Origin of the sequence: Caldimonas mangrovi, from assembly GCF_023721835.1 — a bacterium.
GTDB lineage: Bacteria > Pseudomonadota > Gammaproteobacteria > Burkholderiales > Burkholderiaceae_C > Caldimonas > Caldimonas mangrovi.
The window spans coordinates 1-55,515 of the sequence record NZ_JAMKFE010000001.1; the positions used below are offsets into that span (position 1 = coordinate 1).

The following is a 55,515-nucleotide window of genomic DNA, read 5'->3' on the forward strand; positions in this document are numbered from 1 at the left end:
GGGGCGCTCTGCTCCGCTCATGTCCCCCGCGACGGGCTGCGCCCGCCGCTCCTCCTTTACTTCGCTACGCAGAGCACCCCGCCGGCCCGATCTGGCACCGCCCTGACATTCCGGGCAGGTCACAGAAGCGGCCATGACGAGGGTGCGGGGTGGCCGACGCAGCGAAGTAAAGGAGGAGGACCGGACGTAGTCCGGGGCGGGGGACATGAGCGGAGTCGGCCACCCCGCGCCCTCGTCACGCGCGACCACGGGTTGGGGAAATGCTCCTCCGCGTCAGTGCTTGTCCGCTTCGCTGGTGAACGAATCCGCGTAGAACTCTTCACCGGGCAACCCAGCATGCGCAACGAAATCGCGCTGGGCCGACTCCACCATCACTGGCGCCCCGCAGGCATAGACCTGGTGGCCGGAGAGGTCGGGCAGGTCCTGCATCACCGCCTGGTGGACGAAGCCGGTGCGGCCGGTCCAGGCGTCTTCCGGCTTGGGCTCGGACAGCACCGGCACGTAGCGCAGGTTGGGCAGGCTCGCGGCCGCCTGTTCGGCCCAGTTGTGCAGGTACAGGTCGGCACGGCTGCGGCAGCCCCAGTAGAGCACCGCGGGGCGGGTGATGCCCTTGAACTGCAGGTGCTCGATCAGCGCCTTGATCGGGGCGAAGCCGGTGCCGGACGCCAGCAGCACCAGCGGCTTGTCGGAGTCTTCGCGCAGGAAGAAGCTACCGAACGGGCCCTCGAGCCGCAGGATCTCCTTTTCCTTCATCGCGCCGAACACATGATCGGTGAATTTGCCGCCCGGCATGTGGCGGATGTGCAGTTCGATGCCCGGCTTGTCGGCCTGCGTGTGGGGTGCGTTCGCCATCGAATAGCTGCGGCGGGCGCCGTCGCGCAGAATGAATTCGACGTACTGGCCGGCGTGGTACTGCAGCTGGTCGTTGGCGGGCAGCTGCAGCCGCAGCACGGCCACGTCGGGTGCGACCTTCTCGATCGTCGTCACGCGGCAGGGCATCTTCTTGATGGGGAACTGCCCCGCGCCCACCACTTCACGCGACTCGATAGCGAGGTCGCTCTGCGGCGTGGCGCAGCACGTCAGCGTGTAGCCGGCGTCTTCCTCGGCCGGCGACATCGCCTTCACCTGGTGCGCGCCGTGGATCACGCGGCCATCGAGCAGCCGGCTCTTGCAGGAGCCGCAGGCGCCGTCCCTGCAACCGTAGGGCAGGCCCACGCCTTGGCGGATCGCGGCGGCCAGCACGGTCTCGTCGCGCTGCACCTCGAAGGTGTGGCCGCTGGGCTGCACGGTCACGGTGAAGGTCATCGGGGAGTCTCCTCATGCACCACGGGCCTGGCCGCGGCTCATACACTGCGAAACCCGACATTTTGCCCCGGTTGCAAAGGCCCGACGCCGGGCCGGCCGTTCGCCATGCCTCTGTTGCCCTCGTTCCCCCTGCGCCGACCACGGCTGTTGATCATCGGTTGCGGCGACGTCGGCCAGCGCGTGCTGCGCCTGCTGGTGCCGCGCTGGCGCGTGCTGGCGCTGACGTCCCAGCCGGACCGTTGTGCCGCGCTGCGCGGCCTGGGCGCCGTGCCACTGGTGGGCAACCTGGACGACGCGTCCACGCTGGGCCGGCTGGCCGCACTGGCCGACGCGGTGCTGCACCTCGCGCCACCACCGGCCAGCGGGCGCGTCGACACGCGGACCGCGGCGCTGCTGCGGGCGCTGGCACGCAAGGGCCGCGTGCGCGCGCTGGTCTACGGCAGCACGACCGGCGTGTACGGCGACGCGCAGGGCGAGCTTTTCGATGAAACCCGTCCCGTGCGTCCGGCCACCGACCGTGCTCAGCGGCGTGTCGACGCCGAGGACCGCATCCGCTGGTTCGGCCGGGCGCTCGGCGTGCGCGTGACCGTGCTGCGCATCCCGGGCATCTATGCGGTCGACCGCCCTGGCGGGCACCCGCGCGAGCGGTTGTTGCGCGGTGCGCCGGTGCTGGCGCCGCAAGACGATGTCTACACCAACCACATCCATGCCGACGACCTGGCGCGGGCCTGTGCCGTCGCACTGTGGCGTGGCCTGCCGCAGCGCATCGTGCACGCGAGCGACGACACCGAACTGAAGATGGGCGACTACTTCGACCTGGCGGCCGACGTGTGCGGCCTGCCGCGCCCGCCGCGCGTTTCGCGGGCCGAGGCGGCGCAGCAGCTCTCGCCGATGCAGCAGTCCTTCTTGAGCGAGTCGCGGCGCTTGAGCAACGAGCGCCTGAAGCGCGAACTGAAGCTGAAGCTGCGCTACCCGACGGTGCGCGAAGGGTTGAGGCCCTAGTGTGCTGTCCCGCAAGTTCGTCGAAGAAGTTCAGGCGAGAAACCCCTGCATGCGTCGTTGCAGTGCTCGCCGGGTGGCCCCACCCGCCTGTGCGCTGCGCCTAGGAGTCTGGGCGGCAGAAGCCCCCCAGACTCCTGGCCTGCGGCTTTACGCACGGCTCCCCCGAGCCCCCTCCGCGAGGGAGCTCCAGCTTGTCGGATCGCACCCTCCAGCCTCCCTCCGAGAGGGAGGCTCCAGTCAGTCTGACGAGCTCTCCACCGCCGCTCCGCTTGCGCTCAACTCCGCTTCGGCTTGGTAGCTGGTGTCGGCCAGGGCATCTGCTGCGGCTCATAGGGAAGGTAGTTCGCGGCCGTGGCCACGAAACCGACTGGACTCGGCCCCAGTCAGGCACGTCCCTTCTGCCGCCCAGACTCCTAGCCGGCAGCCGTTTTCGCCAGAACTTCGAAAGCCACTGCCTGCGCTCGACGCTTCGTCCACAAACCTGCGGGACAGCACACTAGGAGCTTGAGCGGCTTCTGCCGCTCAAGCTCCTAGATCCCGACCGCCTTGCGCAGCGTCTTCATGCGGTCGACGGTGCGTGCCTTCAACGTCTGGACGTCGGCGCCGCGGCCCACCTCCAGCGTCACTTCACGCTCGGGCTGCGGTGTGCTCCACAGCTTCTTGTAGAACACCTCCAGCTTGCCGACGGGCTCGCCGTCGAGTTTCAGGATGACGTCTCCCGGCTGCAGCCCTGCCGCCTCGGCTGGGCTTTCGGCGGACACCTTCACGACGCGCACCAGGCCCTGGTACTCGACGCAGTTGACGCCCAGCCAGGCGCGCCTGCTCTGCGCCGACGCACCATGGTCGCGCAGTTCGGCCAGCACCGGCTTCAGCAGGTCGACCGGCACGAACATGTTGCCGGGCACCTGGCGGCCCGGGCCCACCGCGTCCGTCACGATCAGCGAGCCGATGCCGACCAGTTCCCCGCGTGCATTGAAGAGACCGGCACCGCTGTGGTCGGTGCGCGGCGGCACGGTGAAGATGGCGCCGTCGATGTGGTATTCCCAGTAGCCGGAGAAGGGGCGCCGGGAGATGACCTGCGCCACGCTCATCGCACCGGCCTCGCCACCGGTGGCAATGACGTGCGGCGCACTTTCGTCGATCTCGCCCGAGCTGCCCAGCAACGCCGGCGTGAGGCCCGACGGCACCAGCGGTTGCACCAGCCCGAAACCCGTCGCGAGGTCGTAGGCCACCACCCGGGCGGGCAGTTCGCGGCCGTCCGGCAACAGCAGGTCCACCTTGTCCGCTTCGAGGATCAGGTAGCCGATGGTCAGCACCAGGCCGTCGGGGCCGATCACGACGCCCGAGCCGAGCCGCACGGGGCCCAGCGTTTCGATCGAGCGGGCCTCGGGGGTGGCCAGCGCGCGCACGCCGACCACCGCAGCGCCGAGCTGCCGCAGCACGCGGGCCTGTTCGGTGATCGCGGTGTCGTCGTCCGGCGCCGAGGCGGCTTCAGCCGACTGCGCGGCCAGCGACGCACTCCAGCCCAGCGCGACGAGCGCCAGCAACCAGGAGGCAGCGAGCGACCACGGGCGGCGCGGCGCAGCGCGATGGCGCCGGTGCCGGCGCAGCGAGAAGGCGGGCGAGACGGACATGACACACCCCGACTGCGGTGGTGAACCACCACAGCATCCCGCTTTCGTCTTTCCCCAGCCCGCAGCAGGGGGATGGTGCGACGGCGCCCGGTGTCAGAAGCGGCGCCGGCCGCCGAACGGCGGCTGCCCGCGCCAGTAGCGGATCATCAGGAAACCGCCCAGCATGCCGCCCAGGTGCGCGAAGTGCGCGATGCCGGAGGCCGTGCCGGTGACGCCGAAAAAGAGTTCGAGCCCGCCGTAGATCGCGACGAAGACCTTGGCCTTCATCGGGATCGGCGGGAACAGCGGCATGATGGTGCGGTTCGGGAACAACATGCCGTAAGCCAGCAGCAGACCGAACAGCCCGCCTGACGCACCGACCGTCGGATAGGGGGAGCCGGCGAAATAGGTCACGGCGATCTGCGCGGCCGCTGCGGTCAGCACGCTGGCCGCGTAGAACTGCAGGAAGCGCTTTTCGCCCCACAGGCGCTCCAGTTCGCCGCCGAACATCCACAAGCCCAGCATGTTGAAGAACAGGTGGCCGATGCTGCCGTGCAGGAAAGCGTAGGTGACCACCTGCCACGGCATGAACAGGCCGCTTTGCAGCGGCCACAGCGCGAACAGGCCCATCAGTATGCGGCCGGCGATCAGGTCCAGACAGAACGCCCCGACGTTGATGAGCAGGAGCGTTTTGACGATGGGAGGAAGTGACGGCATCGCAGGGTTTCAGGCGGCAGAAAAGCTGACCATGATAGCGGCGGGCTCCTGGCGGACGTCGCGCCGGCCTAGTTGTTCGGGCCGCGTGCCGGGATTTGGCGCAAGCACGTGTCGCGCTTCGCCGCCCCGGCCGCCCGGGATTGGGGTTTCTGCTGGCACGCAAATCGCTTCAACGGCGCAAAGTTGACCGGGCGGTCAAGTTCCGATGGCCGCCGAGGAGCGCTCCATGTCCGCCCACATCGTGTTGACCTCGCACCCGCGCAAGGGCGAGGCCGCGTCGCCCGAGATCCATTGGGGGGCCGCAACGCCGCAACAACGCGGGCCCATCGTCGCCAGCCTCACCAACCCGGTGCACCGCAACGCGATCGGCTCCCATTCGGGAGCCTATGCCGTCTACCGCGCGCTCGCGGTGGCGTCGGGGCAGCTGCAGCGTGACCATCGCCCGGACTTCACCAACACCGCCCCGGCCGAAGCCATCGGCCCGCACCCGCAGTGGAGCGATGCCGACAAGATCGTCTCGCTCGACCCGTGGGGTCACATGGCGTCGTCGGCCTTCGCCGAGCGGGTCGCGGCCGGCGTCGACATCCGCCCGACCATCGCGGTGACCAAGGCCCACATCAACATGCCCGAGCTGCGCGCCGCGGTGATCGCCGGCCGCCTGCATCCGGATGGCGACATCCTGCACGCCAACGGCGACGTGCGGGTCACCAAGGCCGCGGTCGACCCGGTGTGGTATCTGCCGGGCCTGGCGAAGCGTTTCGGCATCAAGGAGAGCATGCTGCGCCGCAGCCTGTTCGAGCAGACGGCCGGCATGTTCCCGGAACTCGTCACGCGCAGCGACCTGAAGGTGTTCCTGCCGCCCATCGGCGGCATGACGCTGTACTTCTTCGGCGACGTGTCGCGGCTCGGGCGGCCCGAGACGCGCGTGGCCTGCCGCGTGCACGACGAGTGCAACGGCTCCGACGTGTTCGGCTCCGACATCTGCACCTGCCGCCCTTACCTGGCTCATGGCATCGAGGTCTGCATCGAGATGGCGCAGCAGGGCGGCGTGGGCTTGGTGGTCTACAACCGCAAGGAAGGCCGGGCGCTGGGCGAGGTGACCAAGTTCCTGGTCTACAACGCACGCAAGCGACAGAACGGCGGCGACCGTGCCGAAACCTACTTCGAGCGCACCGAATGTGTCGCCGGCGTGCAGGACATGCGCTTCCAGGAGCTGATGCCCGATGTGTTCCACTGGCTCGGCATCACGCGCATCGACCGCTGGGCATCGATGAGCAACATGAAGCATGGGGCGCTGGCGGCACAGGGCATCGACGTGGTCGAGCGCGTGCCCATCCCTGACGAACTGATCCCGGCCGATGCGCGTGTCGAGATGGACGCGAAGAAGGCCGCGGGCTACTTCTCGCACTACACGCCCGACGCCACCGAGCTGGCGCTGCCCAAGGGGCGGGGGCTGGAGGAATGAGCGAGCTGCCGGACTCGCGCGCGCCCGGCTGGCACACCCCGGTGCCGGAAGATCACCCGGCCTCGGCGCTGCTGACGGTCGAGGCCGTGCGGCAGCGCTGCGCCGAGGTCATGGCGCACGTCGAGGCCGGGCGTTCGCCGCACTTCACGTGGCACGCCGGGCGCCTGGGCGCGGCCGCCGACTTGGTGATCGATACCCTGCGCGCCCGCTATCCGGACTTGCGCGTGCCGTACCACAGCCGCTGGCGGCATTTCGAGGCCGGCGGCGTCGACCGCTGGGGCGCCTTGAGCCGCGGGGCGGGATTCGATGTGCTGGAGCGTGCTCGCGTGCGCATCGACCTCGTCATCCCCAGCGTGCTGCTCGACGCCGGCGCGGGGCCCGACTGGCGCTTTCTCGACGCTGCGCACGGGATCACGCTGGCGCGCTCGGAGGGGCTGGGCGTCGCCAGCTTCGCCATGTTCGCGGCCGGCGCCTTCTCCTCGCACCCGGGCGAGCATCCCCTGCGTAGCGACGCGGCGGCGCTGGCGCACCTGCGCGCTCCGGTCCTCGCCGACGCCTTCCAGGTGCACGCCGGCAACCCGCTGGTCGGCCTCGACGGCCGGCTGGCACTGCTGCGCCGGCTCGGCGAAGTGGCGCACGCCACGCCCATCGTGTTCGGTGCCCCGGCCCGCCTGGGGCATCTGCTGGACTACCTGCTGCTGCACGCGCGCGACGGCCGCATCGGCGCCGGCTTCGTGCTGGCGACGCTGCTGCGCGCGCTCGGCCCGGTGTGGCCGGGGCGTGTCGCCTTGCAGGGCGTCTCGCTGGGCGACTGCTGGCACCATCCGGCCGCGACCGACACGCGGGTGCCCTTCCACAAGCTGACGCAGTGGCTGACCTATTCGCTGCTGGAGCCCTTGGAGGACGCCGGCTTGACGGTGACCGGGCTCGACGCGTTGACCGGCCTGCCAGAGTACCGCAACGGCGGCTTGCTGCTGGACCTGGGCCTGCTGCAACCGCGCGAGCCCTCGTTCCTGGTCGAGCCGCAGACGGTCGATGCCGAGGCGGTCGTCGAATGGCGGGCGGTGACGGTGATCGCGCTCGACCGCATCGCTGCCGCGGTGCGCGAGCGGCTGGGCCTGGACGAGGCCGCCTTCCCGCTGGCGCGCGTGCTCGAAGGCGGCACCTGGTCGGCCGGCCGACGTATCGCCGCCGAACGCCGCCCGGGCGGTCCCCCACCCGTCCGCATCGTCAGCGACGGCACGGTGTTCTGATGCACCACTCCCTACGCGCTTCGCGCGCCCCCTTCGAGGCGGCGCCTCCGATGGACTGGCACAGCCGAGTGCATGGAGGCCGCTCGAAGGGACGCATGCCGGTGCGGTACCGGCACGCCATCCGATGGGGATTACTGTTTTGACACGAAGGGGAACTGAAGCATGAGCGTCCACGTCGTCGACCACCCGCTGCTGCAGCACAAGCTCACCTATGTGCGCAGCGAAGACACCACCACCGACAACTTCCGCCGCCTGGTGCGCGAGATCGCGTCGATGCTGGCGTATGAAGTGACGCGCGACCTGAGCACCGAAATGATCCCGGTCCGGACACCGGTGGCGGCCTGCCGAGCGCCGGTGATCAGCGGCAAGAAGCTGTGCCTGGTGTCCATCCTGCGTGCCGGCAACGGCATGCTCGACGGCATGATCGACCTGCTGCCGGGCGCACGGGTCGGCCACATCGGGCTGTACCGTGACCCCGAGACGCTGGAGCCGGTGGAGTACTACTTCAAGGTGCCCGAAGACATCCAGGACCGGCTGGTGATCGTCGTCGACCCGATGCTGGCCACCGGCAATTCGGCGATCGCCGCGCTCAGCCGTCTGAAGGAGGTAGGCGTGAGCAGCCTGAAGCTGGTGTGCCTGCTGGGCTCGCCGGAAGGCGTGAAAGCGGTGCAGGCGGCGCACCCCGACGTGCCATTGACGCTGGCCGCCGTCGACGAGCGGCTGGACGAGCACGGCTACATCGTGCCGGGGCTCGGGGATGCCGGCGACCGCATGTTCGGGACCAAGTGAACACGCCTGCCGCCGTCGACACGAAGCGCGCGGCCGGTCTGCCGCGCAAGGGGCGCATCCGGCAGGAGCACGAGGCCGGCATCCTGCGCGCCGCCGAGCGCGTGTTCGCGCGTGCCGGCTTCAGCGCCGCGACGATGAACGGCATCGCCCAGGAAGCGGGACTGCCCAAGTCCAACCTGCACTATTACTTCCGTACCAAGCAGGCGATCTATCGTGCGGTGCTGACCAACATCCTGCAGCTGTGGCTGGCGCCGACCGAGGTGATCCGCGACGACCGCCATCCCGGCGACGCGCTGGCGCACTACATCCGCGCCAAGATGAAGCTGACGGCCGAGCGGCCCGACGCCTCGCGGGTGTTCGCCAACGAGGTGCTGCACGGCGCACCCGAGATCGGGGGCTACCTGCGGCGCGAGCTGCGTGCGCTGGTGAGGGACAAGGCGCGCGTGATCGACGGCTGGATCGCAAGGGGCTGGATGCGGCCCCTCGATCCGGTGCACCTGTTCTTCACGATCTGGGCGGCAACGCAGACGTATGCCGACTTCGACGCGCAGGTCTGCGCGGTGCTCGGGCGTCGGCAGCTCACGGAAGCAGACTTCGAACGCGCGACCGAGCACGTGGTGTCGCTGGTGCTGCAGGGATGCGGCGTGATGAACGGTGGGCCGGGCGCGCTTCTTGCAGCCGGCTCGCCCCGGTGAGGCAGGGGCCTCGATGTGGGTGCAACAGCAGTCGGAAAGGACGAACAGATGAGTCAACTCAGGGTTCGGCAAGCAGCCGTGCCGAAGCGGCGCAGGGTCTTGTGGTGGGCAGGCTTGGCGCTCGCTGCCGCGACAGCGGCGGCGGTGCTGCCCGCGAAGGCGCAGTCGAAGATGAAGGTCGCGGCGATCTACACGGTGCCGGTCGAGCAGCAATGGGTGTCGCGCATCCACAAGGCGCTGAATGCCGCAAAGGCTCGCGGCGAGATCGAGTATGTGTTCTCCGAGAACGTCGCCAACGCCGACTACGAACGGGTGATGCGGCAGTACGCCGAGGGCGGCCACGGGCTGATCGTCGGCGAGGTGTTCGGCGTCGAGGCGGCGGCCCGCAAGGTGGCGCGCGACTATCCCAGGACGGCCTTCCTGATGGGATCGTCGGGCAAGCCGCAGGCGCCCAACTTCTCGGTGTTCGACAACTACATCCAGGAGCCCGCCTACCTGACCGGCATGATTGCCGGCGGCATGACGAAAACCGGCCGCATCGGCATGGTCGGCGGCTACCCCATCCCCGAGGTGAACCGCCTGATGCACGCCTTCATGGAGGGCGCGCGCGAAATCAACCCGAAGGTGAAGTTCACCGTCAGCTTCATCGGCTCGTGGTTCGACCCGCCCAAGGCCAAGGAGGCCGCCTTCGCGATGATCGACCAGGGCGCCGACGTGATGTATGCCGAGCGCTTCGGCGTGTCCGATGCGGCGAAGGAGCGCGGCAAGCTCGCGATCGGCAACGTCATCGACACGCAGGCGCAGTACCCGCAGACTGTGGTGGCTTCGGCGCTGTGGCACATGGAGCCGAGCATCGAGGCGGCCATGCGCAAGGTCAAGGACGGCAAGTTCACCGCCGAGGACTACGGGCCCTACTCGACGATGAAGCACAAGGGCTCGCAGCTGGCGCCGCTCGGCACCTTTGAAGGCAAGGTGCCGGCCGGGCTGATGGCCAAGGTGCGTGCGAAGGAGCAGGCCATCCTCGACGGCAAGTTCGTGGTCAAGGTCGACGACAGCGAGCCGAAGTCGACGCCGTGAACGACGCGGCTCCGGTGCTGCGGCTGGTCGGCATCACCAAGCGCTTCGGCGCGCTGACGGCCAACGACGACATCACGCTGTCGCTCGGGCGCGGCGAGGTGCTGGCGCTGCTCGGCGAGAACGGCGCCGGCAAGAGCACGTTGGTCAGCATCCTGTTCGGGCACTACGCCGCGGACGCCGGCCGGGTCGAGGTGTTCGGGCGCACCTTGCCGAGCGGCGATCCGCGTGCGGCGCTCGCCGCCGGCGTGGGCATGGTGCACCAGCACTTCGCGCTGGCCGACAACCTGAGCGTGCTCGACAACGTGATGCTGGGCTTGCAACCGCTGTGGCAGCCCTGGCTGCGACGGCGCCAGATGCGCGAGCGGCTGGCGGCGACGGCACGCCGCTTCGGCCTGGCCATCGATGCCGATGCGCGTGTCGGCGATCTGTCGGTCGGCGAACGCCAGCGGGTCGAGATCGTCAAGGCGCTGGTGCGTGGCGCGCGCATCCTGATCCTGGACGAACCGACGGCGGTGCTGACGCCGCAGGAAAGCCACGCGCTGTTCGACACGCTCAGGCAGCTCGTCGCAGAAGGGTTGGCGATCGTCTTCATCAGCCACAAGCTCGACGAGGTGCTGGCGGTGTCGGACCGTGTCGCGGTGCTGCGCGGCGGGCGGCTGGTCACAACCCGGCCCGCACAGGGCGTGCGGGCCGCCGAACTGGCCGAGCTGATGGTCGGGCGCAGCGTCGAGCGCCCGTCGCGTGCGGCGCGGGCGCAACAGGAAGCGGTCGAGCCGGTGCTGGTGCTCGATCGCGTCGAGCTGCGGCGTGCCGGCGCTCGTCCGATGCTCGATCGAGTGTCTCTCGAACTGCGGCCGGGTGAGGTGTTCGCGGTGGCCGGCGTGTCGGGCAACGGCCAGGACAAGCTGGCGGCGGTGCTCGGCGGTGGCCTCACGCCGCAGGCCGGCCGCATCGTGCTGGCAGGGCGCGACATGCCGGCGGCGCCGCGCGCCTGGGTCGATGCCGGGGTGGCCCGCATCCCGGCCGACCGTCAGGCGGTCGGCGTCGTCGGCGAGTTGCCGCTGTGGCTCAACGCCGTGTTGGAACGCCTGCACACCCGGGCGTATTCGCGCCTGGGCTTCGTGCGTCGGAGCGCGGCGCACCAAGCCGCGCGCCAGCTGGTGCAAGCCTTCGACGTGCGCGGCGGCAGCCTGAAGGCGCCGGTGCGTGCGCTGTCCGGCGGCAACATGCAGAAGCTGGTGCTCGGCCGGGCGCTCGACGCAGCAGCCGGCACGACACCGGTGCTGGTGGTGGCGCACCAGCCGACCTGGGGTCTGGACGTCGGCGCGGTGTCGCAGGTGCACCGCGCGCTGCTCGAAGCGGCGGCTCGTTCGGCGGCGGTGCTGTTGATCTCCGAGGATCTCGACGAGATCTTCGCGCTGGCCGATCGTGTCGCGGTGATGTCCCGGGGCCGACTCGGCGAACCGCGGGCGGCGCAGGACTGGAGCCTGGGCGAGATCGGCCTGGCGATGGCGGGGCGCAGCACACCGGCACCCGGGCCGGAGGAGGGCGCTCATGCAGCTGCTGCCGCGCGCTGAACCGTCCACGGCAGCCCTGCTGGGGGCACCCGTGGCAGCGCTGCTCGTGGCGCTGGCTGCCGGTTCGCTATTGCTGCTGTGGGCGGGCGCCCCGGTGGGCCGCGCGTATGCGCTGCTGGCAGAGGGTGCATGGGGATCGCGTTTTGCGTGGTCCGAAACCTTCACGCGCGCGACACCGCTGATCCTCACCGGCCTGGCCGCTGCGGTGGCGTTCCGCGCGCGGCTCTTCAACATCGGCGCCGAAGGCCAGCTCTACCTCGGCGCGCTGGCGGCGGTTGCGGTGGCGGGGCGGTTTGCCGCCGGCGTATGGGCGTTGCCAGCGCCGGCCGCCTTCGCCGTGATGGTCGGGGCGGGCATGCTTGCGGGTGCACTCGCGTTGCTGCTGCCGGCCTGGCTCAAGACCGGCCTGGGTGTCGACGAGGTCGTCACCACCCTGCTGCTCAACTTCATCGCGCTGCTGTTCGTCTCGATGATGCTCGACGGCCCGATGAAAGACCCGGCGGCGCTGGGCTGGCCGCAGTCGGTCGCGGTGCCGCCGGAATTGGAGTTCGGCCGCCTGTTCGAGCGCAGCCGCGTGCACAGTGGCCTGGGGCTGGCGCTGCTGCTCGCCGTGCTGGCTTGGCTTGTCGAGCGTTGGACCACCTTCGGCGTCGCGATGCACGCCGTCGGCGCGAACGCGCGGGCCGCCGCGTTCGCCGGCTTTCCGGTGCGCCGGGTGGTGCTGGTGACGGCGCTGGCCTCGGGGGCGCTCGCCGGCCTGGCGGGGGTCGGCGAAGTGGCCGGCCGTGCCGGCTACCTGACCCTGGACATGTCGCCGGGCTACGGCTACGCAGGCATCGTCATCGCGATGCTCGCCGGCCTGCACCCGCTGGGGGTGGTCGGTGCTGCGTTGTTCGTCTCGAGCGTGCTGGTCGGTGCCGACAGCATGAGCCGCACGCTCGGGGTGCCCACCTACCTGGCCGACGTGATGGTGGCCGTGGCACTGCTCGCAATGCTGGTCGCAGGCTTGTTCACGCGCTACCGCGTGGTCTGGAGGGCGGCTTGATGGAGTTCGACTGGCTGGCCACCGGTGCCTTCTGGGTCGCCGTGCTGCGCGTGGCCGCGCCGCTGGTGCTGGGCACGCTCGGCGTGCTGTTGTGCGAGCGCGCCGGGGTGCTCAACCTGGGCATCGAAGGCATCATGGTCGCCGGTGCCCTGGCGGGCTGGATGGCGGTGTACCAGGGCGCGGGGCTGTGGGGGGGCGTGGCGGCCGCTGCCGCCGTGGGCTGCAGCTTCGGCCTGCTGCATGCGGTGCTGACGGTGCCGCTGATGCTGTCGCAGCACGTCGCCGGGCTGGGCGTGACCCTGCTCGCCAGCAGCCTCAGCTACTACGGCTACCGCATCGCGTTTCCCAAGGTGTCGACACCCCCCACCATCGAGCCGTTCGCGCCGGCCGGCTGGGGCGGCGGGCTGCCGCTGGTCGGCGACGTGCTGGCGGCGCAGACGCCGTTCGCGTGGCTGGCGTTCGCACTGGTGCCCGCCGTCGCATGGCTGCTCTACGGCACGCCGCTCGGCCTGGCGGTGCGCGGTGTCGGCGAGAACCCGGCGGCGGCCGAGGCGCAGGGCATCCGCGTCGTCGCGGTGCGTATCGGCGCCGTCACGGCAGGCTCTGCACTGATGGGCGCGGCCGGCGCCTTCCTGACGCTGTCGTCGTTCAACTCCTTTTTCTTCAACATGGTCAATGGGCGGGGCTGGATCTGCGTTGCGCTGGTGGTGTTCGCGTCATGGCAGCCCGGCAAGGCGCTGTTCGGTGCGCTGCTGTTCGGCCTGTTCGACGCCGCGCAGTTGCGCCTGCAGCAAGCCGGCGGCGGTATGGTGCCCTATCAGCTCTACCTGATGCTGCCCTATGTGCTGTCGATCGTGGCACTGGTGGTGATGTCGCGGCGTGCCGCTTATCCTCAGGCGCTGATGCAACCCTATCGCAAAGGAGAGCGCTGATGCTCGACCTCATCGTGCGCCGCTGCACGCTGCCCGACGGCCGCACCGGGCAGGACATCGCCATCGAGGGCGGGCACATCGTCGAGGTGCGGCCTCAGCTGGCAGGCCGGGCAGCGGCGGAGATCGACGCGGCCGGGCAACTGGTCACGCCGCCTTTCGTCGATGCGCACTTCCACATGGACTCGACGCTCAGCTACGGGCTGCCGCGCGTCAATCAGTCGGGCACGCTGCTCGAAGGTATCTCGTTGTGGGGCGAGCTGAAGCCGCAGTTGACGCAGGACGCGCTGGCCGAACGTGCGTTGGCCTACTGCGACTGGGCCGTCGCCAAGGGGCTGCTCGCCATCCGTTCGCATGTGGACGTGTGCGATCCGCGCCTGCTCGCCGCCGAGGCGTTGCTGCACGTGAAGCGCCAGGTGCAGCCCTATCTCGATCTGCAGCTGGTGGCCTTCCCGCAGGACGGTGTGCTGCGCAGCCCCGGGGCGATCGACCGCCTCGAGCGCGCACTCGGCATGGGCGTCGACGTGGTCGGCGGCATCCCGCACTTCGAGCGCACGATGGCCGATGGCGCCGAGTCGGTGCGCCTGCTGTGCGAGCTGGCCGCCGAACGCGGCCTGCGTGTCGACATGCATTGCGACGAGTCCGACGACCCGCTGTCGCGCCACATCGAGACGCTGGCCTATCACACCCAGCGCCTCGGTCTGCAGGGCCGCGTGGCCGGCTCGCATCTGACGTCGATGCACTCGATGGACAACTACTACGTGTCCAAGCTGATCCCGCTGATGAAGGAGTCGGGCGTGGCAGCGATCGCCAACCCGCTGATCAACATCACGCTGCAAGGGCGGCACGACACCTACCCCAAGCGCCGCGGCATGACGCGCGTGCCCGAACTGCTGGCCGCCGGTGTCGACGTGGCCTTCGGCCACGACTGCGTGATGGACCCGTGGTACGGCCTCGGTTCCGGCGACATGCTCGAAGTCGCGCACATGGGGCTGCACGTCGCGCAGATGACGTCGCAGGCGGCGATGCGGCAGTGCTTCGACGCCGTGACCGCGACACCCGCACGCATCCTCGGCCTCGAAGGCTATGGCCTCGCGCCCGGCTGCCGGGCCGACCTGGTGCTGCTGCAGGCGCGCGACCCGGTGGAGGCGATCCGGCTGCGGGCCACGCGGCTTGCGGTCATCCGCGCCGGCAAGGTGGTGGCGACGACCCCGGCAGCGACGGCGACGCTCGAACTGCCGGGCCGGCCGGGCACGACAAGTTTTCAGCGGTGAGGCCGCTCAGGCCGGCTCGGGCCGATAGCAGACGATGCGCTTGGTGGACAAGGGCACGATACGCTCGGCGGTGAGGTTGAAACCCCAGGCGCGCTCGACGCCGGTTCGCCAGTCGATGCGGTCGCGCTTTCCAAAGCGAACCAGCGCGAAGAAGAGCGTATCGGTTTTTCCGTCCAGTTCGCACTCCCCGTTGAAGTAGAGCCTGAGGGCATTGGGTCGTTTCGGTTCGCCGTGCTGTTCATAGCTGGGCAACGGCAAGGCGTCGACAATGCGCCACGTTGGACCATTGCTTGCTTCGCCGACTTGACGTTTCAGCAACGCAATGGAGCGTCCGTTGCAAATGAACTCGCCGAACGACCATTCATCCATCGGCCTGCCGTCATTCCATACGACCGAACCGCCGACGTTGGAGCACGAGGGGCGCTGCGCAATGATCTGGCCTGCTGCTGCGCCAGGGCCGAGTCGATACTCCAAGCCGACCAGTCGCTGCGCTTCTTCCAGCGCAGATGGGTCGGCTGTGTGGGCTGTTGCAAGTGCCCCCCACAAGCAGGCGGTGGCGACGAGCGCTTCGCGCATGACTAAGGCCCTTCCAAGACGTTGACGCCCGGCACGAGAAGTCCTTTGACTCCAGATGCTGTGCGCGACTCCCCGCGGGTTTGGACAATGGTCGACCCGATGGGTGCGTAGCCGTAGAGCAAGGCGGGATCGACGCGACCCCCCAACCCGTTGCCAGGAAAGGGCATCGTTCGAATCTCGAAATGTAGATGAAGATCGTCTCCGCTCATGGACGCAGCGTTGCCTGTCGTTCCCGTCAGCGCAATCGGTTCGTTCCGGGCGATCAGTGCGCCTTCTGCCGGGAATATCACGCCCAGGTGGGCGTACGCCGCCCAGTAGATTTGGCGCCCATGCTCGAATCTCAGCAATACAAGGTTGCCGAGGTCACCTCGTGGGCGTGCCCACTCGATCTTTCCATCCGCGATCGCATAGCAAGGCGTAAACAGCGGCGCATACAAATCCCACCCTTGATGCGGTCGCGTCCCGCCGTTGCGCACGTTGCCGAAAGCGTTGTTCTTCACCTGGCGCCGTATGGTGTTGTGCGCCAGCGGCCATGACAGGGCAGCCATCGTTCCTCCTTGATCTGTGTTTGAAGAGCGACGATTCTTGGCCGGCCACCGGGGTGGGTCAACCGGGCGCGGTGTAACGGGAGCCCCTTGACTCGGGGGCCTGTCGCCGCGCCGCAGCCGTGCTGTTCGCTTTGCGGGCTATCGTCGTTCCAGCCGCGCCGAACGCGGCCGCTCGCGACGGCCGGCGCTGCACCATAGACACTTCCTTCAACCCTCGTCGAACACCATGAAGCTGCTCTACCAGACCCACTCCCCGTTCGCCCGCAAGGTGCTGGTCTTCCTGCACGAGGCCGGCCTCGCCGCGCGCGTTCAAGTCGTGCACCACGAGACCAGCCCGACCCGGGCCAACCCCGAGGTGTATGCCGTGAACCCGCTCGGCAAGGTGCCGGTGCTGGTGCGGCCCGAGGCACCGGCCCTGTTCGACTCGACGGTGATCTGCGAGTACGCCGACACGCTGGCCGACGAACCGGGCCGCCTGGTCCCCACGGCCGGCGAAGCGCGCTGGCGGGTGTTGAGGCTCGATGCGTTGGCCAAGGGACTGTGCGAAGCGGGCATCGCGGTGCGCTGGGAAACCGAACGCCGGCCCGAGCCTCTGCGCTACGCCGCCCTGCGCGACGGCATGGCGGCCAAGCTCGTCGCCGGTTACGACGTGCTGGAAAGCGAGTGGCAGCCACAGGCGCCGCCGGTCGACCTGGGCAGCATCGCCGTCGCGACGGCGCTGAGCTGGATCGAATTCCGCGGGCTGCCGTCCTTCCGCACGGGCCGGCCGCACCTGACACGGTGGTTCGACGCATTCACCCAGCGCGCTTCGATGCGCGCCACACCGCTGTCGGGCCAGACGCACGACTGACGCACCAGGCCGCGGGCGCGGCGCACTGAGCGGACGAAAGGGGGAGAGGTGGTGGTGCCCAGAGCCGGACTCGAACCGGCACGCCATCGCTGGCGAGGGATTTTGAGTCCCTTGCGTCTACCTATTTCGCCACCTGGGCAGGCGGTTGAGACGCACGTTGCGTGCGAGTCGGCGATTATCACACAGCGCCGCGCGTGGGGCCTTGGCGAGCCTGACACAATGACGGCTCCGCCCGTTGTCGTCGGCGGACCAGGAGAGACACTCGCATGCCCGCCTACAAGACCATCGAAGACGTCATCGGCCAGACTCCGCTGGTGAAGCTGCAACGCGTGCCCGGCCTCGACAACGAGCAACGCGGCAACGTGATCCTCGGCAAGCTCGAGGGCAACAACCCGGCCGGCTCGGTGAAGGACCGCCCCGCCATCAGCATGATCCGCCGCGCCGAGGAGCGCGGCCAGATCAAGCCGGGCGACACGCTGATCGAGGCCACCTCGGGCAACACCGGCATCGCGCTCGCGATGGCTGCTGCCATTCGCGGCTACCGCATGCTGCTGATCATGCCGGAGGACCTGTCCATCGAGCGCGCGCAGAGCATGAAGGCCTTCGGCGCCGAGCTGATCCTGACGCCCAAGGCCGGCGGCATGGAATACGCTCGCGACCTGGCGGAACAGATGCAGCGCGACGGCAAGGGCGTGGTGCTCGATCAGTTCGCGAACGCCGACAACCCGCGCATCCACTACGAGACCACCGGCCCCGAGATCTGGGCCGATACCGAAGGCCGCATCACGCACTTTGTCAGCGCGATGGGCACCACCGGCACCATCACCGGCGTCTCGCGCTACCTGAAGGAAAAGAACCCCCAGGTGCGCATCGTCGGCGCGCAGCCCAGCGAGGGCTCGCGCATCCCCGGCATCCGCAAGTGGCCGCAGGAATACCTGCCCAAGATTTACGATCCCAGCTCGGTCGACGAGATGGTCTATGTGAGCCAGGCCGACGCCGAGGACATGGCGCGCCGCCTCGCGCGCGAGGAAGGCCTGTTCGCCGGCATCTCGGCTGCCGGCGCCTGCTGGGTGGCGCTGCAGATCGCGCAGCGGGTCGAGAACGCGACCATCGTTTTCGTGGTCTGCGACCGCGGCGACCGCTACCTGTCCACCGGCGTGTTCCCCGCCTGAGCGACCAGCCGCGACAGCGGGTGGCCGCTGTCGCGGTACTTGCGCTCGAAGGGCGTGAGCGGCTCGGCATCGTTCACGTCCGTGCACCGGGCGCGCCAGCCCGCGCACCGCAACGCGATCTCGAACTCCTCGGCATACAGCCGCCAGTTGGTGCGCAGCTCGATGTGCCCGCCCAGTGCGAGCAATTCCCTGAAGCGCGGGTGCCCGTGCCAGCGGCGCTGCAGGTGCTCGCTCTTGGGCCACGGGTTGGGGTAGAGCAGATAGTGGTGTGTCAGCCGCAGACCCTGCGCCTCCAGCAACGCCCAGATGTCGGTGACGTCCGCGCGCAGCAGCAGCGCATTGCCGGGCAGCACACCGCCAAGCTTGCGCCGCCCGCGCTCGATGCGCTCTTCCGACTGGTCGACCCCGACGACGAGGGCCTCCGGGTGCCGGCGTGCCAGCGCCGCCGTGCTTTCGCCGGTGCCGCAGGCGCTGTCGAGCACCAGCGGACGATGGCCGGCGCCGCGAGCGACGAGCGTGTCGAAGGCCTGCCGGCTGTAGGCCGCAGGCGGACGCCGGAACGCCGTCGCGAGATGCTTGCGCACGAGCTGTTCCAGCCGCGGGTGCGGGCCCGCCTGGTTGCTGTGGACCGCGCGCGAACCGCAAGGCGACGGCAGCGCAGACTGCGGAAGGCCGCTAGGATGGCCGGATTCAACGTCGGAGTGCATGGTGAGCGACTTCAAATTCTGCCCGCGTTGCGCCACCCCCCTGCAGTGGCTGGTGAACCTGGAGGACGGCGGCGCGCGCGAACGCCTGCGCTGCGTCGCCTGCGACTACACCCACTGGAACAACCCGACGCCGGTGCTGGCGGCGATCATTGAGCTGTCCGACCGCGAGGGGCAGATCCTGCTGGCCCGCAACGCGGCCTGGCCCGGGCGCATGTTCGCGCTGATCACCGGCTTCATGGAGGCCGGCGAATCGCCGGAAGAGGGCATCCGCCGCGAGATCGCCGAAGAAACCTCGCTGGCCGTGTCGCAGCTGACGCTGCAGGGCGTGTGCGACTTCCAGCGCATGAACCAGGTCATCATCACCTATCACGCCGTGGCGCACGGCGACATCGTGCTGTCGCCCGAACTGGCGGAATACAAGCTGTTCCGTCCGGAAGAGGTGAAATGCTGGCCGGCAGGCACTGGCGTCATGCTGGCACAGTGGCTGAAGGCGCGCGGCCATGAGCCGCAATGGATAGACTTCTCCAAGACGTGAAGCCACGGCCTAAAATCGCCGGATTCAAGGAACCCGTCATGGACATCCACAAGGAACTCGACACCCGCGGCCTCAACTGCCCGCTGCCCATCCTGAAGGCCAAGAAGGCCCTGGCCGAGATGCACAGCGGCGAGCTGCTGAAGGTGGTGGCGACCGACCCCGGCTCGCTGCGCGACTTCCAGGCGTTCGCCAAGCAGACCGGCAACGAGCTGGTCGACCAGCAGACGTCGGACAAGGAATTCGTCCACGTCCTGCGCCGCCGCTGAGCGCATCGACAACCGTTTTTCGGACCGCGCCGGTCGCTCACCGGTCCAACGACGGCCGGCGCCCCTCGATTCCAGCGAGTGACACCGCGGACCCGGCTCCGCCGGTCCGCTGGTGTCGCCCCTTGAGGGGCGGCCGAAGGCCGTAGGGGTGGTCCCTACAAATCCAGCGCCTTGAGGTACTCGCGGAAGCCTGCGCCCAGCTGCGGGTGACCCAGCGCCAACTCGACGGTGGCCTGCAGGAAACCTTCCTTGCTGCCGCAGTCGTAGCGTACGCCGTCGTAGCGATAGGCAAACACCTTTTCACGGCGCAGCAGGCCGGCGATGCCGTCGGTGAGCTGGATCTCTCCCCCCACGCCTTTGGGCTGGCGGCGGATCTCGTCGAACACGCCCGAGGTGAGAATGTAGCGGCCGGCCACCCCGAGGCGCGACGGCGCCACTTCTGGCGCCGGTTTCTCGACGATCTCCTCGACGTCCATCAGGCGGTCGTTCACCTGCGTGCCGGCGACGATGCCGTAGCGGCGCGTCTGCTCGGGCGGTACTTCCTGCACAGCGATGATGGTGGCCTTCCAGTCGGCGAACTGCTCGACCATCTGCTTCATGACGGGCGGGGTGCCGACCATCAGGTCGTCAGCCAGGATGACGGCGAACGGGTAGCCGTTGACGAGGCGTTCCGCGCACAGCACGGCATGGCCCAGGCCCAGCATCTTCGGCTGGCGCACGAAAACGCACTCCATGTCGTCGGGCTTGATCGACTGCACGATCTTGAGCAGTTCGTGCTTGCCGGCAGCCTCGAGCTCGGTCTCGAGCTCATAGGCCATGTCGAAGTGGTCCTCGATCGGGCGCTTGGTGCGGCCGGTGACGAAGATCATTTCGCGGATGCCGGCTTCATAGGCTTCTTCCACGGCGTACTGGATCAGCGGCTTGTCGACCACCGGCAGCATTTCCTTGGGCTGCGCCTTGGTCGCCGGTAGAAAGCGGGTGCCGAGGCCCGCCACCGGGAATACGGCTTTCGTGACGTGCATGTATTTCCTCCTGGTTTCGAATGACAGCCGACCGATGCAAGCTTTACGCCAGCCGGTCGAGCTGGTCACGCACCCGGGCGAGGGTAGCAGTGAACTCTGACAGTCTTGCCCGTTCCTGTTCCACGACGTTAGCAGCGGCCCGGGAAACGAACTTGTCGTTACCAAGCTTCGCTTGCGATTTGGCGATCTCAGCTTCCAGCCGCGTCGCTTCCTTGCCGAGACGGTCGCGCTCGGCCGCCACGTCGACCTCGACGTGCAGGGCCAGGCGGCTCGCGCCCTGCACCGCGACAGGTGCGGTGCGGGTGGCTAGTGCAAACGCTGCTTCTTCGTTGAAGACCTTGACTTCGCTGAGCTTGGCGAGCGCCTGCAGCACCGGCGCCGCCTGCGCGATGAAACCGGCGTCGCCGATCGCGTAAAGCGGCACGCGATCGGCCGGCGACAAGGCCATCTCGCTGCGCAGGTTGCGGCAGGTGCCGACCACGGCCTTCAATCGTTCCACCCAGGCGTCGGCTTGGGCATCGATGCGCTCGAGCTGGGCCTTCGGGTAGGGTGCGAGCATCAGCGAGTCGTCCGAGCCCACGGCCTTGCGGCCGGCCACCGGAGCGACCTTCTGCCACAGCTCTTCGGTGATGTAGGGCGTGATCGGGTGCAGCAGGCGCAGCACCGTCTCCAGCACGCGGATCAGCGTGCGCCGTGTGGCGCGTTGCTGCGCCTCGTCGCCGGTGGCGATCTGCACCTTCGCGATCTCCAGGTACCAGTCGCAATACTGATCCCACACGAACTGGTAGATCGCATTCGCCACGTTGTCGAGACGGTATTCGGCAAAGCCCTGCGCCACAGCGGCCTCGACGCGCTGCAGTTCGCCGGTGATCCAGCGGTCGGCGTGCGAGAAGTCGAGGTAGCCGCCCGGCACGCATTCCTGGGCGCCGTGCTCGGCCAGCCCGCAGTCCTTGCCCTCGCAGTTCATCAGCACGAAGCGCGTGGCGTTCCAGAGCTTGTTGCAGAAATTGCGATAGCCCTCGCAGCGCTTGCTGTCGAAGTTGATGTTGCGGCCCAGGCTGGCGAGCGCGGCGAACGTGAAGCGCAGCGCATCGGCCCCGTAGCCGGGAATGCCTTCCGGAAATTCCTTCTTCGTCGCTTCGCGCACCCTGGGCGCCGTCTCGGGCTTGCGCAGGCCGGTGGTGCGCTTGTCGAGCAGCGGCTCCAGCGCGATGCCGTCGATCAGGTCGACCGGGTCGAGCACGTTGCCTTCCGACTTGCTCATCTTCTTGCCCTGCGAGTCGCGCACCAGGCCGTGGATGTAGACGTGGCGGAACGGCACCTTGCCGGTGAAGTGCACCGTCATCATGATCATCCGGGCGACCCAGAAGAAGATGATGTCGAAGCCGGTGACCAGCACCGTGGAGGGCAGGAACAGGTCCAGCTCCTTGGTCTGGCTCGGCCAGCCCAGCGTCGAGAATGGCACCAGCGCCGACGAGTACCAGGTGTCGAGCACGTCCTCGTCGCGCGTCAGCGCACCCGAGTAGCCGGCGGCCTCGGCCTTGTGCCGCGCTTCTTCCTCGCTGCGCGCCACGAACATCTCGCCGTTCGTGCCGTACCAGGCCGGGATCTGATGGCCCCACCACAGCTGGCGCGAGATGCACCAGTCCTGGATGTTGTTCATCCACTGGTTGTAGGTGTTGACCCATTGCTCGGGCACGAATCGCACGCGGCCGTCCTGCACCACCTCGATGGCCTGCTCGGCGATCGATTTGCCGCTCGGGCCGGGCTTGCTCATCGCGACGAACCACTGGTCGGTCAGCATCGGCTCGACGATCTGCCCGGTGCGCGCACAGCGCGGCACCATCAGCTTGTGCTTGCGAACCTCGACCAGCAAACCCTGCGCTTCCAGGTCGGCGACCACCTTCTTGCGCGCGTCGAAGCGGTCGATGCCGCGGTAGGCGGCGGGCACTTCGTCGTTCGTCTTCGCGTCGAGCGTGAAGATGCCGATCATCGGCAACTGGTGGCGCTGGCCCACGGCGTAGTCATTGAAGTCGTGCGCCGGTGTGACCTTGACGACACCCGTGCCGAACTCGCGATCCACGTAGGCATCGGCGATCACCGGAATCGTCCTGCCGGTCAGCGGCAGGGCGACCTGCCGGCCGATCAGGTGGCGGTAGCGCTCGTCCTCGGGGTGCACCATCACCGCGGTGTCGCCGAGCATCGTCTCTGGCCGCGTGGTAGCCACGACCAGTTCCTCGGAGCCGTCGGCGAGCGGATAGCGGATGTGCCACAGCGAGCCGTCTTCCTCTTCGCTCTCGACCTCGAGGTCGGACACGGCCGACTTCAGCACCGGGTCCCAGTTGACCAGCCGCTTGCCGCGGTAGATCAGACCCTGCTCGTAGAGCTTGACGAAGGTGTCGGTCACGATGGGCGAGAGCTTGTCGTCCATCGTGAAGTACTCATGGCCCCAGGCCACCGAGTCGCCCATGCGGCGCATCTGCTGCGTGATGGTCGAGCCGGACTGCTCCTTCCACTCCCACACCTTGGCGACGAAGTTCTTGCGGCCGAGCTCGTGGCGCGACACGCCCTGCGCCTGCAACTGGCGCTCGACGACGATCTGCGTTGCGATGCCTGCATGGTCAGTGCCCGGCAGCCACAGCGCGTTGAAACCGGCCATGCGGTGGTAGCGCGTCAGCGAGTCCATGATGGTCTGATTGAACGCATGGCCCATGTGCAGCGTGCCGGTCACGTTGGGCGGCGGCAGCTGGATCGCGAACGAAGGCCGGGTCTCGTCGAGCGTCGGCTCGTACAGACCGCGACGCTCCCATTCGGGGCCCCACTTCGCTTCGATGGCTTTCGGTTCAAAGGACTTCGCGAGTTCGGACATGGTGCCGGGTGGTGGAATGAAAAGCAGAAAACGGCAGCGGCGTCCCTGGAGGACGCCGCCGGACGGGGATGCCGCAATTTTAGGCTGCGCGGCAGGCCTGCCCCGCACGCCGACTGCGCACGCTACATCAGCAAGTGCTCACCTGCGTTGTCGCCGCCCAGGATCACGTAGTTGACACGGCGGATGTCGGCCAGGCAGCGCCCGCCCGCATAGCTGATCGAGCTCTGCAGGTCTTCCTGCATCTCGCGCAGCGTCTCGGGCAGCGTGCCCTTGACCGGCTCGAGGATGCGCTTGCCTTCGACGTGCTTGTACTCGCCCTTGTTGAAGTCGCTGGCCGAGCCGAAGTATTCCTTGAACAGCTTGCCGTCGACTTCCACGGTACGGCCCGGCGATTCCTCGTGGCCCGCGAACAGGGAGCCGATCATGACCATCGTGGCGCCGAATCGCAGGCTCTTGGCGATGTCGCCGTGCTCCCGGATGCCGCCGTCGGCAATGATGGGCTTGGTCGCGACGCGCGCGCACCACTTCAGCGCCGACAACTGCCAGCCGCCGGTGCCGAAGCCGGTCTTCAGCCGCGTGATGCAGACCTTGCCCGGGCCGATCCCGACCTTGGTGGCGTCCGCGCCCCAGTTCTCGAGGTCGATCACCGCCTCTGGCGTGCCGACGTTGCCGGCGATCACGAAGGCGTTCGGCAGCCTGTGCTTGATGTGGCCGATCATGCGCTGCACGCTGTCGGCATGGCCGTGAGCGATGTCGATCGTGATGTAGTCGGCGCCGACACCGTCGGCTGCGAGCCGGTCGATCACCTCGTAGTCCGGTTGCTTGACACCGGAGCTGATCGACACGAACAGGCCCTTTTCGCGCATGCGCTTCGCATAGGCCACGTTGTCGAGGTCGAAGCGGTGCATCACGTAGAAGTAGCCGTTGGCAGCGAGCCATTCGGAGATGGGCTCGTCCACCACGGTCTTCATGTTGGCGGGCACCACCGGCAGCTTGAAGCGCCGCCCGCCGAACTCGGTCGAGGTGTCGCATTCGCTGCGGCTTTCCACGCGGCACTTGCGCGGCAGCAGCAGCACGTTTTCGTAGTCGAAGATTTCCATGGTTTCGCTCCTAGAACAGACAGGAGGCGGCGCGTTGTGGCAGTGCGCGGCCCAATGGCTGCGAGCGCTTGACTTGGGGCCCGGCGCTTGCGGCAGAAAGCCCGTTGCATACGGGGGAGCCGCAAATGAAAACCGGGCGCCAACATTTGGGCCCGGTGGCGCATTCTACGCGGCGGGCTTGCGGCCCCGTAGCGTGGGGTTACTCGCCTCCGCCGGAGCCGGCAGTGCCGTCAGCACGAGCGCTGCAGCGAAGCAGCCGAACGACGCCAGCGCGCGCCAGTCGTTGGCCTCGTTCCAGCGGTCGCGCCATTGCGACCACTCGGCCGGCGGTGCGGCGGGGTTCCAAAGGGCCAGTGCATCGTTGATCGGCACGTTGACGCTGCGCGTGACCCAGAACACGGCGGCGAAGTAGACGATCGCCACGATGGCCCATGCGCATGCCAGCGACAACTGGCGTGCCCGCGCGGCCAGCACGGCGGGCACGATCGCCAGCAGGGTCGAGCCGAAGTAGGCGAGTGCGAACGGCAGGTTGCGCACGACCCGGTTGATCCATTGCTGCGTCTCGACATACGCCGCGGCGTCCAGATGCGTCATGGCCGGCGCGACATCGACCGCAAAGGCGAAGAAGAAACCGGCCATCAGTCCGAGCAGCAGCGTGGCTGCGATGGCGCTGAGGCGGTAGGGGGTGAGTGGCGTGTCCATGGGTCCTCCCGGCGTCCGTGCAGTTGTGTGCACACGCGCACAGGCTACTCGGGAGAGGTGCCATGGCAGCGGGGCGCTATCCAGCTTTGCCGAACTTTACGTGCGCGTAGCGAGGCCGGTGCCAACGGACCCCGGCAGGGTTTTGATGGCGCCTCCTAGAATCGCCGCATGAACCCGCTCCCGCCCGACACGCTCCACGCCCCGGCACCCGGCAATGCGCTGCTGCGCAACCTGAACCCAGAGCAGCTTGCCGCCGTCACGCTGCCGAACCGGCACGCGTTGATCCTGGCCGGCGCCGGCTCGGGCAAGACGCGGGTGCTGACCACCCGCATCGCCTGGTTGATCCAGACCGGCCAGATCTCGCCGGCAGGCGTGATGGCGGTCACTTTCACGAACAAGGCGGCGAAGGAGATGCTGACGCGGCTGGCCACCATCCTGCCCATCCCCGTGCGGGGCATGTGGATCGGCACCTTTCACGGGCTGTGCAATCGCTTCCTGCGGGCGCACTGGAAGCTGGCGGCGCTGCCGCAGAGCTTCCAGATCCTCGATTCCCAGGACCAGCTGTCCGCGGTGCGCCGTGTCATCAAGGCGATGAACCTGGACGAAGAGCGCTTCGTGCCGAAGCAGGTGACGTGGTTCATTGCCGGCAGCAAGGAAGAGGGGCTGCGCCCGCGCGACGTGACCGTGCGTGACGAGCAGACGCGCACGCTGGTCGACATCTACCAGGCCTACGAGGACCAGTGCCAGCGCGAGGGCGTGGTCGACTTCGCCGAGCTGATGCTGCGCACCTACGAGCTGATGCGCGACCAGCCGGCTCTGCGTGAGCACTACCAGCGCCGCTTCGGCCACCTTCTGGTCGACGAGTTCCAGGACACCAACCGCCTGCAGTATGCGTGGCTGAAGATGTTTGCCGGGCAAAGCAACTGCGTGTTCGCGGTCGGCGACGACGACCAGAGCATCTACGCCTTCCGGGGCGCGCAGGTCGGCAACATGTCCGACTTCGAGCGCGAGTTCCATGTCGAGCATGTCATCAAGCTGGAGCGCAATTACCGCAGCTACGGCAACATCCTGGACTCGGCCAACGAGCTGATCGCACACAACCGCAAGCGCCTGGGCAAGAACCTGCGCACCGAGGCCGGCCCGGGCGAGCCGGTGCGCGTGTATGAAGCCACCAGCGACTACGCCGAGGCGCAGTGGCTGCTTGAAGAGGCGCAGCAGCTGCACCGCGAGGGCACGCCGCGCAGCGAGATCGCCATCCTGTACCGCTCGAACGCCCAATCGCGCGTGCTGGAAAGCGCGCTGTTCAACGCCGGCATCCCGTACCGCGTGTACGGCGGGCTGCGCTTTTTCGAGCGCGCCGAGATCAAGCATGCGCTGGCCTACCTGCGGCTGCTCGAGAACCCGAACGACGACACCAGCTACCTGCGCGTGGTCAATTTCCCGACGCGCGGCATCGGTGCGCGCACCATCGAGCAGTTGCAGGACGCGGCGCGGGCCAGCGGGCGCAGCCTGTACCAGAGCACCGGCGCGGTGACGGGCAAGGGCGGTGCCAACCTCGCTGCCTTCAATGCCCTGCTCGATGCGATGCGCGATGCGACGCGCGGCTTGACGCTGCGCGAGATCATCGAGCACGTGCTCGAAGCGTCGGCGCTGACCGACTTCTACCGCAACGAAAAGGAAGGCCGCGAGCGGCTGGAGAACCTGGACGAATTGGTCAACGCGGCGGAAGCCTTCGTCACGCAGGAGGGCTTCGGCAAGGACGCGGTTGCGCTGCCGATCGACGAGCAGGCCGGCGCCATCGCCGAGGGCGACCCGCCGGCCGTGGCACGGGCCGACATCACGCCCGATGTCGAAACCGGTGAGATCGTCTCGCCGCTGGCCGCCTTTCTGACCCATGCCGCGTTGGAGGCCGGCGACAACCAGGCCCAGGCCGGGCAGGACGCGATCCAGATGATGACGGTGCACGCCGCCAAGGGCCTGGAGTTCGACTGCGTGTTCATCACCGGCCTGGAAGAAGGGCTGTGCCCGCACGAGAACTCGCTGTCCGACTACGAGGGGCTCGAAGAGGAGCGCAGGCTGATGTATGTGGCGATCACCCGTGCTCGCAAGCGGCTGTACCTGAGCCACAGCCAGACCCGCATGCTGCACGGGCAGACGCGCTACAACATCAAGAGCCGCTTTTTCGACGAGCTGCCCGAAGGTGCGCTGAAATGGATCACGCCCAAGGTGCAGGGCTTCGGTTCGGGTTTTGCCCGTGACCCGCGGGCGGCTTGGGCCCAGGCGCCGTCACACGGATCGTCGTTTGGTACGGCGAAGAAGATCGAGCCGAAGGTGGCCACTTCCGACGGTGTCGCCTTGCGGGTCGGGCAGTCGGTGTTCCACACCAAGTTCGGCGAAGGCGTGATCGTCACGCTCGAAGGCAGCGGGGCCGATGCACGGGCGCAGATCAACTTCGGTCGGCACGGGCTGAAGTGGCTGGCGCTCAGTGTGGCCAAGCTGACGCCAGTGGATTGAGTCGTGCGCGGCCGCGCTATCGCAGCAGCCGGCCGTCGCGCCCGATCACCGTGACTTCGACGTAGCGCGAGCCCACGCGCTGCTCCGGGCCGAAGCCGATCTTGAAGCCGCCGACGTCGTAGTCGCGCAGGTTCTGCAGGGCTGCCAGCACACGCTCGCGCGTCGGGTCCGGTCCGGCGCGGCGCAAGGCCTCGACCAGCACCTTGGCGGCGATGAAGGACTCGACGCTTGCGTACGAGATCACCTTGTCCGGCGCGTACTGCTTCATCAGCGCATGGAACTCGCGCACCACCGGGGCCGACGGCGAGTAGGGGAAGGGCATTACCTGCGAAATGCCGATGCCTCGTGCGAGGTCTTCGCCGGCGTTCTTCAGCAGCTCCTTGAAGTTGACCACCGAGATGCTGAACAACTGCGCGCGGCCACCGGCGGCGCGCAGCTTCTTGATGAAGGCGGCTGACGCCCGGTTGACCGAGACCATGATCACCGCGTCGGGGTTGGCCGGCGCGATCGCCTTGACGGCCTCGTCGACCTCTTCCGGCTTGGTGCGGTCATAGTGGCCCGAGGCGACCAGTTCCAGACCGAGCTTGCGCGTGGCCTGCTCCGCGCCGGCCAGCCCGCTCTTGCCGAAGCCGTCGTTCTGGTACATCACCGCAAAGCGCTTCAGGCCGATGGTGTGCAGGTGCTCGACCATCTTCGCGGTTTCGTCGGTGTAGCTGGCGCGGATGTGGAACAGATGAGGGTTGACCGGGTCGCGCAGGTCGGATGCGCCGGTATAGGGGGCGAGCAGCGCGATGCCGGCCTCGCTCAGCAGCTTCTGCTTGTTCAGCGCAAGGATGTTGGCAGTGCCGACGAAGCCGAACAGCGCCACCGGGTCGTCCTGGGCGAGCAACTGCCGCGTGTGCTGCACGGTGAGATCGGGCTTGTAGCCGTCGTCCTTGACGACCACGCGGATCCTGCGGCCGTGCACGCCGCCGCGCGCATTCACGTGCGAGAAGTAGGCATGCGCGCCGGCCACGTACTCATCGCCGGTGCCGGCGATCACGCCGGTGAGCGGTGCGACCTGCCCGATCACGATGTCGGGCGCGGCGTGCACCGGGGCGACACAGGCGGCAGCGGCCGCGAAGCCGACGCACAGGCGGCGGCAGTGAGACCAGACGGACATCGGTTGTTCCTCTCGCCGGCCCGGACGGGCCGTCTCATGTTCCATTTGGGCCATCGTTCTGCGCAGTGGAACAATGGCGGCTGTTTGTGGAACGAGCTTAGCGACAGAGGACCACGCTCGACACCGGGTCTACTCCTGAGGACCTGTCATTCAAGCGACACTTGGCGGCCCCATATTCCGTCGTGCAGTCGGCTGGCCTTCAACGCGGCGGGCGCAATTCCGCGCGGCGAGCGAGCCGACGCGGGAGTTCTCTACCGGTCGTTGCCGTTCGCACCCCCGATGGCAGCGGCTTCAGTCTCCTGACCGGGGGACGCGCCTGCCACGGGTTCGAAACGACTGGGCATTTCGGTGACCATCGCGAATCGCGGCTGCACCTTCCCGTCGTGCTCCACCTCGGAGAAGAACATCGCGTGCGGGCGGGCCCAGAACCCGGTGTCCTGATCGAGCTGACGGTAGATGACCAACGGTTCCTCGGTCTCGCTGTGGCGGGCCATGCAGAGGACTTCGTACTCGCTTCCGCTGTAGTGCCTGAAGCGTCCCAACGGCTGCTGCGGCAGCGGCTTGGTGGGCGGGTGGCGGCTCATGGGGTGGGTCCTTTCGGGTGCCAACGCGAACGGCGTGGCCGGCAATTACGAAACCGAGACGACGATCTTGCCGGTATGGAGACCTGACTCCAAGGTGGCGATTGCGGCAGGCGCCTCGGACAGGCTGTATGTGTGCGACACGTGCGGCTCGATCTTGTGCGCATCGACGAAGGCGAGGAGATCGCGCAGCGATGCCGAGCTGCCGACGAAGATCCCATGCAGCGTCGCGTATTTCGTGATGAGTGCGAGGGGCTCGACGCTGTCGTAAGTCCAGCCGCCCAGGCCGCCGATGGCTGCGATGTGCCCGCCGAAGGCCAGGCTGCGAAGCGACTCGCCGATGGTGGTCTTGCCGCCCAGCTCGATGACGAGATCTGCACCGCGCCCGTGCGTCTCGTGCAGCACCGTGTCGGCCCAGCGCGGCGTTTCGACATAGCTGATCCGGCGCGAGCCCGCCGGGAGGATCTTCGCGGCCTTGGCGACGTCGGAGGTGACGATGAACGGGTCGATCCCGGCCGCGAGTGCGAGTTTGGCGGCCCACATCGCAACGCCGCCGGTGCCCTGCACGACGAGGTGGCCACCGGCCTTCAGTCTTGCCACTTCGAACATCGAGACCCACGCGGTCACGCCGGCGCAGGGAGCGCAGGCCGCTGTCGTGAACGAAACGTTGGCGGGAATGGGCACCAGAGCCGACGCGTCCAGCACCACTTCCTCGGCCAGCCAGCCGTCGACGTTGCATCCCCCGCTGACCGCGACCTTCTCGGCCGCAGGAGGGCCATCGACCCAGCGGTGGAAGAAGGCGCCCACCACGCGGTCGCCCGCCGCGAATTGCGCCGCCGCATCCGGCCCCACTTCGAGCACTTCGCCGGCGCCATCGGAACACGGCACCACCGGTCGGTCGGTGGGAGCGGGGTAGAGCCCCTTGGCAATCAGGATTTCGCGGAAATTGAGCGAGACCGCGCGCACGGCGACACGCACCTCGTTCGGCCGCAGCCCGGCCCTCGGCCGTGTCACCGCCTCCAGGGATCTGATGCCCCCGCCCGGTTGAAATTGATAGGCCAATGGCATCAGTACACTCTCCCGTTTGTTGTTCAAGGATGACCCAGGTGTCTGCCAACGCCCCTCGGGGCCGAAGTGTGGGTCGTTTTCTGCCGTCGCATCGCAGGTGCGGCGGATTTCACCATATTGCGTCGCGATGACTCTTTCAAAGAGTGACAAGACGAGACCCAGATAATCGACCCATGAACGACCGTGCCAGGCAACGCGACATCTCGGTGCTCAAAGGACTGCTGCGCCGGAGGAACGTCCCTCAGAAGAGCTGGGCCGGGCAGCTCTCGGCCATCATTGGTGGCACCCGGAAGACGGCCGGCAAGCGCGTCGCCGACGAGGGCATCCTGACGCTGCGCGAACTCTTCGCGATCGCGGACCACTTCGACACCACCGTCACCGCCATGCTGCAAGCCGACTTCCCCGAAGAGCGGCAGATCCCCGGGGCCAGGAAGGGACTGTTGCGCGTCGGCGGCGGGCTGTGGCCTTGCACCGCGGTCACCCGTGGCGGGCCGCCCGCGAGAGGGGACAAGTTCGTCGGCTACGAAGACCCGTCGGTGGCGCAGTTCGTCGTCTGCGAGGCGGGTCGATCGCCGGCCGGCGTCGCGCTCGAAGGGGTGCTCAGTTTCAACGTCGATGCGTTCGGAACGACGGGGCCGCTGGTCGTCGTGCTGGACGACGAGGAAACCGCCATGCTGCCCATGTGCCGGTTCCTGCGTATCGATGCGGGCTTCGATGCGCAGTACGTGAAGGAGCCGGAAGACGTGCTGCCTTTCCTGCAGCAGCCCAACAAGCCGGATGCGTACATCCTCGACTGGACCCTCTCGCGCGGGCAGACGTCGCGCGGGGTGATCGAAGGCATCCGCGCCGCGGATGCCGAGTGCCCGATCGTGTTGCTCACCGGGACCATCCAGTCGCGCGAAGAGAACGAAAGCGAGATCGCCGACCTCGTCAGGAAGCATCGGATCGATGTCTGCGTGAAGCCGTTCCCGGCGTCCATCATTGCCGAGAAGCTGAAGTCGATGCTGGACCGTCAGTCTGAGCTTCCACACGTCGACAAGGGAGCGAAATGGTGACCTCGGTGCCGCGTTGAGGCTCCGATTCGATCAGCATCCACCCGCCGAGGTCGGCCAGGTGGGACTGCACGATCGCGAGGCCCAACCCCAGGCCTTGAGGATCCAGCAGTTTGCTCCCCCGGCCACGCACGAAGGGTTCCACGACCCGGCTTGACGCCGCCTTGCTCATTCCGACACCGCTGTCCTTCACCGAGACGACCAGCGGCGCGCCCGGTTCCAGGGACGCGGTGACCGCGACATATCCCGCCCGCGTGTACTTCACGGCATTGCCGACGATGTTGGTGAGGATCTGTCTCATGCGGATCTCGTCGAGTTCGACGCGGAAGTCGAGCCCATCGAAGTTGCTCAGAAACTCCAGCCTTCTGGTCGTCGCATTCTTGCGCTGTGGGGCCAGGGTTCTGCGCAGGAACGTCGAGAGATGCAACGTTCTCAGGCGGAGTCCCGGCGCGCTGTCGGCGCGCACGAACTCGACCAGGTCGCCGGCGATCTGGTTGAGTTGCTGCGTCGCCTCCCGCAGCGGCGCCATGCACGTAGCGATCTCGTGCGGGTAGCGCTCGAGCAGATCGAGACTGCTGACGATGGTCTGCAGCGGGGTGCGCAATTCGTGGCTGGCGGTGGCCATGAACACCTTCCGGGCCGCGACGGTCAGTTCCTTCTCCGACTCTGCCGCGGCTCTTGCGGCGCGCAGCTGTGCCTGCCTCAGGGCGTCGCGTTCATTCTCGACCTGGCGATGCTCCGTGACGTCGCGGCCGCTGATGCCCAACACCAGCTTGGCATCGACGGGATCGGTCAACGGCCGGCAGTCCAACTCGTAGATTCTTTCCCCATCGGCCGACGTCAGCATCGTGAACTCCTGGTGTACACGCTCCTGTCTCGCGACTGCTGCGACGATGGTCGACGCGTCGTCCGGGTTGGCGAACGTGGCGTGCAGCGGCGACGGGACACCCGCGGTCGGCAACTTCTCCCAAGCTGCAGCGGCGGCCGGATTGCGAAAGAGGACGGTGCCGTCCAGGCAGTAGAGCGCCACGACGGTGGACGTATAGGACAGCACCTGCACGCCGCGCAACTGGGCATCAGGGACGGCGCGCAAGTCGGACGCGCAGAACAGGATGCCGTCGGTGCTGCCGTCGGCCGCCAGGACGACGTTGCTCTTGAGCACGATCTGCCGGGGCCGACCCCGTGGATACAGCGTCCACTGTTCTTCGACCGGCACGCCTTCCAGGGCGCGTCGATGGACGGAATCGAGCCGGACCAGCGCGGTCGGTGTGATGTCGGAGAAGTCGCGCGCAGCCAGATCCTCCCTGCTCGCGGCGTCCCAGAACCCGAGAGCTGCAGCGTTCGCCCAGGTGATGCGAAGCAGGTGCTTGTCGAACACCCACATCGGAATGCTCAGCCAGTCGTAGGTGCCCAGCGATGCGACCGGAATCACGGCTTCGCTCCTTGCGGCGCTGGCCTGCCACGCGCCATGGACCGTTGTCGCCTGGATTCAGAAAAACGGTAAAAAATTACCTGATGACCGAAAAGCATCTAGTTACCCCGATGGGGCGAAACAGCCATTACTCTGCGTAGAGTTTTACCGTTTGCCCCTTGATTGAGTATGGCGCGGTAGTAATTTCCCAAACAAGACGGCACTGAAGCAGCATCGCAGCCGGAACGGCTCGCAGTCATGCAGCAGTGCGACAACGCCAGGAACCGGCTTGCGCGCGTTCTCTGCGGCCCGCTCCCTCGTCCCTCGAGACGATGGTATCGGTGCCCGCAGCCCCTGCAGGTTGCGCAATGTATTTCGCCATTGCCATTCCAGCCAGCAGGCTTCCTGCGGGGAGATGTGGATGATTGAAGAGAGCGCTGACCCGGTTGCTTCTGCGCGCGTGGACAGTGGTGTCACGCCGGGCGCCTGGCGTTGCCTGCCGCTGACACCGGAGATCAGGGCGCAGATGCAGGTCTGTCTGCTCAACGTGGAGATGCTGGCCGGCATGAGGCTGCAAGGCAATGTCGGGCGTTGCGTGGAGCGCCTGGACCGTGCCATCGATGCGCTTGTCGATGCCGTGTCGAAGGCCGGGCATGACCACACACCCACCGCAGTTGACACACACCCATCGCCGACGGCGTCTTATCGGTCGAGGGGGGCCGTCCTGCGGCCGTGAAGACGGCCTTCTTCAACCCGCGATGGCGAAGCCCGGGCGAAATTCGAGGGAGCGACACCATGAAAGAAAGCTGCGGGAAGCACCCGGCAGACAGGGACATCTTGCCGCTGGTGAGGGTGGCGGAAGTGCAGACGGCAGAGCTTCACGGACCGGCATGCGCGCCGACGTCCGAGCGGGCCTTTTCCGCATCCGCGGGGGCGCTGAGGCTTCGATTGCCGGATGCCACCACGGGCCTGTTGTTGGACGGCCGTGCAAGCTCGCGCATGGAGCTGCTCTTGCGCGTTTCCCCTTTCGGCACGCCGGTGATCTGTGCAGCGATGCAGAGCGGTGGCACACAAGTGCGAGCTGTGCTCAACGGCTGCGACGATCGGGCGCGGCAGTGGTTGAACAGCGTGCTGATGTTCGAGCGAGCGTGCCTGTGCATCGATACGGAGAGGGCGGGCCTGCCTGCATGGATGAGTTTCGACCTGATCAGCGCTGAGAAGCTGGCCGCCAGTTTCGCCCGACAACGCGCGCCAGACCTGTCGGCGTCGCTCGCAGCGATCGAGATGTCCGAGGCCGCCGTGCAACTGGCCGCCGCGGAGGCGGTGCCGACGCTCATCGAGGGGCAAGCGATCGAAACACTGGTGATTGCCGTGGTGCGCCCCTGCGCTCGGCAGGCAGGCGTGCAGGCAAGCGAGCGGTGGGCGATGTCGTGACGCGCGGCTCAAGCCGCGTCACGACATTCCGCGAAACGGGCCAGGTGGGTATCGGTATCGCCGCCGCTCAGCTCGATCGCCATCAGGCGCTTGAACAAGTGGCTCACGTGGAGCTCGTCGGTGACGCCCATGCCGCCATGCAGCTGCACCGCCTGCTGGCCGACATAGCGACAGGCGCGGCCGATGATCACCTTGGCCGCGGACAAGGCGCGTGCACGTTCGGCGGCGTCGGCGTGGCGGCAGCGCATCGCCGCCAGGACGCTCATCGAGCGGGCCTGCTCGTGATGCATCAGCATCTCGGCGGCGCGGTGCTGCAGGACCTGGAAGCGGCCGATCGGCTGGCCGAACTGCTGGCGTGTGCGCAGGTATTCGAGCGTGGCGTCGAGCGCGGCCTTGATCACCCCGCTGGCCTCGGCGCACAAGGCCGCAAGGCCGGCGTCGAGGGCCCGCGACAGCGACGGCCAGGCAGCGCCTTCGAGGCCCACCCGGGCGGAGCCCGCCACGTGGCAGTCCTTCAGGTGCACATCGGCGGCGGGCAGTCCGTCGACGCTGCGGTAAGGCAGCAGACGCAGCCCGGGCGTGTCGCGCGGCAGCAGGAACAGCGAGACGCCGTGCTCGTCCCGAGCGGCGCCCGACGTGCGTGCGGTCACCAGCAGGACGTCTGCCGCCGGGGCGTGCATCACCACGGACTTGTGGCCGCTCAGCACATAACCGTCGCCGGTGGCAACGGCGCGCGTCTGCAGATGCAGCTCGAAGCCGCGCGCCGACGTTTCTTCATGGGCCAGCACGGCGACGGTCTCGCCGCCGGCCAGCCGCGGTAGCCACTCGGCCTGCTGCGGCGCACTGCCGGCATGCGCCAGCAACTGGGTCGCGACCACGGCGCTGGCGAGGTAGGGCTCGAGCAGCAGCCCTGCGCCGAGCGCCTGCATCACGATCATCGTCTCGACCGGGCCGCCATCGAGGCCGCCGTGGCGTTCGGGCACGTGCAAGGCGAGCAGCCCCAGGTCGGCCAGGCCTTGCCATACCGTGCGGCTCCAGCCGGATTCGCTGTGCAGCACCGCGCGCCGCTGCTCGAAGCCGTATTCCCTCGCGACGAAACGGCGCACCGTGTCGTCCAGCAGTTGCTGCTCTTCGGTGAGGTTGAAATTCATCGCAGCTCGCTCTCTCACAAGCCCAGCAGCTGCTGGGAGATGATGTTCTTCTGGATCTCGTTGGAGCCGCCGAAGATCGACAGCTTGCGCATGTTCAGATAGTTGGCGGCCAGGCCACGTGCATGGCCCGGGCCGACGTCCTCGCCCTGCCAGCCGGCGGCCATGGCCTCACCGCGGTACGGCAGCGCATAAGGGCCGACCGCCTGCACCAGCAGCTCCGTGATGGCCTGCTGGATCTCGGTGCCCTTGATCTTCAGGATGGAGGCTTCCGGTCCGGGGGCACGCTGCTCGGCCTCGGCCGACAACACGCGCAGGTTGGTCAGCTCCAGTGCCATCAGGTCGATCTCGACCTCGGCCACCTTGGCGGCGAACAACGGGTCCTGGATCAGCGGACGCCCGCGGCGCACCTCTTGTGCTGCGATGCGTCGCAGCCGCGCCAGCTCGCGCTTGGCGATGCCGATGCCGGCGATGTTGGTGCGCTCGTGGCCGAGCAGGAACTTCGCATACGTCCAGCCCTTGTTCTCTTCGCCGACGAGGTTCTCGACCGGCACCTTGACGTCTTCGAACCAGACCTCGTTGACCTCGTGTGCTCCGTCCATCGTGATGATCGGCCGCACCGTGATGCCGGGCGTCTTCATGTCGATCAGCAGGAAGGAGATGCCGCTTTGAGGCTTCACGTCGAGATCGGTGCGCACCAGGCAGAAGATCCAGTCGGCATGCTGGCCGAGCGTGTTCCAGGTCTTCTGGCCATTGACAATGTAGTGCCCGCCGACCCGCTCGGCGCGCGTGCGCAGCGACGCCAGGTCGGAGCCGGCACCCGGCTCCGAATAGCCCTGACACCACCATTCCTCGGCCGAGAGGATTTTCGGCAGGTAGCGTTGCTGCTGGGCGGCATGGCCGAAGGCCATGATCACGGGCGCCACCATCTTCAGGCCGAACGGGATCAACCGGGGTGCGCCGGCGGCAGCGCATTCCTCTTCGAAGATGTACTGCTGCACCGGGCCCCAGCCGGGGCCGCCGAATTCGCGCGGCCAGCCCGGGCCGCCCCAGCCGCGCGCATGCAGCGTGCGCTGCCACAGCTGGTGGTCGTCCTTGCCGAGGTGCAAGCCGTTCAGCACCTTGTGGCGGATGTGCACCGGCAGGTGGTCGCGCACGAATGCGCGGACCTCGGCGCGAAACGCCTGCTCTTCGGGCGTGAAGTCGAGCTCCATCGGGTCATTCCTCGTCGGTCAGCAGCGAGACGCCGAGCTGTGCACGGCGCTTGAGCCAGGGGCTGGCGCGGTAGCGCGGGTCCCCGGTGGTGCCGTGCAGTTGTTCCAGCACTGTCAGCACCGTGGGCGCGCCGAGCTGGTCGCCCCACGCGAGCGGGCCCCGCGGGTAACCCAGACCCAAGGTCACGGCCCGGTCGATGTCGGCCGGCGCGGCGATGCGCTGCTGTGCGATTTCGCAGGCGATGTTGACGATGGTAGCGACCACGCGCGGCGCGACCAGCCCCGCGCTGTCGCGAATCACCGAGACCGGCACGCCGTCAGCGCCGAAGAGCCCGCGCGCCTGTTCGCGCGTTTCGGCGCTGGTGAGCGGGGTCCCCATCACGACGCGGCGGCGCCCCGTCTCGAACAGGGTGTCGAGCGCGACCGTGCGGCGGGCGTCCAGACCTTCGGCGGCGGCACAGGTGGTGGCGTCGTGGCCCAGCGGTGTGACGATGCACAGGCTGTCGGCCGCCGGGCGCGCACCTTCGTCCAGTGTGCCGCCCAGGGCACGTACCAGCGCCACCACGCAGCGGTGGCCGGGCTCGTGGCGGCGGCTGACCCACACTCGCGGCGGGCGGGCCGGGGAAGCGGGCGCTTCATCGAAGCGCTCCGCCTGCCCGTCGGCATAGCGATAGAAGCCACGCCCGGCCTTGCGGCCGACCAGCCCGGCCGCCAGCATCTGGCGGGTCAGCGGCTGCGGCCGGAAGCGAGGCTCCTCGTAGTACTGGTGGTAGATCGACTCCATCACCGGGTGCGAGACGTCGAGCGCCGTCAGGTCCATCAGCTCGAACGGGCCCAGCTTGAAGCCGGCGGTATCGCGCAGGATGCGGTCGAGCTGGTGGAACTCGGCGACGCCTTCGGCCAGCAGGCGCAGCGCTTCGGTGCCGTAGCCGCGGCCGGCGTGGTTGACGATGAAGCCCGGCGTGTCCTTTGCACGCACGGCGGTGTGGCCGAAGCGCCGGCCCAGCTGCAGCAGGAAGTCGCCAACGCTCGGTTCGGTCAGCAGGCCGTCGACGACCTCGACGATCTTCATCAACGGCACCGGGTTGAAGAAGTGGAAGCCGGCCACGCGCTGCGGGTGCTTCAAACCGGCGGCGATCGCGGTGACGGACAGCGACGAGGTGTTGGTGGCCAGCACGCAGTCGGGTCGCACGGTCTCTTCGAGTTCCGCGAACAGGCGGCGCTTGACGGCCAGGTCTTCGACCACGGCTTCGACGACGACGTTGCAGGGCGCCAGGTCGGTGAGGGCTTCCACGGGTTGCAGGCGGGCGGTGGCTGCCGCGGCAGCCTGCGGGTCGAGCTTGCCCTTTTGTGCCAGCCGCTCGAAGGTGTCGGCCAGGTCCTTGACGCCTTGCGCGGCGGCGCCAGCTTTTGCGTCGAACAGCCTCACTTGCACTCCGGCCTGGGCAGCGATCTGCGCGATGCCGCGGCCCATGGTGCCGGCACCGACGATGGCCAGGTAGAGGGGGTCGCTCGCGGCGTTGATGGTCTGCATTGTGGAACTATGTTCTGTTTAATAAGGGGGTGGGGGATCTTGCTTGAGAATGGGGGGAGCGTCAATGTGGAGGCCGTGGAGCTTGCCCCGGGGCCGCTTGGGGCGCTTCTTGGTGCGGTGTCGCCCATTGCGCTGCCGCGCCGGGAGTCCGCCCCGGCGGGCGGGTAACTTTCTTCTGCTGGCTCAGAAGAAAGTCACCAAAGAAGAGAGCCTGAAGAAGAACACCATGCACTCTGACCGTTGTGCTTTTTCCCGTCGGCCCAGCGGGCGGTCGATCCCTGCCGAATGGGCTAGAACCACCTGCTCGTCCAACACTACGGGTCCGCTGCGCGAGACCCTGGAGAAAATCAGGAACAGCCATGCGATGCGTAGCGAGCCCGCAATGCTGAAAGCGGACGCTCAGGTCACCTGAGCACGCAGACCGGTCTTCGGTCCGCTTCGGACCGAAACAACAGGTGTGCGGCTTCTCTAGCCAGCACGGCATTCACAGGCCGCCCGCCGGACCGTCTTCAAGAGGCTCAACGGTCAGAGTGCATGGTGTTCTTCTTAAGGCCCTTTGCTTTGGTGACTTTCATTTGGGCCAGCCAAATGAAAGTTACCCGCCCGCCGGGGCGGACTCCCGGCGCGGCCGCGCAATGGAGCACAGCGCCACAGTCACCAACCCACCAACCCACCAACCCACCAACCCACCAACCCACCAACCCACCAACCCAGCACCCAGCACCCAGCACCCAGCACCCAGCAACCCAACATAGGCTCGTCGAAATTCCGCACTGCAAACATCAATTCCAATTGACGCACAAACCTCCGCCGTGCCACCATGCAGTCCGCGCGCAAGACGAGCCCCCGATGAGCGACCACCAAAACGACACGACAGCCGAACAAGACGATCCCTTGATCGAGGAGGCCGCCGCGCAGCCGGGTCCCACGCCGAAGATCAAGGAAGACCGCCATTTCGTGACCGCCCTCGCGCGCGGCCTCGAGGTGCTTCGCTGCTTCCGGTCCAGCGACAAGATGCTCAGCAACCAGGAATTGGCGCGTCGCTGCAACCTGCCGAAATCGACGATCTCGCGCCTGACCTACACGCTGACCAAGCTGGGTTTCCTGGATTTCGTCGAAGAGACCGGCCGCTACCGGCTCGGCAGCGCGACGCTGTCGCTCGGCAGCACGATGCTGGCGCGCATGGACGTGCGCCAGGTCGCTCGGCCGCTGATGCAGGACCTGGCGGACTATTCGCAAGCCATGGTTTCGCTCGGCACGCGCGACCGGCTCAGCATGATCTACGTCGAGAACTGCCGCAGCCAATCGGCGCTGACACTGAGCCTGGACGTCGGCTCACGCATCCCGCTGGCGACCACGGCGATGGGGCGGGCCTATCTCGCGGCCTGTTCGGAGACCGAGCGCCACGACCTGATGGACCGCATCCGCGAACTCGACGAACTGGCGTGGCCGCGCATACGCCACGGCATCGAGACGGCGATGCAGCAATACCGCGAACTGGGCGTGTGCTGTTCGTTCGGCGAATGGCAGAAGGACGTCAATGCGATCGCGATCGCCTTCCGGCCGGAGGGCGGGCGCACGCTGATGGCGATCAATTGCGGCGGCCCGGCGTTTCACCTGAGCCCGCAGTACCTGCTCGACGAGGTGCGGCCGCGGCTGGTGGCGCTCGGCGCACGGCTGGAGCGCTCTGCCGGTCAACACTGAGCCGCAACGGCCTCAGTCGTCCTCGTCCCTGTCGTCGCCGTCCGAGACGGCATCCACGCCGGCGCCGATCACCGCGCCGGTCACCTTCACCCCGGTACTGACCACCGCGCCGCCGACGCTGACCGCGGCGCCCACCGCGGCGCCCGCCACCGAGACCACCGCACAACCCCCGAGGCAGGCGGCGAGTGCCAGTGCGCAGACAAGGCGTGTCGAACGGGTGGGGACGGTCATGTCATCGGCCAGGTGAGGGGACGGGGGATTATCAGCTGCGTGCGGCGACATGCGGTGCTGTCGCACGGCCGTCACCGCGCTGACACGGAAGGTTCACACGGCGTGCCTAGCATCCACCGCGCTGTTCCCACGACAACCAGGAGTATTTCCATGTCTCATCTCACCGACCGTGCGCGTGAAATGGCCGCCGCGGCCAAGGGCTCGACTGATGCGGTTTCCGTTCCCGGCCAGATGTTCGAGGACGTGTTGAGCCATGCGCAGGTCAAGCGCCGCACGCTGCTGCGCGGTGGCCTTGGCGCCTCGATCGCGGCCATCTTCGGTGGCGGCATGCTGAGCGCATGCGGCGGCGGTGGCAGCGATTCGGACGACAACGAAGTCAGCTACGACGTGGCTTTCCAGCAGGTGCCGGCCAACGTCGGCGACCAGGTGTGGGTGCCCGAGGGCTACACGGTCGACGTGCTGTTCTCGGCGGGTGATGCGGTGGTGGCCGGTGCCACCGCCTTCACCGGCACCTTCCTCGGCTCCGCGGACACCGAGAAGTTCGCCGGCGGCAACCACGACGGCATGCACTACTTCGAACTGCCGGGCCAGGACCCGAACAAGCGCGGCCTGCTGGCGATCAACCATGAATTCCCCGACTACCGGGTGCTGTTTGCCAGCGGCAGCTACGACGCCGCCACCGCGACCGACGAGCAAAAGAAGATCGCCCTGTCGGCGGTCGGCATCTCGGTGATCGAAGTGCAGAAGGACGACGACGGCAACTGGAGCGTCGTTGCCGACTCCGCCCACAACAAGCGCTACACCGGCAATACCGTCTACAACGTCGGCGGCCCGGCGGCGGCTGTGCTGGGTGACACGGTGGTCGGCATGCTGAACAACTGCGCGAGCGGCCATACGCCCTGGGGCACCTACCTGACTTGCGAGGAGTCCACCGACAACTACCTCGATCCGACGCAGCCCGAAGAGGGCTATGGCTGGGTCGTGGAGATCGACCCGCGCAATGAACTCACCGGCATGCCGGTCAAGCGCACTGCGCTGGGCCGCTTCGATCACGAAAACACCGCCTACATGATGGGCAGCGACAACCGCCTTGCCGTCTACATGGGCGACGACGGCACGCCGGGCTGCATCTACAAGTTCGTACCGAGCGGCAGCTACAACGCCAGTGATCGCGCGGCCAACGCCCACCTGCTCGACGAGGGCACGCTGTATGTGGCCAAGTTCAATGCCGACGGCACGGGGCAATGGATCCCGTTGGTTCAGGGGCAAAACGGTCTGACCGCGGGCGCGACCGACCCGGGCAACGTGACGCAGGGCGCGCAGACGCCGGTGACGATCGACTTCAACACCCAGGCCGATGTGCTGATCAACACCAAGGCAGCGGCGCGTGTCGCAGGCGGCACGTTGATGGACCGGCCGGAGTGGATCACCGTCGCCCCCGACAAGAAGATCTACGTCACGCTGACGAACAACGGCGGCCGTCAGGTGACTGACGAAGCCAACCCGCGCGTGACCAACCGCCATGGCCACATCATCACGTGGACCGAGCAAGGCAATTCGCCGCTGGCCACGAGCTTCAACTGGGAGATCTTCCTGCTGGCCGGCGACCCGCGTCTGGCCGACGAGCACCTCAAGGGCGACATCAACGGCGACACGTTCTCCAGCCCGGACGGCATCCTGGTCGACCCCGAGGGCCGCCTGTGGGTGCAGACCGACGCCAGCACCAGCGACACGGTCACCAATACCTTCGGCAACAACTCGATGTACTACATCGACCAGGAAACGCGCGCCTCGCGCCGCTTCCTGGTGGGCCCGACCGGTTGCGAAATCACCGGCCTGGCCTACACGCCGGACCTGAAGACCTTCTTCGTCAACATCCAGCACCCGACCGGGACCTGGCCGTCCAACCAGCCAGGCAACAACGCCGCACTGCCGGCGCGCTCTTCGACCATCGTCGTCCGGCACGAGGACGGCAAGCCCATCGGCGCCTGAGCCGGCGCAGCCTCCGCAGAAGCGAAAACGCGGGCACGAGCCCGCACCCGGTGTGCTGCACACCTTGCGGGCGATCGGCATCCGTCGATCGCCCGTTTTTGTGCTGCCGGACGGCGGCTTCTCAACGAGCAGGTTGCAGCGGCGCTGCGGGATGCGCCGCGGGCGGACGTTCCTCCATGTAGCCCTTGCCGTCCTTGACGCCCTTGTACCCCAGCTCGCTCCAGCGGGTGCGCTGCTGGACGAGGGCGGCGAGAAACTCCAGTTCCTCGTCGGTGTGGTTGATCGCCTGAGCGGGGCGCAGGCGACGGTCGGCCGGCAGGTCGGGTTCGGCCCAAAACGACTGGTGGTAATCGGCCTGCGACGTGAGGCGCGTGTTCGCCGCACTCAGGTCGACAGTGCCGTAGCAGTTGCAGAAGTAGGTGCGGCCGTCCGGTCGCGCCTCGGTGTACACCCCGGTGCCGCGGATGCCGATCGTCAGTGTCGGGGTTGCGATCTGCCGCCTTTCGCCACGGCCCCACACCGAGACCAGCGCCCCGGTCAGCAGCCGCAATGCCGACACCAGGTTCAGCGTGCGGCCGCGTTGCAGCGACATGCGCGTGTTCTGGCGCAGGTGAAAGGCCGAGCTGCCCACCGTGAACACCAGCATCGAGCCCGGGCCCGTTTCGACGATGTCACCGGTCTGGATGGTGTCGTTCAGCGACAGCCGCGCGCCATTCAGCCGCGCGTCGCCGTTCAGCGTGACGATATTGCCGCGCGCCCAGGCTGCACCGGCCGTGCCTGTGGCCAGCAACGCGGCGACGCCTTGCAGCGTTTCGCGACGCCGCATCCACAGCACGTCTTGGTCGTGCAGCCCTTCGAGCTGGTGTCTCGTTCCCATCGGCCCTCCGTCGCGGGCTTTTCTTTTAACACTGCCGGCGGCGTCAGCCATCGGTAGTGTCGGCAGGCTCCAGTTCGAAACAATCGGCGAACGTGAAATACAGCGACACGTAGAAGACCGTGGAGAACATCAGCGCAGCCGGCAGTGCTGCCAGCGAAGCGAGTTGGGGGGTCGACACCAGCGAGAAGACCAGCGTGGACATGACGCCGAACAAGGCGATCACACCGGCCCAGGTCAGCGCGTAGACGACGAAGGCGCCGCGATTGCGCCAGCAGGCCACGATGCTGAAGAAGACGGACTTGCCGGCGCTGACGCCGCACCAGTGCACCAGCGCCGGCGCGTGCCAGAACGCGAGGCTGAGCGGCACCGCAAGCACCAGGCGCAACAGCACGCTGCTCTGCGCTCCGGCGTCGTCGATCGGCTCGCCCGATTCGCCGCCACGCATCCAGCCCTCTTGCAGCTGGGCGAACTTGCCGCCGTCGAGCAGGTCGGCCAGCAGCATCATCGCGAGCGAAGCCACCGCATACGCGATGCCGAGCTGGAGCAGCGCGCGCACGCGCGAGCGTTCGCCGCGAAAAGGCTGCAGGAAGACGCCGGGCAGCGGGAATCGTCCGTGCCCGGACTGCTGCGTCGCGATCATGAAGCCGAGCGTCACGATGGGCAGCAGCGTCAGCATGGCCAGGGCGCCGACGAAGGGCACGACCAGCAGCATGAAGGCGCCGAACACGAACAGGAAAAACAGCGCTGAAAAGGCCAGCGGCTGGCGAAAGAACACGCGGAAGGCCTGTCGCACCCAGAGCGCACCCTGGCGGGCCGGCACCAGACGAAGTTTCATCGGGTTGGACTTGGAGAAGGAAGGGGCGGTCGGGACACCGGGCGATGATAGAGCGTCGCCCGGGCCTCAGGCGCGCACGTAGTGCCAGGGGTTGGCCAGCCGCTCTCGCAGAATGCGCTCGAAATGCGTCGGGTCGTGGGCTTGCAGCATGTGGGCCTCGCGCGGCAGGTGGAAGTCCCACAGGCGCGAGATCCAGAAGCGCAGCGCACCGGCGCGCATCAGCGCCGGCAGCAGGCGCGATTCGTCGTGTGTGATTTCGCGCTCGCGGTCGTAGGCACTGAGGAAGGCCACCGCCCGCTGTTCGTCGAGCCGGCCGGTGTCGAGGTCGACGCACCAGTCGTTCAGGCACACCGAGATGTCGAACAGCCAGGTGTCGACGCCGGCGAAGTAGAAGTCGAAGAAGCCGGTCAGCGTCTCGCCCTCGAACATCACGTTGTCGCGGAACAGGTCGGCATGGACGGGCCCGCGCGGCAGCGCCGCAAAGGCCGGTGCGGCGGCCAGTGCCTGCTGGAAGGCCAGCTCGCTTTCGAGCAGCTCGCGTTGTGCGGGCTCCAGATAGGGCAGCACCACGGGCACGGTCTCGGCCCACCAGGCCAGGCCGCGCAGGTTGGGCTGGTGGCGCGGGTAGTCCCGTCCGGCCAGGTGCATGCGGGCCAGCATGGCGCCGACCTGCTCGCAGTGACGCGCGCTCGGCGCCAGCTGGTGGCTGCCGCGCAGCCTGTCGACCACTGCCGTCGGCTTGCCCTGCAGGCGGTGCAGGATCTCACCGCCGGCGTCGCCCTTGGGGTCGGGCACCGGGATGCCGCGCTGGGCGAGGTGTTTCATCAGGTGCAGGTAGAAGGGCAACTGCTCGAAGGTCAGGCGCTCGAACAGCGTCAGCACGTAGTCGCCACGGTCGGTGGTCAGGAAGTAGTTGGTGTTCTCGATACCCGAGGTAATGCCTCGCAGCTCGGTCAGGGTGCCGAGGTCCAGGCGGGCGACGAGCGCGGAGGCGTCGGCTAACGGTACGGGCGTGAAAACGGCCATGGGCTGAGCGCCGGCTTGGCGGCAGGGAAGTCGAGGAGGGGGCAGTTCAGAACGAGAACAGGTGCCACACGCGCTGACCGGCGGCGCCGCGCGTGGACTCGGACGACAGGTCCCGGCTGCCGTCGGCGGGCAGCACTTCGTACGCCTTGCCGCCCTTCTTGGGTTGCACGGTGATGCGCTGGTTCTGCCCGCGCACGCGCAATTCCTCGATGCGCGCGCGGTCGTCCTCGATCACGGTGTGCTGCACGGCGGGTTCCGGGACGGAGGACGTGACCTCCTGCGCGCGGGCCGCGGCGGTGCACAGGGTGAGCAGGGTGGCGGTGGCGGCCAGGCAAGGGAAGCGCTTCATGGCGGCGATTTTAGGCCGCGCGGGCGCACGCCCGATGTCCCTGGCGCCCATGCAGCAAAATCATGCGCCATGAGCGACAAAATCCTGCTGCTGGTCGACGGTTCCAGCTACCTCTACCGCGCCTTCCATGCGTTGCCTGACCTGCGCGGCCCGGGCGGCGTGCCGACCGGGGCGATCCACGGCATGGTCGCGATGCTGCGCAAGCTGCGCGAGCAATTCCCGGCCGACCATGCCGCCTGCATCTTCGACGCCAAGGGGGACACCTTTCGCAACGAGTGGTACGCCGGGTACAAGGCGCATCGTCCGCCGATGCCCGAGCCCCTGGCCGAGCAGATCGGCCCGATCCACGAGGTCGTCAAGCTGCTCGGGTGGCCGGTGCTGGAGGTGCCCGGCATCGAGGCCGACGACGTCATCGGCACGCTGAGCTGCGTCGGACGGCAAAGCGGGCACAAGGTGGTGGTGTCGACCGGCGACAAGGACCTGGCGCAACTGGTCAACGATTCGGTCACGCTGATCAACACGATGAGCAACGAGACGCTGGACACGCCCGGCGTGCTGGCCAAGTTCGGCGTGCCGCCTGATCGCATCGTCGACTACCTGACGCTGGTCGGCGACGCCGTCGACAACATCCCCGGCGTCGACAAGGTCGGGCCGAAGACGGCTGCCAAGTGGATCAGCGAACATGGTTCGCTCGATGGCGTGATCGCCGCGGCCGACAAGATCAAGGGCGTCGCCGGCGAGAACCTGCGCCGCGCGCTGGACTGGCTGCCGCAGGGCAAGCGCCTCGTCACCGTGGTGACCGACTGTGACCTCGCCGGCCACGTGCTCGGCTGGCCAGGGCTCGATGCACTGCAGTTCAAGGAGGTCGACCGCCACGGCCTGCTCGACTTCTACGCCCGCTTCGGGTTCAAGACCTGGAAGCGCGAGCTGGAGGAGAGCCTGGGGGTCACGGCAGCGCCTGCGCCTCAGACGCCACCCGCGCAGGGGCAGACCGCCGACCTGTTCGGAGTCAGTGCTCCGGCGCCGCAGCCGGTCGGCGAGCGCGCCTACGAGACGGTGCTGAGCTTCGAGGCGCTCGACGCATGGATCGCGAAGCTGCAGGCGGCACCGCTCGTCGCGCTCGATACCGAAACCGACTCGCTCGACGGCATGCGCGCACAGATCGTCGGCATCTCGTTCGCCGTGCGCCCCGGCGAGGCCGCCTATGTGCCGCTGCGCCACAGCTATGCCGATGCACCCGATCAACTGCCGTTCGACGAAGTGCTCGCACGGCTGAAGCCGTGGCTGGAGGACGAGACGCGGCCCAAGCTGGGCCAGCACGTCAAATACGACCTGCATGTGTTTGCGAACCACGGCATTGCGGTGCGCGGTTATGTGCACGACACCATGCTCGAAAGCTATGTGCTGGAGGCGCACAAGCCGCACAGCCTGGACAGCCTTGCGCAACGGCATCTCGACCGCAAGGGGCTGTCGTACGAGGACGTCTGCGGCAAGGGCGCCAGCCAGATCCCGTTCGCACAGGTCGAGGTCGCGCGTGCGTCCGACTATTCCTGCGAGGACAGCGAGATGGCCTTGCACGTGCACCAGACGCTGTGGCCGCACCTGGAAACCGAGCGGGGCCTGAAGTACGTGTACGAGCACATCGAGATGCCGACATCGGCGCTGCTGCTGCGCATCGAGCGCAACGGCGTGCTGATCGACGCCGGCCTGCTGGCGCGGCAGAGCCACGAGCTGGCGCAGCGCATCATGACACTGGAGGGCGAGGCGCACGAACTGGCCGGGCAGCCGTTCAACCTGGGCAGCCCCAAGCAGATCGGCGAGATCCTGTTCGGCAAGCTGCAGCTGCCGGTGGTCAAGAAGACGGCGAGCGGCGCGCCGTCGACCGACGAAGAGGTGCTGGAGAAGCTGGCCGAGGACTACCCGCTGCCGGCCAAGATCCTCGAGCACCGCGGCCTGTGCAAGCTCAAGGGCACGTACACCGACAAGCTGCCGCTGATGATCAACCCGTCCACCGGCCGCGTGCACACCACCTACGCGCAGGCGGTGGCGGTGACGGGCCGGCTGTCGAGCAACGACCCGAACCTGCAGAACATCCCGATCCGCACGCCCGAGGGCCGGCGCATCCGCGAGGCCTTCATCGCGCCGCCCGGGCATGCGATCGTCTCGGCCGACTACTCGCAGATCGAGCTGCGCATCATGGCGCACATCTCGGGCGACGCGACGCTCATGCGCGCCTTCACCGAAGGCATGGACGTGCACCGCGCCACCGCGGCCGAGATCTTCAGCCTCGCGCCCGAGCAGGTGACGAGCGAGCAGCGCCGCTACGCCAAGGTCATCAACTTCGGCTTGATCTACGGCATGAGCGCGTTCGGCCTGGCGAGCAACCTCGGCATCGAGCAGAAGGCGGCGCGCGACTACATCGACCGCTACTTCCAGCGCTACCCGGACGTGAAGCGCTACATGGACGAGACGCGCGCCTCGGCCAAGGACAAGGGATATGTCGAGACGGTGTTCGGCCGCCGGCTGTGGCTGCCGGAGATCAACAGCCCGAACGGCCCGCGCCGCGGCGGCGCCGAGCGCGCGGCGATCAATGCGCCGATGCAGGGCACGGCCGCCGACCTGATCAAGCTGTCGATGATCGCGGTGCAGCGCGAGCTGGACGCCGCGGGCAAGCAGACCAGGATGGTGATGCAGGTGCACGACGAACTGGTGTTCGAGGTGCCGGAAGCCGAACTCGACTGGGTGCGCACCGAGGTGCCGCGCATCATGGCCGGGGTTGCCGAGCTGAAGGTGCCACTGGTGGCCGAGGTGGGCGTGGGGCCGAACTGGGACAAGGCGCATTAGATGGGCCACCCCGACCGGCTGCGCCGGCCCCTCAAGGGGCGACACCGGCGGACCGGCTGAGCCGGCTCCGCGGTGTCACTCGAAATGGTGGTGCGCGGGCGCGCCGCTCGCGAATGTTCATGAGGAGCGCATTCAGGCGCCCCAGGGCGCTTCGCGTGCCTCTCTAGGGGCGACACCGGCGCGACGGACAAGCGGATCCGAAGCGTGTGGGCGGGTGGCCCGCGGCCGGCGGGCACGTGGCCTGCACATGTCTCGGTATGGAACTTTCTGCATGGCGGCAGCGGGTGTGGAGCCATGTGCCGCAGCGGCTGCAACGACCGCTGTCGCTGGGCGCGAGAGCGGTGCAGATGTGGCTGGATGAACTGGGGCCGCAGCTGGGGGCTTCGATCGCGTTCTATGCGATGTTCGCGTTGGCGCCGCTGCTGGTGGTGGCGATCACGCTGGCGGGAGCCTTCTTCGGGCCGGAGGCGGCTCGGGGGCAGATCGTCGGCGAGATCCAGGGGCTGGTCGGTGTCAATGCGGCGCGCAGCATCGAGGTGATGATCGAGTCTTCCTGGCGCAGCGAAGGCAGCGGTCTGGCCGGCATGCTGGGCATGGCGGCGCTGCTGCTCGGTGCCAGCGGCGTGTTCGTGGCTCTGCGCAACGCGCTGAACCGGTTGGGCCGGTTGCCCGAGATGCCTTCGGGCGTCGGGGCCTTCGTGCGGGCTCGGCTGGTGGCCTTCGCGCTGGTGCTCGGCTTCGGCTTCCTGGCGATCGTCTCGCTGCTGGCCAGTGCGGCATTGGCCGCCGTGGGGGCCTATCTGTCGGGGCGCTATCCGCCACTGGCGCCGGCCATTGCGGCGATGGACATCGTTGTTTCGTCGCTGGTGCTGACTTTCGGCTTCGCGGCGTTGCTGCGCTGGCTGCCGGAGTCGCCGCCGGGCTGGCATGCGGTGTTCGTCGGCGCGGCGGCGAGCGCGGTGCTGTTCGCGGTCGGCAAGCACCTGATCGGGCTGTACCTCGGCCGTGCCGGTGTGGCATCGAGCTACGGCGCCGCGGGCTCCTTCGTGGTCGTGATGCTGTGGGTTTACTACTCTTCGCAGATCCTGCTGTTGGGCGCGGCGCTGGCCTGGACCGTCGACGGCGCACAGCTGCGTCCTCGGCTCAACGAGGACGGCACGCCATCGCGCGACCCTGTCGCGGCGGGCACTTCGGGTCGCCGTTCAAGCGTGCGTTGAATTGTCGCGGCCGTTGGAGGGCCCGCCTTTCGGCGGCGCTGCGCGTGCCTTGTCCTTCATGGCATAGACCTCGAGCCGGTTGTACAGCGTCTTCAGGCTGATGCCGAGCACCTCGGCAGTGCGGCGCTTGACGTTGCCGCAGCGCTCCAGCGTCGCCATCGTCACGCGGCGCTCCACTTCGTCGAGCGGTGTGCCGATACGGATGCTGATCACGTCCGATCGGCTCTCGTCGACGGAGTCGGATTCGGGCGTCTCGAGACCCTCGACGACGTCGTCGGCCAGGATGTAGGCGCGCTGCACGTAATTCCTCAGTTCGCGCACGTTGCCGCTCCAGCTGCGCTCGTAGAGCCTCGCGATGGCCTCGGGCGAGAAGGTCTTGTGCGTGCCCTCCTGGCGGTTGAGTTCGGCCAGGAAGTGCCGCGCAAGCATTTCGATGTCGTTGCCGCGTTCGCGCAAGGGCGGCAGGTGCACCGGGAACACATTGAGCCGGTGATAGAGATCGTCGCGCAGGCGGCCGTCGGCCACCGCCTTCTCGGGGTTGCGATTGGTGGCGCCGATCATGCGCACGTCGGTCGAGATGGCCTGTGTCGTGCCCACACGCGCGAAGGCGCCTGTCTCGAGCACTCGCAACAGCTTGACCTGCAGCTCCATCGGCATCTCGGTCACCTCGTCCAGCAGCAAGGTGCCGCCGTTGGCACGCTCGAAGAAGCCGATGTGCTGGCGGTCGGCGCCGGTGAAGCTGCCCTTCTCGTGGCCGAACAGTTCGCTTTCGATCAACTGGGGCGAGATGGCGCCACAGTTCACGGCAAGAAAGGGCGAGCGGCGGCGTCGGCTGAGGTCATGGATCGTCTGCGCCGCCAGCTCCTTGCCGGTGCCGCTTTCGCCGATCAGCAGCACCGTGGCCGACGTCGGCGCGACGCGGGCCAGCTTGTCGTACAGCGACTGCATCGCGGGCGAACCGCCCAGCAGCAGCCCGAAGCGGCCGGCCTTGCGCAGCTCGCCGCGCAACTCGCCGATTTCGTGGCGCAGGTCGGCTTCCTGCGGCTGGCGCTGCAGGATCGAACGCAGGCGCTCGACGTCGAGCGGCTTGACGAGATAGTCGGTCGCCCCCAGGCGCAACGCCTCCACGACGCTGTCCACCGAGGCATGTCCGGTGATCGCCACCACCTCGGTCTGCACCGGCGCCTCCAGGTCGTGTACCAGCTGCAGCCCGCTGCCGTCGGGCAACTGCAGGTCCGTCAGCAGCACGTCGGGCTGCTGGCGCACCAACTGAACGCGGGCCGCGCGCAGCGACTCGGCGGTGGCCACCGTGCAGCCTTCGGCCGCCGCGACTTCGGCCATCCAGGCGAGCTCGTCGGGCGCGTCGTCGACGATCAGGACATGCGGCACGGCATCAGTTGTTCGCCGGGCGCACGATGATGTCGTTGCGCACGCCCTTGACATTCGGCACCTCGCCCGCGATCTCTGCGGCCTTGGCCTTCTCTGCCTGGCTCGCGGCAAAGCCGGACAGCTGCACGACGCCGTCCTGCGTCTCGACCTGCGTGCGCATCGCGCTGGCCACCGGGTCTTGCGCCAGGCGCGACTTGACGCGCGTGCTGATGGTCTTGTCGTCGACATATTCGCCGACGCTGCTCTGTCCGCTGGTCACGGCGCAGCCCGTCGTGACGGCCACGGCGCCGATGGCGGTGATCAGGATGGCGAGAATGCGCTGCTTGCTGTTCATGTTCACTCCTAGTCGTTGGGGTCGGCCGCACGGCGCAGCGCCGCCGGCCGACGGATGACGCAATGGACGTGCCCGCCACGCGTCAACGAGCGGGCTTGGCCTGGGCGGGCGCTGCCGCGCCGCGCGCTTCCGGCGGCACCGCCTGCGCGGCTTGCTCGTCCGCCTCTTCGGAGGCGAGACCCAGCTCCGACTCGAGTTCCATGCGGCGTGCCAGCATCTCCTCGAGCACGCCGTCCCAGTCGATCTTCGAGCGGCCGAGCTGTTCGAACATCTCGCCTTCCTCTTCCTTCACGTGATGCTTGATGTACTCGCCCAGCACCGTGAAGGTGGCGGCGAACTTCGGATCGTCGGGCGACAGGGTCTGAAGCTGCTCGATCAGCGTCTTGGCGCTGCCGTGCTCGACCTCGGCTTCCTCGATCAGGTCTTCCTCTTCGAGGCCGCTGCGTGCCGCAGGGTAGAAGACTTCTTCTTCCAGCCGCATGTGCAGCTGCAGCTCCTTGCAGGTCTGTACTGCCAGTTGCTGGCAGGCCTGCTCGTCGCCTTCCTGCTCCAGCTTCGAGAAGTCGCGGAAGGATTTCTTCGCGCGTTTGTGGTCTTCCTTCAGCATCTCGAAAACCTCGCTGCGCGAGCTTGCATTGGTACGGGCCATGTGTGCTCCTAGATGTCGTGGGGGCGCGTGACAAGCACGCGGTGCAACACCACAGCAACCGCTGTTCCAGGGTGGTGCCGCCGGGGCACGGCACTTGCCGCTCCAGCAATAAGTTTTGCAAGGAGACGAGATGTCCACCCACACTAGGCAGCAGCCCGGAACCGCGGATTCCGGCTCCCGTACGAAGACCGGAAACACCGCGTCGAACGTCGCCCACCGGCGCGTGCCGCGCCTGCCTCACGAGCGGGACGAGTCGGCGGACAGCCAGGAGCTGCAGGAGCCCGAACAGCACGGCCTGATGCAACAGGCGCACGATGATCTCCTGCAGGGCCTCGAGGACACCGATCGGGGCCCGGTGCTGGACAAGGTCTACCGCGAGAAGCTGAAGCAGCCGCGCAAGCGCTGAGCGTCCGGCATGGCGATGCGCCACGCTATGCAGACCGCAGCATTTCTTGCGGCAAAGCCCACAAGCTGGCGAGCTTTTCGACTCTACAAACGCGAATTCGATGCAGTGCTGACACCGCGCCTGTCGCCGAGCGGCGACAGCTTTTCCGCCGGAAAGTGATGGCGCTGCCACTGCACGGGAGGGGCTCCCACGTCGTGCTGGAAAACCCGTCGCGTTTTCCATCATGCGACATGACTGATGCGCTTTGTAGCGCTCGCGATATGTCGTAACGCAATCTGCCGATCACCGGCGCGTTCCTCATGCATTGGCACAGGGGTTGCTCTAGAGGGAGTCGCTTGCCTGCGATGCATGGTCGCTTTTCTCTCTGCACGACGCAGGCTTTCGACCCATGGCGATCACATTCACCGACACAAAAGACAACCGGTTCCACGGCGCGGTGACGCTCCGTCAGGCCTGCCGCCGCACCGGCTGCGGGGACCCCGTGTCGGTGCCGATCCTCGCTCATCCACATGTGCGGCCCGCCGGAGCGCAAGCGGCGGGCCCTTTCCCCGGGAGGACTGCATGAACGCACCGGTCATTCGACTCGAGCACCGGCAACACCAGACCCTGACGCCACGCCTGCAGCAGGCAGTCCGCCTGCTGCAGCTGTCGTCGCTCGACTTTGCGCAAGAAGTGCAACAAGCCGTCGGCAACAATCCCTTTCTCGAAGAGGATCCCGAATCGCATGCAGCGCCGGTGGCTGCCGCTGAGAACGCCCCGGCTGACACGCCGCCCACGTGGGCCGAGGTCACGCCCGTGACGGCGCCGGCGGCCGACATGCCGTGGGACCGCGAAAGCTGGGGGTCGCCCGGGAGCGGCGGGTCGGGTCGCGGCGGCAGCGGCGACGGCGAGCTGGATTTGGTGGAGATGGTGGCCGCCGACATCTCGCTGCGCCAGACCCTGCACAGCCAGATCAATGTGATGCCGCTGTCGCCGCGCGACCGGCAACTGGCCGGCACGATCATCGAGGCGCTCGACGACGACGGCTATCTTCGGCTCGGCCTGGATGAGTTGATGGGCCTGTCCGGCTGCTCGCCGCTGCCGGACGATACCGAGATGAACGTGGCGCTCAAGCTCGTGCAGTCGCTCGACCCGGCCGGTATCGCGGCGCGCGACGTGCGCGAGTGCCTGCTGCTGCAGCTTAAGGACCTCGACCAGCACCCCGAATGCGAACTCGCCAGCCGCATCGTCAGCGACCACCTCGACCGGCTGGCGATGCGTGACGTCAACGGCCTGGCCCGCACACTGGGCGCCAGCGTCGCCCAGGTGGAAGCGGTGTGCGAGCGGATCCGCCATCTCGACCCGCGACCCGGCTGGCGCTTCGGCCCCTCGAACACCCAATTCGTCACGCCGGATGTGATCGTGCGCAAGGTGCGGGGCGTGTGGACGGCGGCGCTGAACCCGGACGTGATCCCCAAGGTGCGGCTGAACCAGGTATACGCCGAGCTGTTCCAGCGGCACCGCGATTCGGGACACGCGGAACTCGCCGCCCACCTGCAGGAGGCGCGCTGGACCGTCCGCAACGTCGAGCAGCGCTTCGCGACCATCCTGCATGTGGCGCAAGCCATCGTGAAGCGGCAGCGGCACTTCCTCGAGTACGGCGCGCTCGCGATGAAACCGCTCGGCCTGCGCGAGATCGCCGAGGAACTCGGCCTGCATGAGTCGACCGTCTCGCGCGTGACCAACAACAAGTACATGGCGACGCCGCTGGGCGTGTTCGAGCTGAAGTATTTCTTCTCGCGCGCGTTGCCGACCGTCAGCGGTGGTTCGTGCTCGGCCACCGCCATCCGCGGCGTCATCAAGGACATGATCGAGGCCGAGGACGCCAGCGACCCGCTGTCCGATGCCCAGATCGCGCGCCAACTCGCGCGACAGGGCCTGAGCGTCGCGCGGCGCACCGTCACGAAGTACCGGCAGATGATGAAGCTGCCCTCGGTTGAGAAACGGCGCAAGCACGTCTGACGCCGGTCCACCCCCGACGGCCTTCGGCCGCCCCCTCGAGCGGACAACACCAGCGGACCGGCGCAGCCGGATCCGCGGTGTTCGTTGAGCGGCACAAGCCGCGCGCGGGGTACCGGCACGTCGTTGGGCGGCCGGGTTCACCACCGTGCGGACCCCGGGGAGCGCGGCAAGTGTGCCGCGTTCCCTTGCGATCGAAGTCCGATCGAGGGCGGCTGACCGCCTGCTTACTTGCTGCGCGAGGCCGAACCGGACGAGCTGCTGCCGCGGCTGCCGTCGGTGTCGCTGCCCGAGGCCGAGCCGGTGCTGGCTGACAGCCCGCCGCTGCCCGACGATGCCCCGCTGCTGCCGGTGCCCGTGCCGGCCATGCCGGACGATGCACCCAGGCCGCCCCCCGGACTTCCGGTCGCGCCGCCCACATTGCCGGCCGATTGGCCCTGCGAGCTGCCGCTCTGCTGGCGCCCCTGCCGCCACTGGTTGAACTCATCAGAGAACTTCTGGTACCGCTCCCGGCGCCAGTTGTGATAGTCCTCGTCGAGCGCGCGCATCTGCTCGCTGCGCCACTGGTGGTAGTCGGGATCGAGATGGCGCTGACCCTGGTGGCTGTAGCCCTCGTAGTCGCCCGAGCCGCCGTAGTTTTGTCCATAGGTGCCGCGCGAGCGATCGTCGTACGACTGGCCGCCATAGCCGCCGCCGCCTCGGCCACCCGCGCCGTAGCCACCATAGGAGGTATCGCGGCCTTCGCCATAGCCGCCGTACATGCTGCCGTAGCGGGTCTCGTGCTGCCCCCCATAGGAGCCTTCCGGGCTGCCGTAGCCGCCTCGGCCGCGCTGCTGTCCGCCGGACTGGCCACCACCCTGGTAGCCGCCGTACTGTTCCCCGCCGTACAGGCCACCGCGGTACTGACCACCGCCCTCGTAGCCGCCTTCTTGGCCGCCCTGGCGACCGCCGCTGTCGTACTGCCCGCGCGGCCCGCCGTCCCAGCCCTGACCCTGCTGCGAGCCATAGCTGCCGCCATAGCCCCCGCTGGCGTATTGGCTACCTCGCGAGCCGCCGGTGTAGTAGTCGCCCATCGAGCCGCGGCCGGCCTCGAAGTCGCCCTGCGAACCGTATCCGCCGTAGCCTTCGCTGCGTGCAGACTCGTAGTCACGACCGCTGCCGCCATAGCGGCCCTGACCCGACGAGCGGTCCTGCCACCGGTCGCTGGAACCGTAACGTTCCTCGCTGCGCTGCCGATAGCTGTCGTCGTTGCCTTCGTTGCGGTTGCGGTCTCCGTACTGTCGTTGATACATCTGAGATCCTTTCAGTGGTGGTGACCCAGCTTGCGCAGACGTCGCCCTGCGCGACACCTGTACAGCACGCCTCTCCCGGACATGCAGGTCGTTCCTCGCCCCCGCTCACGCGGGCCGGATGCAGCCCGGGCCGGGGGCGGCGCTCGGTCAGGATGGGGCGCGCCGC

At 67.9% G+C, this 55,515-nt stretch carries 50 protein-coding genes and 1 tRNA gene; 24 read left to right on the forward strand and 27 right to left on the reverse strand.

Annotation, left to right across the window (positions count from 1 at the left end; all coding sequences use genetic code 11):
- Positions 1 to 273: 273 nt before the first annotated feature.
- Positions 274 to 1,305: a CDP-6-deoxy-delta-3,4-glucoseen reductase gene (locus M8A51_RS00005; protein WP_251776039.1), complete on the reverse strand. Its 1,032-nt coding sequence runs from the start codon at positions 1,303 to 1,305 to the stop codon at positions 274 to 276.
- Positions 1,306 to 1,410: 105 nt separating this feature from the next.
- Between M8A51_RS00005 and M8A51_RS00010 the strand changes: the two genes are divergently transcribed.
- The gene (locus M8A51_RS00010) at positions 1,411 to 2,307 is read left to right on the forward strand and encodes an SDR family oxidoreductase (protein ID WP_251776040.1); all 897 of its coding nucleotides are present in this window, start codon (positions 1,411 to 1,413) and stop codon (positions 2,305 to 2,307) included.
- Between the two features lie 530 nt (positions 2,308 to 2,837).
- On the opposite strand, the gene M8A51_RS00015 is transcribed toward M8A51_RS00010, so the two are convergent.
- Both M8A51_RS00015 and M8A51_RS00020 read right to left on the reverse strand, forming a co-directional pair.
- Positions 2,838 to 3,941: a S1C family serine protease gene (locus M8A51_RS00015; protein WP_251776041.1), complete on the reverse strand. Its 1,104-nt coding sequence runs from the start codon at positions 3,939 to 3,941 to the stop codon at positions 2,838 to 2,840.
- A 93-nt stretch (positions 3,942 to 4,034) separates the two neighbouring features.
- Positions 4,035 to 4,637, reverse strand: a complete 603-nt coding sequence (locus tag M8A51_RS00020) for a rhomboid family intramembrane serine protease (protein WP_251776042.1) — start codon at positions 4,635 to 4,637, stop codon at positions 4,035 to 4,037.
- A 226-nt stretch (positions 4,638 to 4,863) separates the two neighbouring features.
- Between M8A51_RS00020 and M8A51_RS00025 the strand changes: the two genes are divergently transcribed.
- From M8A51_RS00025 to M8A51_RS00065, 9 genes are all read left to right on the forward strand, one after another.
- Entirely contained in the window at positions 4,864 to 6,102 is a 1,239-nt protein-coding gene (locus M8A51_RS00025; RefSeq protein ID WP_251776043.1) for a GTP cyclohydrolase II, read from the forward strand.
- Positions 6,099 to 7,355 carry a DUF1688 family protein gene (locus M8A51_RS00030; RefSeq protein WP_251776044.1) on the forward strand — a complete coding sequence of 419 codons (1,257 nt, stop codon included), beginning with the start codon at positions 6,099 to 6,101 and terminating at the stop codon, positions 7,353 to 7,355. The genes M8A51_RS00025 and M8A51_RS00030 overlap by 4 nt, the downstream gene beginning before the upstream one ends.
- Positions 7,356 to 7,517: 162 nt before the next feature.
- Entirely contained in the window at positions 7,518 to 8,144 is a 627-nt protein-coding gene (gene upp, locus M8A51_RS00035) for a uracil phosphoribosyltransferase (protein ID WP_251776045.1), read from the forward strand.
- A complete protein-coding gene (locus M8A51_RS00040; protein ID WP_251776046.1) occupies positions 8,141 to 8,839 on the forward strand; it encodes a TetR/AcrR family transcriptional regulator in 699 nt (232 codons plus the stop codon). Before upp ends, M8A51_RS00040 begins: the two co-directional genes overlap by 4 nt.
- Before the next feature lie 48 nt (positions 8,840 to 8,887).
- Positions 8,888 to 9,916 carry a BMP family protein gene (locus M8A51_RS00045; protein WP_251776047.1) on the forward strand — a complete coding sequence of 343 codons (1,029 nt, stop codon included), beginning with the start codon at positions 8,888 to 8,890 and terminating at the stop codon, positions 9,914 to 9,916.
- Positions 9,913 to 11,493, forward strand: a complete 1,581-nt coding sequence (locus M8A51_RS00050) for an ABC transporter ATP-binding protein (RefSeq protein ID WP_251776048.1) — start codon at positions 9,913 to 9,915, stop codon at positions 11,491 to 11,493. Before M8A51_RS00045 ends, M8A51_RS00050 begins: the two co-directional genes overlap by 4 nt.
- Entirely contained in the window at positions 11,471 to 12,538 is a 1,068-nt protein-coding gene (locus M8A51_RS00055; protein ID WP_251776049.1) for an ABC transporter permease, read from the forward strand. The genes M8A51_RS00050 and M8A51_RS00055 overlap by 23 nt, the downstream gene beginning before the upstream one ends.
- On the forward strand, positions 12,538 to 13,470 hold the full coding sequence (locus M8A51_RS00060; RefSeq protein ID WP_251776050.1) for an ABC transporter permease: 933 nt from the start codon (positions 12,538 to 12,540) through the stop codon (positions 13,468 to 13,470). The genes M8A51_RS00055 and M8A51_RS00060 overlap by 1 nt, the downstream gene beginning before the upstream one ends.
- Positions 13,470 to 14,741 carry an amidohydrolase family protein gene (locus M8A51_RS00065; RefSeq protein ID WP_251776051.1) on the forward strand — a complete coding sequence of 424 codons (1,272 nt, stop codon included), beginning with the start codon at positions 13,470 to 13,472 and terminating at the stop codon, positions 14,739 to 14,741. Before M8A51_RS00060 ends, M8A51_RS00065 begins: the two co-directional genes overlap by 1 nt.
- A gap of 6 nt (positions 14,742 to 14,747) precedes the next feature.
- On the opposite strand, the gene M8A51_RS00070 is transcribed toward M8A51_RS00065, so the two are convergent.
- The gene (locus M8A51_RS00070) at positions 14,748 to 15,317 is read right to left on the reverse strand and encodes a hypothetical protein (protein ID WP_251776052.1); all 570 of its coding nucleotides are present in this window, start codon (positions 15,315 to 15,317) and stop codon (positions 14,748 to 14,750) included.
- Positions 15,318 to 15,319: 2 nt separating this feature from the next.
- Positions 15,320 to 15,865 carry a M23 family metallopeptidase gene (locus M8A51_RS00075; protein WP_251776053.1) on the reverse strand — a complete coding sequence of 182 codons (546 nt, stop codon included), beginning with the start codon at positions 15,863 to 15,865 and terminating at the stop codon, positions 15,320 to 15,322.
- A gap of 226 nt (positions 15,866 to 16,091) precedes the next feature.
- Between M8A51_RS00075 and M8A51_RS00080 the strand changes: the two genes are divergently transcribed.
- Positions 16,092 to 16,715, forward strand: coding sequence for a glutathione S-transferase family protein (locus tag M8A51_RS00080; protein ID WP_251776054.1), 624 nt, complete (start codon positions 16,092 to 16,094; stop codon positions 16,713 to 16,715).
- A 52-nt stretch (positions 16,716 to 16,767) separates the two neighbouring features.
- Here the strand turns inward: M8A51_RS00080 and M8A51_RS00085 are convergent.
- Positions 16,768 to 16,854: transfer RNA gene (locus M8A51_RS00085), tRNA-Leu, on the reverse strand.
- Positions 16,855 to 16,981: 127 nt separating this feature from the next.
- Here M8A51_RS00085 and cysM point away from each other — a divergent pair.
- A complete protein-coding gene (cysM, locus tag M8A51_RS00090) occupies positions 16,982 to 17,887 on the forward strand; it encodes a cysteine synthase CysM (RefSeq protein ID WP_251776055.1) in 906 nt (301 codons plus the stop codon).
- On the opposite strand, the gene trmB is transcribed toward cysM, so the two are convergent.
- Positions 17,857 to 18,471: a tRNA (guanine(46)-N(7))-methyltransferase TrmB gene (trmB, locus tag M8A51_RS00095; RefSeq protein WP_251776056.1), complete on the reverse strand. Its 615-nt coding sequence runs from the start codon at positions 18,469 to 18,471 to the stop codon at positions 17,857 to 17,859. The genes cysM and trmB overlap by 31 nt on opposite strands.
- 121 nt (positions 18,472 to 18,592) lie before the next feature.
- Here trmB and M8A51_RS00100 point away from each other — a divergent pair, with 121 nt between their 5' ends.
- Positions 18,593 to 19,129, forward strand: a complete 537-nt coding sequence (locus tag M8A51_RS00100; RefSeq protein ID WP_251776057.1) for an NUDIX domain-containing protein — start codon at positions 18,593 to 18,595, stop codon at positions 19,127 to 19,129.
- 38 nt (positions 19,130 to 19,167) lie between these two features.
- On the forward strand, positions 19,168 to 19,395 hold the full coding sequence (locus tag M8A51_RS00105; RefSeq protein WP_251776058.1) for a sulfurtransferase TusA family protein: 228 nt from the start codon (positions 19,168 to 19,170) through the stop codon (positions 19,393 to 19,395).
- Between the two features lie 155 nt (positions 19,396 to 19,550).
- Here the strand turns inward: M8A51_RS00105 and galU are convergent, their stop codons facing one another.
- The 4 genes from galU to M8A51_RS00125 form a co-directional block, all read right to left on the reverse strand.
- A complete protein-coding gene (gene galU / locus M8A51_RS00110) occupies positions 19,551 to 20,417 on the reverse strand; it encodes a UTP--glucose-1-phosphate uridylyltransferase GalU (protein WP_251776059.1) in 867 nt (288 codons plus the stop codon).
- Between the two features lie 43 nt (positions 20,418 to 20,460).
- The gene (locus M8A51_RS00115; RefSeq protein WP_251776060.1) at positions 20,461 to 23,286 is read right to left on the reverse strand and encodes a valine--tRNA ligase; all 2,826 of its coding nucleotides are present in this window, start codon (positions 23,284 to 23,286) and stop codon (positions 20,461 to 20,463) included.
- Positions 23,287 to 23,408: 122 nt separating this feature from the next.
- Positions 23,409 to 24,386, reverse strand: coding sequence for a GMP reductase (locus M8A51_RS00120; RefSeq protein ID WP_251776061.1), 978 nt, complete (start codon positions 24,384 to 24,386; stop codon positions 23,409 to 23,411).
- Between the two features lie 165 nt (positions 24,387 to 24,551).
- Positions 24,552 to 25,088 carry an anthrone oxygenase family protein gene (locus tag M8A51_RS00125; RefSeq protein ID WP_251776062.1) on the reverse strand — a complete coding sequence of 179 codons (537 nt, stop codon included), beginning with the start codon at positions 25,086 to 25,088 and terminating at the stop codon, positions 24,552 to 24,554.
- A gap of 168 nt (positions 25,089 to 25,256) precedes the next feature.
- Between M8A51_RS00125 and M8A51_RS00130 the strand changes: the two genes are divergently transcribed.
- Complete coding sequence (locus M8A51_RS00130; RefSeq protein WP_251776063.1) at positions 25,257 to 27,602, forward strand: UvrD-helicase domain-containing protein; 2,346 nt, start codon at positions 25,257 to 25,259, stop codon at positions 27,600 to 27,602.
- Between the two features lie 16 nt (positions 27,603 to 27,618).
- Here the strand turns inward: M8A51_RS00130 and M8A51_RS00135 are convergent, their stop codons facing one another.
- From M8A51_RS00135 to M8A51_RS00145, 3 genes are all read right to left on the reverse strand, one after another.
- Positions 27,619 to 28,764: an ABC transporter substrate-binding protein gene (locus tag M8A51_RS00135; RefSeq protein ID WP_251776064.1), complete on the reverse strand. Its 1,146-nt coding sequence runs from the start codon at positions 28,762 to 28,764 to the stop codon at positions 27,619 to 27,621.
- Positions 28,765 to 29,015: 251 nt separating this feature from the next.
- Entirely contained in the window at positions 29,016 to 29,348 is a 333-nt protein-coding gene (locus M8A51_RS00140; protein WP_368408505.1) for a DUF1653 domain-containing protein, read from the reverse strand.
- 45 nt (positions 29,349 to 29,393) lie between these two features.
- Positions 29,394 to 30,563 (reverse strand): zinc-dependent alcohol dehydrogenase family protein, encoded by a 1,170-nt coding sequence (locus M8A51_RS00145; RefSeq protein WP_251776065.1) that lies wholly within the window; start codon positions 30,561 to 30,563, stop codon positions 29,394 to 29,396.
- 23 nt (positions 30,564 to 30,586) lie between these two features.
- Between M8A51_RS00145 and M8A51_RS00150 the strand changes: the two genes are divergently transcribed.
- Complete coding sequence (locus tag M8A51_RS00150; RefSeq protein ID WP_251776066.1) at positions 30,587 to 31,468, forward strand: response regulator; 882 nt, start codon at positions 30,587 to 30,589, stop codon at positions 31,466 to 31,468.
- Here the strand turns inward: M8A51_RS00150 and M8A51_RS26415 are convergent.
- The gene (locus M8A51_RS26415; protein WP_251776067.1) at positions 31,392 to 32,897 is read right to left on the reverse strand and encodes a sensor histidine kinase; all 1,506 of its coding nucleotides are present in this window, start codon (positions 32,895 to 32,897) and stop codon (positions 31,392 to 31,394) included. The genes M8A51_RS00150 and M8A51_RS26415 overlap by 77 nt on opposite strands.
- Before the next feature lie 400 nt (positions 32,898 to 33,297).
- On the opposite strand from M8A51_RS26415, the gene M8A51_RS00160 reads away from it, so the two are divergent.
- Both M8A51_RS00160 and M8A51_RS00165 read left to right on the forward strand, forming a co-directional pair.
- Positions 33,298 to 33,612, forward strand: a complete 315-nt coding sequence (locus M8A51_RS00160) for a hypothetical protein (RefSeq protein WP_251776068.1) — start codon at positions 33,298 to 33,300, stop codon at positions 33,610 to 33,612.
- Positions 33,609 to 34,310 (forward strand): hypothetical protein, encoded by a 702-nt coding sequence (locus M8A51_RS00165; protein WP_251776069.1) that lies wholly within the window; start codon positions 33,609 to 33,611, stop codon positions 34,308 to 34,310. The genes M8A51_RS00160 and M8A51_RS00165 overlap by 4 nt, the downstream gene beginning before the upstream one ends.
- An 8-nt stretch (positions 34,311 to 34,318) precedes the next feature.
- Here the strand turns inward: M8A51_RS00165 and M8A51_RS00170 are convergent, their stop codons facing one another.
- From M8A51_RS00170 to M8A51_RS00180, 3 genes are read right to left on the reverse strand one after another with little or no spacing between them, the layout of a single operon-like run.
- Complete coding sequence (locus M8A51_RS00170) at positions 34,319 to 35,461, reverse strand: acyl-CoA dehydrogenase family protein (RefSeq protein WP_251776070.1); 1,143 nt, start codon at positions 35,459 to 35,461, stop codon at positions 34,319 to 34,321.
- A gap of 14 nt (positions 35,462 to 35,475) precedes the next feature.
- Positions 35,476 to 36,672 carry an acyl-CoA dehydrogenase family protein gene (locus tag M8A51_RS00175; RefSeq protein WP_251776071.1) on the reverse strand — a complete coding sequence of 399 codons (1,197 nt, stop codon included), beginning with the start codon at positions 36,670 to 36,672 and terminating at the stop codon, positions 35,476 to 35,478.
- A gap of 4 nt (positions 36,673 to 36,676) precedes the next feature.
- Positions 36,677 to 38,206, reverse strand: a complete 1,530-nt coding sequence (locus M8A51_RS00180; protein ID WP_251776072.1) for a 3-hydroxyacyl-CoA dehydrogenase — start codon at positions 38,204 to 38,206, stop codon at positions 36,677 to 36,679.
- Positions 38,207 to 39,055: 849 nt separating this feature from the next.
- On the opposite strand from M8A51_RS00180, the gene M8A51_RS00185 reads away from it, so the two are divergent.
- On the forward strand, positions 39,056 to 39,910 hold the full coding sequence (locus M8A51_RS00185) for an IclR family transcriptional regulator (RefSeq protein ID WP_251776073.1): 855 nt from the start codon (positions 39,056 to 39,058) through the stop codon (positions 39,908 to 39,910).
- A 12-nt stretch (positions 39,911 to 39,922) separates the two neighbouring features.
- Here the strand turns inward: M8A51_RS00185 and M8A51_RS00190 are convergent, their stop codons facing one another.
- Entirely contained in the window at positions 39,923 to 40,141 is a 219-nt protein-coding gene (locus tag M8A51_RS00190) for a hypothetical protein (RefSeq protein ID WP_251776074.1), read from the reverse strand.
- Positions 40,142 to 40,291: 150 nt separating this feature from the next.
- On the opposite strand from M8A51_RS00190, the gene M8A51_RS00195 reads away from it, so the two are divergent.
- On the forward strand, positions 40,292 to 42,133 hold the full coding sequence (locus M8A51_RS00195) for a PhoX family protein (RefSeq protein WP_251776075.1): 1,842 nt from the start codon (positions 40,292 to 40,294) through the stop codon (positions 42,131 to 42,133).
- Positions 42,134 to 42,254: 121 nt separating this feature from the next.
- Here M8A51_RS00195 and M8A51_RS00200 read toward each other — a convergent pair whose 3' ends face one another.
- The 4 genes from M8A51_RS00200 to M8A51_RS00215 all read right to left on the reverse strand — a co-directional run bounded on the left by M8A51_RS00200 (position 42,255) and on the right by M8A51_RS00215 (position 45,220).
- On the reverse strand, positions 42,255 to 43,010 hold the full coding sequence (locus M8A51_RS00200) for a FecR family protein (RefSeq protein ID WP_251776076.1): 756 nt from the start codon (positions 43,008 to 43,010) through the stop codon (positions 42,255 to 42,257).
- A 43-nt stretch (positions 43,011 to 43,053) separates the two neighbouring features.
- Complete coding sequence (locus M8A51_RS00205) at positions 43,054 to 43,845, reverse strand: BPSS1780 family membrane protein (RefSeq protein WP_251776077.1); 792 nt, start codon at positions 43,843 to 43,845, stop codon at positions 43,054 to 43,056.
- A gap of 66 nt (positions 43,846 to 43,911) precedes the next feature.
- Complete coding sequence (locus tag M8A51_RS00210; RefSeq protein ID WP_251776078.1) at positions 43,912 to 44,871, reverse strand: homoserine kinase; 960 nt, start codon at positions 44,869 to 44,871, stop codon at positions 43,912 to 43,914.
- 46 nt (positions 44,872 to 44,917) lie between these two features.
- Positions 44,918 to 45,220 (reverse strand): DUF2782 domain-containing protein, encoded by a 303-nt coding sequence (locus tag M8A51_RS00215; RefSeq protein WP_251776079.1) that lies wholly within the window; start codon positions 45,218 to 45,220, stop codon positions 44,918 to 44,920.
- A 69-nt stretch (positions 45,221 to 45,289) separates the two neighbouring features.
- On the opposite strand from M8A51_RS00215, the gene polA reads away from it, so the two are divergent.
- Together polA and M8A51_RS00225 are read left to right on the forward strand one after the other, a co-directional pair.
- Positions 45,290 to 48,064 (forward strand): DNA polymerase I, encoded by a 2,775-nt coding sequence (polA, locus tag M8A51_RS00220; RefSeq protein ID WP_251776080.1) that lies wholly within the window; start codon positions 45,290 to 45,292, stop codon positions 48,062 to 48,064.
- Positions 48,065 to 48,321: 257 nt separating this feature from the next.
- Positions 48,322 to 49,281 carry a YihY/virulence factor BrkB family protein gene (locus tag M8A51_RS00225; RefSeq protein ID WP_251776081.1) on the forward strand — a complete coding sequence of 320 codons (960 nt, stop codon included), beginning with the start codon at positions 48,322 to 48,324 and terminating at the stop codon, positions 49,279 to 49,281.
- Here M8A51_RS00225 and M8A51_RS00230 read toward each other — a convergent pair.
- The 3 genes from M8A51_RS00230 to M8A51_RS00240 form a co-directional block, all read right to left on the reverse strand.
- On the reverse strand, positions 49,267 to 50,670 hold the full coding sequence (locus M8A51_RS00230) for a sigma-54-dependent transcriptional regulator (RefSeq protein ID WP_251776082.1): 1,404 nt from the start codon (positions 50,668 to 50,670) through the stop codon (positions 49,267 to 49,269). The genes M8A51_RS00225 and M8A51_RS00230 overlap by 15 nt on opposite strands.
- 4 nt (positions 50,671 to 50,674) lie before the next feature.
- Positions 50,675 to 51,004, reverse strand: a complete 330-nt coding sequence (locus M8A51_RS00235) for a BON domain-containing protein (RefSeq protein ID WP_251776083.1) — start codon at positions 51,002 to 51,004, stop codon at positions 50,675 to 50,677.
- A gap of 82 nt (positions 51,005 to 51,086) precedes the next feature.
- Entirely contained in the window at positions 51,087 to 51,653 is a 567-nt protein-coding gene (locus tag M8A51_RS00240) for a hemerythrin domain-containing protein (RefSeq protein ID WP_251776084.1), read from the reverse strand.
- Between the two features lie 130 nt (positions 51,654 to 51,783).
- Between M8A51_RS00240 and M8A51_RS00245 the strand changes: the two genes are divergently transcribed.
- Both M8A51_RS00245 and M8A51_RS00250 read left to right on the forward strand, forming a co-directional pair.
- A complete protein-coding gene (locus tag M8A51_RS00245) occupies positions 51,784 to 52,059 on the forward strand; it encodes a hypothetical protein (protein ID WP_251776085.1) in 276 nt (91 codons plus the stop codon).
- A 561-nt stretch (positions 52,060 to 52,620) separates the two neighbouring features.
- Positions 52,621 to 54,060 carry an RNA polymerase factor sigma-54 gene (locus M8A51_RS00250; RefSeq protein WP_251776086.1) on the forward strand — a complete coding sequence of 480 codons (1,440 nt, stop codon included), beginning with the start codon at positions 52,621 to 52,623 and terminating at the stop codon, positions 54,058 to 54,060.
- A gap of 224 nt (positions 54,061 to 54,284) precedes the next feature.
- On the opposite strand, the gene M8A51_RS00255 is transcribed toward M8A51_RS00250, so the two are convergent.
- Positions 54,285 to 55,349, reverse strand: coding sequence for a hypothetical protein (locus tag M8A51_RS00255; protein ID WP_251776087.1), 1,065 nt, complete (start codon positions 55,347 to 55,349; stop codon positions 54,285 to 54,287).
- Positions 55,350 to 55,515 lie beyond the last annotated feature (166 nt).

What these genes read in the sequence shown, in the direction of transcription:
- M8A51_RS00005 (WP_251776039.1), bottom strand. Translation starts at nt 1,305, where the DNA reads ATGACCTTCACCGTGACCGTGCAGCCCAGCGGCCACACCTTCGAGGTG.
- M8A51_RS00010 (WP_251776040.1), top strand. Translation starts at nt 1,411, where the DNA reads ATGCCTCTGTTGCCCTCGTTCCCCCTGCGCCGACCACGGCTGTTGATC.
- M8A51_RS00015 (WP_251776041.1), bottom strand. Translation starts at nt 3,941, where the DNA reads ATGTCCGTCTCGCCCGCCTTCTCGCTGCGCCGGCACCGGCGCCATCGC.
- M8A51_RS00020 (WP_251776042.1), bottom strand. Translation starts at nt 4,637, where the DNA reads ATGCCGTCACTTCCTCCCATCGTCAAAACGCTCCTGCTCATCAACGTC.
- M8A51_RS00025 (WP_251776043.1), top strand. Translation starts at nt 4,864, where the DNA reads ATGTCCGCCCACATCGTGTTGACCTCGCACCCGCGCAAGGGCGAGGCC.
- M8A51_RS00030 (WP_251776044.1), top strand. Translation starts at nt 6,099, where the DNA reads ATGAGCGAGCTGCCGGACTCGCGCGCGCCCGGCTGGCACACCCCGGTG.
- upp (WP_251776045.1), top strand. Translation starts at nt 7,518, where the DNA reads ATGAGCGTCCACGTCGTCGACCACCCGCTGCTGCAGCACAAGCTCACC.
- M8A51_RS00045 (WP_251776047.1), top strand. Translation starts at nt 8,888, where the DNA reads ATGAGTCAACTCAGGGTTCGGCAAGCAGCCGTGCCGAAGCGGCGCAGG.
- M8A51_RS00055 (WP_251776049.1), top strand. Translation starts at nt 11,471, where the DNA reads ATGCAGCTGCTGCCGCGCGCTGAACCGTCCACGGCAGCCCTGCTGGGG.
- M8A51_RS00060 (WP_251776050.1), top strand. Translation starts at nt 12,538, where the DNA reads ATGGAGTTCGACTGGCTGGCCACCGGTGCCTTCTGGGTCGCCGTGCTG.
- M8A51_RS00065 (WP_251776051.1), top strand. Translation starts at nt 13,470, where the DNA reads ATGCTCGACCTCATCGTGCGCCGCTGCACGCTGCCCGACGGCCGCACC.
- M8A51_RS00070 (WP_251776052.1), bottom strand. Translation starts at nt 15,317, where the DNA reads ATGCGCGAAGCGCTCGTCGCCACCGCCTGCTTGTGGGGGGCACTTGCA.
- M8A51_RS00075 (WP_251776053.1), bottom strand. Translation starts at nt 15,865, where the DNA reads ATGGCTGCCCTGTCATGGCCGCTGGCGCACAACACCATACGGCGCCAG.
- M8A51_RS00080 (WP_251776054.1), top strand. Translation starts at nt 16,092, where the DNA reads ATGAAGCTGCTCTACCAGACCCACTCCCCGTTCGCCCGCAAGGTGCTG.
- cysM (WP_251776055.1), top strand. Translation starts at nt 16,982, where the DNA reads ATGCCCGCCTACAAGACCATCGAAGACGTCATCGGCCAGACTCCGCTG.
- M8A51_RS00100 (WP_251776057.1), top strand. Translation starts at nt 18,593, where the DNA reads ATGGTGAGCGACTTCAAATTCTGCCCGCGTTGCGCCACCCCCCTGCAG.
- M8A51_RS00105 (WP_251776058.1), top strand. Translation starts at nt 19,168, where the DNA reads ATGGACATCCACAAGGAACTCGACACCCGCGGCCTCAACTGCCCGCTG.
- galU (WP_251776059.1), bottom strand. Translation starts at nt 20,417, where the DNA reads ATGCACGTCACGAAAGCCGTATTCCCGGTGGCGGGCCTCGGCACCCGC.
- M8A51_RS00115 (WP_251776060.1), bottom strand. Translation starts at nt 23,286, where the DNA reads ATGTCCGAACTCGCGAAGTCCTTTGAACCGAAAGCCATCGAAGCGAAG.
- M8A51_RS00120 (WP_251776061.1), bottom strand. Translation starts at nt 24,386, where the DNA reads ATGGAAATCTTCGACTACGAAAACGTGCTGCTGCTGCCGCGCAAGTGC.
- M8A51_RS00125 (WP_251776062.1), bottom strand. Translation starts at nt 25,088, where the DNA reads ATGGACACGCCACTCACCCCCTACCGCCTCAGCGCCATCGCAGCCACG.
- M8A51_RS00130 (WP_251776063.1), top strand. Translation starts at nt 25,257, where the DNA reads ATGAACCCGCTCCCGCCCGACACGCTCCACGCCCCGGCACCCGGCAAT.
- M8A51_RS00135 (WP_251776064.1), bottom strand. Translation starts at nt 28,764, where the DNA reads ATGTCCGTCTGGTCTCACTGCCGCCGCCTGTGCGTCGGCTTCGCGGCC.
- M8A51_RS00140 (WP_368408505.1), bottom strand. Translation starts at nt 29,348, where the DNA reads ATGAGCCGCCACCCGCCCACCAAGCCGCTGCCGCAGCAGCCGTTGGGA.
- M8A51_RS00150 (WP_251776066.1), top strand. Translation starts at nt 30,587, where the DNA reads ATGAACGACCGTGCCAGGCAACGCGACATCTCGGTGCTCAAAGGACTG.
- M8A51_RS00160 (WP_251776068.1), top strand. Translation starts at nt 33,298, where the DNA reads ATGATTGAAGAGAGCGCTGACCCGGTTGCTTCTGCGCGCGTGGACAGT.
- M8A51_RS00170 (WP_251776070.1), bottom strand. Translation starts at nt 35,461, where the DNA reads ATGAATTTCAACCTCACCGAAGAGCAGCAACTGCTGGACGACACGGTG.
- M8A51_RS00175 (WP_251776071.1), bottom strand. Translation starts at nt 36,672, where the DNA reads ATGGAGCTCGACTTCACGCCCGAAGAGCAGGCGTTTCGCGCCGAGGTC.
- M8A51_RS00180 (WP_251776072.1), bottom strand. Translation starts at nt 38,206, where the DNA reads ATGCAGACCATCAACGCCGCGAGCGACCCCCTCTACCTGGCCATCGTC.
- M8A51_RS00185 (WP_251776073.1), top strand. Translation starts at nt 39,056, where the DNA reads ATGAGCGACCACCAAAACGACACGACAGCCGAACAAGACGATCCCTTG.
- M8A51_RS00190 (WP_251776074.1), bottom strand. Translation starts at nt 40,141, where the DNA reads ATGACCGTCCCCACCCGTTCGACACGCCTTGTCTGCGCACTGGCACTC.
- M8A51_RS00195 (WP_251776075.1), top strand. Translation starts at nt 40,292, where the DNA reads ATGTCTCATCTCACCGACCGTGCGCGTGAAATGGCCGCCGCGGCCAAG.
- M8A51_RS00200 (WP_251776076.1), bottom strand. Translation starts at nt 43,010, where the DNA reads ATGGGAACGAGACACCAGCTCGAAGGGCTGCACGACCAAGACGTGCTG.
- M8A51_RS00205 (WP_251776077.1), bottom strand. Translation starts at nt 43,845, where the DNA reads ATGAAACTTCGTCTGGTGCCGGCCCGCCAGGGTGCGCTCTGGGTGCGA.
- M8A51_RS00210 (WP_251776078.1), bottom strand. Translation starts at nt 44,871, where the DNA reads ATGGCCGTTTTCACGCCCGTACCGTTAGCCGACGCCTCCGCGCTCGTC.
- M8A51_RS00215 (WP_251776079.1), bottom strand. Translation starts at nt 45,220, where the DNA reads ATGAAGCGCTTCCCTTGCCTGGCCGCCACCGCCACCCTGCTCACCCTG.
- polA (WP_251776080.1), top strand. Translation starts at nt 45,290, where the DNA reads ATGAGCGACAAAATCCTGCTGCTGGTCGACGGTTCCAGCTACCTCTAC.
- M8A51_RS00225 (WP_251776081.1), top strand. Translation starts at nt 48,322, where the DNA reads ATGGAACTTTCTGCATGGCGGCAGCGGGTGTGGAGCCATGTGCCGCAG.
- M8A51_RS00235 (WP_251776083.1), bottom strand. Translation starts at nt 51,004, where the DNA reads ATGAACAGCAAGCAGCGCATTCTCGCCATCCTGATCACCGCCATCGGC.
- M8A51_RS00240 (WP_251776084.1), bottom strand. Translation starts at nt 51,653, where the DNA reads ATGGCCCGTACCAATGCAAGCTCGCGCAGCGAGGTTTTCGAGATGCTG.
- M8A51_RS00245 (WP_251776085.1), top strand. Translation starts at nt 51,784, where the DNA reads ATGTCCACCCACACTAGGCAGCAGCCCGGAACCGCGGATTCCGGCTCC.
- M8A51_RS00250 (WP_251776086.1), top strand. Translation starts at nt 52,621, where the DNA reads ATGAACGCACCGGTCATTCGACTCGAGCACCGGCAACACCAGACCCTG.
- M8A51_RS00255 (WP_251776087.1), bottom strand. Translation starts at nt 55,349, where the DNA reads ATGTATCAACGACAGTACGGAGACCGCAACCGCAACGAAGGCAACGAC.